The organism is Streptomyces sp. NPDC103540 (assembly GCF_055584445.1).
The window spans coordinates 167,854-223,871 of record NZ_JBVJMA010000001.1; the positions used below are offsets into that span (position 1 = coordinate 167,854).

The 56,018-nt window shown below is 73.1% G+C and carries 52 protein-coding genes (2 of these 52 only partly in view); 21 read left to right on the forward strand and 31 right to left on the reverse strand.

Annotation, left to right across the window (positions count from 1 at the left end; genetic code table 11):
• Window positions 1-162: the 5' end (the start) of a hypothetical protein gene (locus ACZ6ZI_RS00760; protein WP_469514042.1), read on the reverse strand. Its footprint begins 555 nt before the window's first position; the window shows 162 of its 717 coding nt (coding positions 1-162); it begins with the start codon at window positions 160-162; its stop codon lies off the left edge, out of view.
• Between the two features lie 138 nt (window positions 163-300).
• On the opposite strand from ACZ6ZI_RS00760, the gene ACZ6ZI_RS00765 reads away from it, so the two are divergent.
• Entirely contained in the window at window positions 301-3,255 is a 2,955-nt protein-coding gene (locus ACZ6ZI_RS00765; RefSeq protein ID WP_469514045.1) for an ATP-binding protein, read from the forward strand.
• A gap of 76 nt (window positions 3,256-3,331) precedes the next feature.
• On the opposite strand, the gene ACZ6ZI_RS00770 is transcribed toward ACZ6ZI_RS00765, so the two are convergent.
• Entirely contained in the window at window positions 3,332-3,733 is a 402-nt protein-coding gene (locus tag ACZ6ZI_RS00770) for an ATP-binding protein (RefSeq protein ID WP_469514048.1), read from the reverse strand.
• Between the two features lie 148 nt (window positions 3,734-3,881).
• Here ACZ6ZI_RS00770 and ACZ6ZI_RS00775 point away from each other — a divergent pair, with 148 nt between their 5' ends.
• The gene (locus ACZ6ZI_RS00775; RefSeq protein ID WP_469514050.1) at window positions 3,882-4,424 is read left to right on the forward strand and encodes a GntR family transcriptional regulator; all 543 of its coding nucleotides are present in this window, start codon (window positions 3,882-3,884) and stop codon (window positions 4,422-4,424) included.
• Complete coding sequence (locus ACZ6ZI_RS00780; protein ID WP_469514053.1) at window positions 4,421-5,203, forward strand: GntR family transcriptional regulator; 783 nt, start codon at window positions 4,421-4,423, stop codon at window positions 5,201-5,203. Before ACZ6ZI_RS00775 ends, ACZ6ZI_RS00780 begins: the two co-directional genes overlap by 4 nt.
• 177 nt (window positions 5,204-5,380) lie before the next feature.
• On the opposite strand, the gene ACZ6ZI_RS00785 is transcribed toward ACZ6ZI_RS00780, so the two are convergent.
• From ACZ6ZI_RS00785 to ACZ6ZI_RS00795, 3 genes are all read right to left on the reverse strand, one after another.
• The gene (locus ACZ6ZI_RS00785; protein ID WP_469514056.1) at window positions 5,381-6,841 is read right to left on the reverse strand and encodes a glutamate synthase subunit beta; all 1,461 of its coding nucleotides are present in this window, start codon (window positions 6,839-6,841) and stop codon (window positions 5,381-5,383) included.
• Entirely contained in the window at window positions 6,834-11,375 is a 4,542-nt protein-coding gene (gene gltB, locus ACZ6ZI_RS00790) for a glutamate synthase large subunit (protein WP_469515749.1), read from the reverse strand. The genes ACZ6ZI_RS00785 and gltB overlap by 8 nt, the downstream gene beginning before the upstream one ends.
• A 393-nt stretch (window positions 11,376-11,768) precedes the next feature.
• A complete protein-coding gene (locus ACZ6ZI_RS00795; RefSeq protein ID WP_363062038.1) occupies window positions 11,769-12,500 on the reverse strand; it encodes a VIT1/CCC1 transporter family protein in 732 nt (243 codons plus the stop codon).
• Window positions 12,501-12,771: 271 nt separating this feature from the next.
• On the opposite strand from ACZ6ZI_RS00795, the gene ACZ6ZI_RS00800 reads away from it, so the two are divergent.
• From ACZ6ZI_RS00800 to ACZ6ZI_RS00830, 7 genes are read left to right on the forward strand one after another with little or no spacing between them, the layout of a single operon-like run.
• Window positions 12,772-13,758 carry an ADP-ribosylglycohydrolase family protein gene (locus ACZ6ZI_RS00800; protein WP_363062040.1) on the forward strand — a complete coding sequence of 329 codons (987 nt, stop codon included), beginning with the start codon at window positions 12,772-12,774 and terminating at the stop codon, window positions 13,756-13,758.
• Window positions 13,755-15,077, forward strand: coding sequence for an ADP-ribosylglycohydrolase family protein (locus ACZ6ZI_RS00805; RefSeq protein ID WP_469514059.1), 1,323 nt, complete (start codon window positions 13,755-13,757; stop codon window positions 15,075-15,077). Before ACZ6ZI_RS00800 ends, ACZ6ZI_RS00805 begins: the two co-directional genes overlap by 4 nt.
• Before the next feature lie 7 nt (window positions 15,078-15,084).
• On the forward strand, window positions 15,085-16,254 hold the full coding sequence (locus ACZ6ZI_RS00810; RefSeq protein ID WP_469514062.1) for an ADP-ribosylglycohydrolase family protein: 1,170 nt from the start codon (window positions 15,085-15,087) through the stop codon (window positions 16,252-16,254).
• A complete protein-coding gene (locus ACZ6ZI_RS00815) occupies window positions 16,251-17,636 on the forward strand; it encodes an ADP-ribosylglycohydrolase family protein (protein WP_469514065.1) in 1,386 nt (461 codons plus the stop codon). The genes ACZ6ZI_RS00810 and ACZ6ZI_RS00815 overlap by 4 nt, the downstream gene beginning before the upstream one ends.
• The gene (rbsK, locus tag ACZ6ZI_RS00820) at window positions 17,633-18,559 is read left to right on the forward strand and encodes a ribokinase (protein ID WP_469514067.1); all 927 of its coding nucleotides are present in this window, start codon (window positions 17,633-17,635) and stop codon (window positions 18,557-18,559) included. Before ACZ6ZI_RS00815 ends, rbsK begins: the two co-directional genes overlap by 4 nt.
• The gene (locus ACZ6ZI_RS00825) at window positions 18,556-19,788 is read left to right on the forward strand and encodes a CaiB/BaiF CoA transferase family protein (RefSeq protein WP_469514070.1); all 1,233 of its coding nucleotides are present in this window, start codon (window positions 18,556-18,558) and stop codon (window positions 19,786-19,788) included. The genes rbsK and ACZ6ZI_RS00825 overlap by 4 nt, the downstream gene beginning before the upstream one ends.
• Window positions 19,785-20,600 carry an HpcH/HpaI aldolase/citrate lyase family protein gene (locus ACZ6ZI_RS00830; protein ID WP_469514073.1) on the forward strand — a complete coding sequence of 272 codons (816 nt, stop codon included), beginning with the start codon at window positions 19,785-19,787 and terminating at the stop codon, window positions 20,598-20,600. Before ACZ6ZI_RS00825 ends, ACZ6ZI_RS00830 begins: the two co-directional genes overlap by 4 nt.
• Window positions 20,601-20,727: 127 nt before the next feature.
• On the opposite strand, the gene lgt is transcribed toward ACZ6ZI_RS00830, so the two are convergent.
• The 11 genes from lgt to hisI all read right to left on the reverse strand — a co-directional run bounded on the left by lgt (window position 20,728) and on the right by hisI (window position 29,929).
• The gene (gene lgt / locus ACZ6ZI_RS00835; protein ID WP_469514076.1) at window positions 20,728-21,855 is read right to left on the reverse strand and encodes a prolipoprotein diacylglyceryl transferase; all 1,128 of its coding nucleotides are present in this window, start codon (window positions 21,853-21,855) and stop codon (window positions 20,728-20,730) included.
• Between the two features lie 88 nt (window positions 21,856-21,943).
• Window positions 21,944-22,900: a DsbA family protein gene (locus tag ACZ6ZI_RS00840; RefSeq protein ID WP_469514079.1), complete on the reverse strand. Its 957-nt coding sequence runs from the start codon at window positions 22,898-22,900 to the stop codon at window positions 21,944-21,946.
• Between the two features lie 95 nt (window positions 22,901-22,995).
• The gene (gene trpA / locus ACZ6ZI_RS00845; RefSeq protein WP_469514082.1) at window positions 22,996-23,811 is read right to left on the reverse strand and encodes a tryptophan synthase subunit alpha; all 816 of its coding nucleotides are present in this window, start codon (window positions 23,809-23,811) and stop codon (window positions 22,996-22,998) included.
• A complete protein-coding gene (gene trpB / locus ACZ6ZI_RS00850; protein ID WP_469514085.1) occupies window positions 23,808-25,055 on the reverse strand; it encodes a tryptophan synthase subunit beta in 1,248 nt (415 codons plus the stop codon). The genes trpA and trpB overlap by 4 nt, the downstream gene beginning before the upstream one ends.
• 218 nt (window positions 25,056-25,273) lie before the next feature.
• On the reverse strand, window positions 25,274-25,483 hold the full coding sequence (gene trpM / locus ACZ6ZI_RS00855; protein ID WP_469514088.1) for a tryptophan biosynthesis modulator TrpM: 210 nt from the start codon (window positions 25,481-25,483) through the stop codon (window positions 25,274-25,276).
• 8 nt (window positions 25,484-25,491) lie between these two features.
• Window positions 25,492-26,301: an indole-3-glycerol phosphate synthase TrpC gene (gene trpC, locus ACZ6ZI_RS00860; RefSeq protein ID WP_363062064.1), complete on the reverse strand. Its 810-nt coding sequence runs from the start codon at window positions 26,299-26,301 to the stop codon at window positions 25,492-25,494.
• Window positions 26,302-26,484: 183 nt separating this feature from the next.
• Window positions 26,485-26,988 (reverse strand): DUF2752 domain-containing protein, encoded by a 504-nt coding sequence (locus ACZ6ZI_RS00865; RefSeq protein ID WP_469514091.1) that lies wholly within the window; start codon window positions 26,986-26,988, stop codon window positions 26,485-26,487.
• 53 nt (window positions 26,989-27,041) lie between these two features.
• Window positions 27,042-27,293: an HGxxPAAW family protein gene (locus tag ACZ6ZI_RS00870; protein ID WP_363062068.1), complete on the reverse strand. Its 252-nt coding sequence runs from the start codon at window positions 27,291-27,293 to the stop codon at window positions 27,042-27,044.
• Between the two features lie 110 nt (window positions 27,294-27,403).
• Complete coding sequence (locus tag ACZ6ZI_RS00875; protein WP_363062070.1) at window positions 27,404-28,042, reverse strand: TIGR02234 family membrane protein; 639 nt, start codon at window positions 28,040-28,042, stop codon at window positions 27,404-27,406.
• Between the two features lie 14 nt (window positions 28,043-28,056).
• Entirely contained in the window at window positions 28,057-29,547 is a 1,491-nt protein-coding gene (locus ACZ6ZI_RS00880) for an anthranilate synthase component I (RefSeq protein ID WP_363062072.1), read from the reverse strand.
• Window positions 29,548-29,563: 16 nt separating this feature from the next.
• A complete protein-coding gene (gene hisI / locus ACZ6ZI_RS00885) occupies window positions 29,564-29,929 on the reverse strand; it encodes a phosphoribosyl-AMP cyclohydrolase (protein WP_469514095.1) in 366 nt (121 codons plus the stop codon).
• Between the two features lie 83 nt (window positions 29,930-30,012).
• On the opposite strand from hisI, the gene ACZ6ZI_RS00890 reads away from it, so the two are divergent.
• Complete coding sequence (locus tag ACZ6ZI_RS00890; protein WP_469514098.1) at window positions 30,013-30,645, forward strand: TIGR03085 family metal-binding protein; 633 nt, start codon at window positions 30,013-30,015, stop codon at window positions 30,643-30,645.
• A 90-nt stretch (window positions 30,646-30,735) separates the two neighbouring features.
• Here the strand turns inward: ACZ6ZI_RS00890 and hisF are convergent, their stop codons facing one another.
• The 8 genes from hisF to hisD are packed head-to-tail and all read right to left on the reverse strand — an operon-like array spanning window position 30,736 to window position 36,455.
• Window positions 30,736-31,491, reverse strand: coding sequence for an imidazole glycerol phosphate synthase subunit HisF (gene hisF / locus ACZ6ZI_RS00895; protein ID WP_469514100.1), 756 nt, complete (start codon window positions 31,489-31,491; stop codon window positions 30,736-30,738).
• The gene (locus ACZ6ZI_RS00900) at window positions 31,488-31,868 is read right to left on the reverse strand and encodes a RidA family protein (RefSeq protein WP_469514103.1); all 381 of its coding nucleotides are present in this window, start codon (window positions 31,866-31,868) and stop codon (window positions 31,488-31,490) included. Before ACZ6ZI_RS00900 ends, hisF begins: the two co-directional genes overlap by 4 nt.
• Window positions 31,865-32,605, reverse strand: a complete 741-nt coding sequence (gene priA, locus ACZ6ZI_RS00905; protein ID WP_363062081.1) for a bifunctional 1-(5-phosphoribosyl)-5-((5-phosphoribosylamino)methylideneamino)imidazole-4-carboxamide isomerase/phosphoribosylanthranilate isomerase PriA — start codon at window positions 32,603-32,605, stop codon at window positions 31,865-31,867. The genes ACZ6ZI_RS00900 and priA overlap by 4 nt, the downstream gene beginning before the upstream one ends.
• Window positions 32,605-33,255 (reverse strand): imidazole glycerol phosphate synthase subunit HisH, encoded by a 651-nt coding sequence (gene hisH, locus ACZ6ZI_RS00910; RefSeq protein ID WP_363062083.1) that lies wholly within the window; start codon window positions 33,253-33,255, stop codon window positions 32,605-32,607. The genes priA and hisH overlap by 1 nt, the downstream gene beginning before the upstream one ends.
• Window positions 33,252-33,419 carry a hypothetical protein gene (locus ACZ6ZI_RS00915; protein WP_363062085.1) on the reverse strand — a complete coding sequence of 56 codons (168 nt, stop codon included), beginning with the start codon at window positions 33,417-33,419 and terminating at the stop codon, window positions 33,252-33,254. Before ACZ6ZI_RS00915 ends, hisH begins: the two co-directional genes overlap by 4 nt.
• A 2-nt stretch (window positions 33,420-33,421) precedes the next feature.
• Window positions 33,422-34,015 carry an imidazoleglycerol-phosphate dehydratase HisB gene (gene hisB, locus ACZ6ZI_RS00920; protein ID WP_266577736.1) on the reverse strand — a complete coding sequence of 198 codons (594 nt, stop codon included), beginning with the start codon at window positions 34,013-34,015 and terminating at the stop codon, window positions 33,422-33,424.
• A complete protein-coding gene (locus ACZ6ZI_RS00925; RefSeq protein WP_363062087.1) occupies window positions 34,012-35,127 on the reverse strand; it encodes a histidinol-phosphate transaminase in 1,116 nt (371 codons plus the stop codon). The genes hisB and ACZ6ZI_RS00925 overlap by 4 nt, the downstream gene beginning before the upstream one ends.
• On the reverse strand, window positions 35,124-36,455 hold the full coding sequence (hisD, locus tag ACZ6ZI_RS00930) for a histidinol dehydrogenase (RefSeq protein ID WP_469514110.1): 1,332 nt from the start codon (window positions 36,453-36,455) through the stop codon (window positions 35,124-35,126). Before hisD ends, ACZ6ZI_RS00925 begins: the two co-directional genes overlap by 4 nt.
• A 125-nt stretch (window positions 36,456-36,580) precedes the next feature.
• Between hisD and ACZ6ZI_RS00935 the strand changes: the two genes are divergently transcribed.
• The 3 genes from ACZ6ZI_RS00935 to ybaK all read left to right on the forward strand — a co-directional run bounded on the left by ACZ6ZI_RS00935 (window position 36,581) and on the right by ybaK (window position 39,514).
• Window positions 36,581-38,170, forward strand: a complete 1,590-nt coding sequence (locus tag ACZ6ZI_RS00935; RefSeq protein ID WP_469514113.1) for an oxidoreductase — start codon at window positions 36,581-36,583, stop codon at window positions 38,168-38,170.
• 34 nt (window positions 38,171-38,204) lie between these two features.
• Window positions 38,205-38,945, forward strand: coding sequence for an LON peptidase substrate-binding domain-containing protein (locus ACZ6ZI_RS00940; RefSeq protein ID WP_363062093.1), 741 nt, complete (start codon window positions 38,205-38,207; stop codon window positions 38,943-38,945).
• A 74-nt stretch (window positions 38,946-39,019) separates the two neighbouring features.
• Entirely contained in the window at window positions 39,020-39,514 is a 495-nt protein-coding gene (gene ybaK, locus ACZ6ZI_RS00945) for a Cys-tRNA(Pro) deacylase (protein ID WP_363062095.1), read from the forward strand.
• Between the two features lie 98 nt (window positions 39,515-39,612).
• Here the strand turns inward: ybaK and ACZ6ZI_RS00950 are convergent, their stop codons facing one another.
• From ACZ6ZI_RS00950 to ACZ6ZI_RS00965, 4 genes are all read right to left on the reverse strand, one after another.
• Window positions 39,613-40,251, reverse strand: a complete 639-nt coding sequence (locus ACZ6ZI_RS00950; RefSeq protein WP_363062097.1) for a hypothetical protein — start codon at window positions 40,249-40,251, stop codon at window positions 39,613-39,615.
• A gap of 34 nt (window positions 40,252-40,285) precedes the next feature.
• Window positions 40,286-41,056 carry an ABC transporter permease gene (locus tag ACZ6ZI_RS00955; RefSeq protein WP_363062099.1) on the reverse strand — a complete coding sequence of 257 codons (771 nt, stop codon included), beginning with the start codon at window positions 41,054-41,056 and terminating at the stop codon, window positions 40,286-40,288.
• The gene (locus ACZ6ZI_RS00960; RefSeq protein WP_469515752.1) at window positions 41,053-42,024 is read right to left on the reverse strand and encodes an ABC transporter ATP-binding protein; all 972 of its coding nucleotides are present in this window, start codon (window positions 42,022-42,024) and stop codon (window positions 41,053-41,055) included. The genes ACZ6ZI_RS00955 and ACZ6ZI_RS00960 overlap by 4 nt, the downstream gene beginning before the upstream one ends.
• A 94-nt stretch (window positions 42,025-42,118) precedes the next feature.
• Complete coding sequence (locus ACZ6ZI_RS00965) at window positions 42,119-43,435, reverse strand: NYN domain-containing protein (protein WP_469514119.1); 1,317 nt, start codon at window positions 43,433-43,435, stop codon at window positions 42,119-42,121.
• A 224-nt stretch (window positions 43,436-43,659) separates the two neighbouring features.
• Here ACZ6ZI_RS00965 and ACZ6ZI_RS00970 point away from each other — a divergent pair, with 224 nt between their 5' ends.
• Window positions 43,660-43,824 (forward strand): hypothetical protein, encoded by a 165-nt coding sequence (locus tag ACZ6ZI_RS00970; protein WP_469514123.1) that lies wholly within the window; start codon window positions 43,660-43,662, stop codon window positions 43,822-43,824.
• 83 nt (window positions 43,825-43,907) lie between these two features.
• Here ACZ6ZI_RS00970 and dnaE read toward each other — a convergent pair whose 3' ends face one another.
• Window positions 43,908-47,450: a DNA polymerase III subunit alpha gene (gene dnaE, locus ACZ6ZI_RS00975; RefSeq protein WP_469514125.1), complete on the reverse strand. Its 3,543-nt coding sequence runs from the start codon at window positions 47,448-47,450 to the stop codon at window positions 43,908-43,910.
• Between the two features lie 168 nt (window positions 47,451-47,618).
• On the opposite strand from dnaE, the gene ACZ6ZI_RS00980 reads away from it, so the two are divergent.
• The 5 genes from ACZ6ZI_RS00980 to ACZ6ZI_RS01000 all read left to right on the forward strand — a co-directional run bounded on the left by ACZ6ZI_RS00980 (window position 47,619) and on the right by ACZ6ZI_RS01000 (window position 53,554).
• Window positions 47,619-48,944 carry a DUF2252 domain-containing protein gene (locus ACZ6ZI_RS00980; RefSeq protein ID WP_363062107.1) on the forward strand — a complete coding sequence of 442 codons (1,326 nt, stop codon included), beginning with the start codon at window positions 47,619-47,621 and terminating at the stop codon, window positions 48,942-48,944.
• An 83-nt stretch (window positions 48,945-49,027) separates the two neighbouring features.
• Window positions 49,028-49,717, forward strand: coding sequence for a hypothetical protein (locus tag ACZ6ZI_RS00985; protein ID WP_469514128.1), 690 nt, complete (start codon window positions 49,028-49,030; stop codon window positions 49,715-49,717).
• 52 nt (window positions 49,718-49,769) lie between these two features.
• Window positions 49,770-50,564, forward strand: a complete 795-nt coding sequence (locus tag ACZ6ZI_RS00990; protein WP_363062111.1) for a DsbA family protein — start codon at window positions 49,770-49,772, stop codon at window positions 50,562-50,564.
• Between the two features lie 159 nt (window positions 50,565-50,723).
• Window positions 50,724-52,370, forward strand: coding sequence for an alkaline phosphatase D family protein (locus ACZ6ZI_RS00995; protein ID WP_363062113.1), 1,647 nt, complete (start codon window positions 50,724-50,726; stop codon window positions 52,368-52,370).
• A 179-nt stretch (window positions 52,371-52,549) separates the two neighbouring features.
• Entirely contained in the window at window positions 52,550-53,554 is a 1,005-nt protein-coding gene (locus ACZ6ZI_RS01000; RefSeq protein WP_363062115.1) for a zinc metalloprotease, read from the forward strand.
• Between the two features lie 86 nt (window positions 53,555-53,640).
• Here the strand turns inward: ACZ6ZI_RS01000 and ACZ6ZI_RS01005 are convergent, their stop codons facing one another.
• Window positions 53,641-54,210 (reverse strand): dienelactone hydrolase family protein, encoded by a 570-nt coding sequence (locus ACZ6ZI_RS01005; protein WP_363062117.1) that lies wholly within the window; start codon window positions 54,208-54,210, stop codon window positions 53,641-53,643.
• Between the two features lie 70 nt (window positions 54,211-54,280).
• Between ACZ6ZI_RS01005 and ACZ6ZI_RS01010 the strand changes: the two genes are divergently transcribed.
• Entirely contained in the window at window positions 54,281-55,333 is a 1,053-nt protein-coding gene (locus tag ACZ6ZI_RS01010; protein WP_469515754.1) for a mechanosensitive ion channel family protein, read from the forward strand.
• A gap of 26 nt (window positions 55,334-55,359) precedes the next feature.
• Here ACZ6ZI_RS01010 and ACZ6ZI_RS01015 read toward each other — a convergent pair whose 3' ends face one another.
• On the reverse strand, window positions 55,360-56,018 hold the final stretch of the coding sequence (locus ACZ6ZI_RS01015) for a Na+/H+ antiporter (RefSeq protein ID WP_469514133.1). The gene runs 934 nt beyond the window's last position; the window shows 659 of its 1,593 coding nt (coding positions 935-1,593); its start codon lies off the right edge, out of view — the gene reads right to left on this strand; it ends in the stop codon at window positions 55,360-55,362.

A 56,018-nucleotide genomic window follows, 5' to 3' on the forward strand; every position in this document is an offset into this window, starting at 1 on the left:
CGTGGCGGAAGGCGACGGCGAAGGCGACGGCGTCGGTGAGGGCGTGGCGGAGGGGAACGGACCCGCCCCGATGTCCGCGCCGGTCACTCCGTCCGAGCAGCCCGTGAGGAGGAGCACCGGCAGCGCCACCAGCGGGGCTGCGAGCAGGGGTAATCGACGCATCGGGCCTCCAGGGCGGGCGATGGCGGGCGGGGCGGGCTCTGCTTCGATGCTGGCAGCGCCTCGGCGCCGGCGGCATCCGTAGAACCGCCTACGTATCCGCCGCGCCGAATCCGGGTACCGCTCCTGCGGGGAGGCGCCATGGTGGACAGGACTCCGCTGGTCGGCCGGGCGGCCGAACTCGACCGGCTGGACGCGGTGATCGAAGCGGTGATCGAGGAGGCGGCCGGCGGGGGCGGGGGCTCGCCGGCGGTCGTGGACCTCACGGGGCCCGCGGGCATGGGCAAGAGCCGGCTGCTGACCGAAGCGTGCCGGCGGGCGCGTGCCCGGGGGGTGACTGTGCTGCGCGGGCGGGCCACCGAGTACGAACGGCACATCCCCTTCCGGTTGTTCACCGACGCGTTCGCCGACCTGGACCCGGACCTGCTGCGCGGTCCGCTCCCCGACCCGGCGGTGGCGCCGGTGCTGTACGGGACGGCGGCGGGTGCGGAGCCGGCCCCGTACCCCGGCGCGGCCCCGTACGCCGGTGCGGCCCCGTACGCCGGGCAGGACGCGGCGGCGGACCGGTTCGCCGTCCACCGCGCGACCGCGCGCCTGCTCACGGCCCTCGCGGCGCCTCCCCGCGACTCCGACCCCGGCCCCACCCCCGGCGGGGCCCGCCGTCGCCCCCGGGGCCTGCTCATCGCCCTCGACGACCTGCACTGGGCCGACCCGGCCTCCCTGGAGCTCCTCGACCACCTGGTCCGCCACCCCCCGCGCGGGGCCGTGGCGCTCGTGGTGGCCCGCCGGGACCGGCAGACCGCGCCGCGTCCGGCCGCCGCGCTCGCCCGGGGCGTGGACACCGGCGCCGTGTTGCGCCTGGACCTCGGCCCCCTGGACCGGCGCTCGTGCGTGGAGCACCTGGCCCCGGGGGAACCCCCCGAGCGGGCCGCGCGACTGTACGCGTCCAGCGGGGGCAATCCGCTCTACTTCCTGGCCCTGCTCCAGGGCGCGGACACGGCAGCGGGCGCGGGTCCCGCCGCGCCCCCGACGGGCGGCCTGAGCGCGCTGCTGCTGGACGAGCTGACGCCGCTGACCGGCGGGCAGCGGCGTACGGCCGAGGCCGTCGCCGTCCTCGGGGACCAGGCCACCGCACCGCTGCTGGCCCTCACCGCGCAGGCGCCGGACCCGCTCCTCCTGGACGCGGACCTCGGCGTCCTCGCGGACCGCGACCTGCTGCGGCCGGGGCCGGGCGGCAGCTGGCAGTTGCGCCACCCGGTGCTGCGGACGGTGATCTACGAGAACACCGAGCACCGGCGGCGTACGGACATGCACCGGCGGGCCGCCGCCGCGCCGGCCGGCGCCGGGGTGTCCGCCGCCGTCCGCGCCCACCACGTGGAGCGCGCCCTGACCGGCTGGGACCCGACGGCCGCCGCGGCGCTGCTGGAGGCGGCCGGCGAGGCGCGCACCACCGCCCCGGCGAGCTGCGCCCACTGGCTGGGCGTGGTCCTGGCCATCCTCCCCGGGACGGGCGAGTACACGGCCCGGCGGCGCGAGTTGACGCTGTGGCGGGCGAGGGCGTTGAGCGTCTGCGGCGAGCTGCGCGCGAGCCGCGACCTGCTCCTGGAGCTCCTCGCGCAGGTGGACGGGGCCGACGAGGAGGGCGGGCTGCGCGCGAGCGCCGTCACCCTGTGCGCCTCGCTGGAGCGCCACCTCGGCCGGTACGGGGCGGCCGTCGCGCTGCTGCGCCGCGAGCTGGCCCGGCGGCCCGCGCCGCGCCCGGCCGACGCCCTGTCCCTGGGGTTGGAGCTCGGCTCGTCCGCGCCGCACGCGCTGTCGTACGGGGAGGTGCGCGAGGACGTTCTGCGGACCTACGGGCTGGCGCTGCGGCTGCGCAACGGCCCGGCGGCGGCGGGCGCGGTGACCACGGCCGCCCTCGGGGAGACGTACGACGGCGATCCGGGGAAGGCGCGCGGGCTGGCCGACCGGGCAGCGGCCCGGCTCGACGCCCTGACGGACGCGGAACTGGCCGACCTGTGCGAGCCGTTGGCGCGGCTGGCGTGGACGGAGTTCTACCTGGACCGCTACCCGGAGGCGGAGCGGCACGCCGACCGCGGGCTGGCGCTGGTCCGCCGGGTCGGCCCGCTGCACCTGCTGCCGCACCTGCTGCTGTGCAAGGCCGTCGTCCACATGAACTCCTGCCGGCTGGGGTCGGCGCTGGAGCTGTGCGAGGAGGCGGAGGGCATCGCCCGGGGCATCGGCAGCGACGAACTGCTCGGGCTCGTCACGGGGAACAAGGCGCAGATCCTGATCGCGGCCATGCCGCCGGGCGACCCGTTGCCGCTGTCGGTCGCCGAGGAGGCGGTGGCGCTGGGCGGCTCGCGCAGCAGCTGGTGGACTTCGCTGGCGTGGTGCGTGCTGAGCTTCGCCGCCCTGTACTCCGGCGACCACCGGCGGGCCAGGGCGGCGATGCTGCGGGCGGGGCGCGGGCCGGAGCTGTCGGGGCTCCAGCCGACGCTGCGCCCGTTGTTCCTGGAGGCGTTGGTGGGCGCGGCGGTCGCGGCGGGCGATCACGTGGAGGCCGCGGCCTGGGTGGCGAGGGCCGAGGCGGACGCCGTCCGGCTGGGGCTGCCGTCCCAGCGGGCGTCGGCGCTGCGCAGCGCGGGCGCGTTGCTGGCGGCGCGGGGTGAGGCGGGGCCGGCGGCGGAGCGGTACGCGCGGGCCGCGCGGGAGGCGGCCCACGCGGGCGCCACGCTGTGGGAGGCGCAGGCGCTGGTGATCGGTTCGACTCTGGCGGGGCGGGCGGGCGACCCGCGCGGGGCGGCGGACAGCTGGCGGCGCGGGCGCGCGCTGGCGCAGGCGGGCGGTTCCCTTCTCCTGACGGGGTTGGCGGACCTGTTCCCGCCGGGCCCGGCCCCCGTGCCGGCGCCCCGGCTGACGCCGCGCGAGGCGCAGATCGCGGCCCTGGTCACGGAGGGCCTGACGACCCCGGCCATCGCGGCCCGCCTGTACCTGAGCCCGCGTACGGTCGACACCCACCTGTCGCACATCTTCCGCAAGACGGGCGTCACCACGCGGGCGGCGCTGGCGGCCCTGACGGCGCGGGGAGGGCTGTAACCCCACCGTCCGCAGCGGTCCCGGAACACCACCGCGCCCGCCATCCCTGGTCGGGGACATGGCGGGCGCGGTGTACTCACGACTGGGCTCGCGCACTCACCCACGTGAAGCCCGCGCGGGCAGTCTTCCCCACCCTCTCGTCCCGGATCTCCAGTACGTCCGCGAGCTCCGCCACCAGCCACAACCCCCTTCCCCGCAGCTCCCCGGGGCCGGGGTGAAGGACTACGGGATGCCCCGGACCGCTGTCCCGCACCGCAATCCACAACAGGCCGGCCTCGTCGAAAAGACTCACGCTGAACTCACGGCCCTGCGGCGCGCCGTGCACCACGGCATTCGCGGCCAGCTCGGAGGCGCAGAGCCGTATGTCGTCCCTACGCGCGGAGACCTCCCATTCGCCGAGTGTGTCTCCCACGAACTGCCGGACCGCGCGCACCGATGCGCGCGCCCGGGGGAAACGCTGCTGCCGGAACAAGGACATGGCACCCCACCGCCTTGACGCTGAGCTTCGAAGGTCTCACAGAACGTATCGCTATTCGCGAAAACCAGCAAGGTTTGCGAGGCTAGGTCCGCCTGCCGGTGTCGCATACCGTGGGGCCGACGGACCGAAGGTGGACGCGGGAGGCATCGTGAGCGGTGACAGGTGGACCAGTACGTCGATGCCGTACCTGGCGCCGCGCGGCCCCGGGGCCTCGGACGCCTGGACCGAGGAGGCCCAGAGGGCCGGGCTCCGCGGGAGCCAGCGCGTCGTCCACGCGGGCGAGGTGATGGCACCCGCCGCCGTGGCACTGATGCTCGGGCTGGCGGGCGGGAGCACGGTAGTGGTGCGCCGCAGGATCATCGAACTCGAAGGCCGACCGATCGAGTTGACGGATACCTACTACCCCACCGACATCGCGGACGGCACCCCGCTGGCCGCGACGGCGAAGATCCGCGGTGGCGCCGTCACGCTGCTGGCCACTCTGGGGCACACCGCCTCAAGGGTCGTCGAGGACGTGACGGCACGGCTGGTCGACGACGCGGAGCAGGAGCACCTGCGCCTCGCAACGGGCGAACCGGTGCTGCAACTCGCCCGCACCACTTACGACTCGGCGGACCGCGCCATCCAGGCGGACGTCATGGTCATGCCTGCCGGACATCAGCAGCTCCGGTACGAAATCAGGATCGGATGACGACCTTGCCCTCTGACGCGGCCGAAAGGTTCGACTCCCGGCCCCTCCACGCCCGCATCGCCGCCGATCTGCGCGACGAGATCATGAGCGGCGACCTCGCACCGGGGTCCGATCTGCCCTCGACCTCGCTGCTGAAGGCCCGCTTCGACGCGTCCAACGCCACGATCCAGAAAGCCGTACGACTCCTGAAGGACGAAGGTCTGGCCGTCGGCCGTGCAGGCGCGGCCGTGACCGTACGGGAGAACCGGCAGCGGACGGTCCGACCGGCGGGCTCCCTCCTGCCGGCAGCCGACGGCGGGCCCTATCCGTGGCTCGCCCAGGTGTCTGGGCGGCAGCCGTCCGCATGCAGCACGCTCCTCGCCGTCAACGAGGTGCCGGTCGCCGGTGACGTAGCCGTCGCGCTCGACGTCCCGGAAGGCAGCCCGGCCGTGTGCCGTCGTCAGCTGATCCGCATCGAGGACGAACCGGCTGAGCTGGTCACCTCGTACTACCCGCCGGACATCGCACGCGGCACCGCGCTGGCGGAGCCGCGCAGGATCCGCGGCGGTACCCCCACCCTGCTCGCGGGCCTCGGGTTTCCGCCCTGCCGGAGTGTGGACCGGATCGCCGCCCGGGTCGCGACGCAGGAGCAGCACACCGCCCTGCGCCTGCCGGGAGACCTTCCGGTCCTGCGCACCCTGCGCACGGTGTACAGCGACGACGGGCGCCCCGTAGAGGTGACGGTCATGGTGAAGGCCGGGCATCTCTACGAACTCCAGTACGAGTTCGGCCCCGAGTAGCCCGCACGCCGGAACACCACCGCGCCCGCCATCCCTGGTCGGGGACATGGCGGGCGCGGTGTCGGGTGTTCCGCACCTCGTTGTGCGGGCCGTATGAGGGGTCCCGCCCTTCGCGTGGCGGGGGTGTCGCGCGGCGTGCCCCCGCCCGGGTGGGCGGGGGCCGCGAGCCGGTGGTGGTTACACCATCAGGGAGCGGTCCGTCGGCTTGACGGGGTACGGCAGGGCGCTGGTGCCGGTCAGGTAGCGGTCCACGCCGCGGGCGGCCGAGCGGCCCTCCGCGATGGCCCACACGATGAGCGACTGGCCGCGACCCGCGTCGCCGGCGACGAAGACCCCGTCGACATCGGTGGCGTACGAGGCGTCGCGGGCGATGTTGCCCCGCTCGTCCAGGCCGACGCCGAACTGCTCGACGAGGCCGTTGGCCTGGTCGGTGCCGGTGAAGCCCATGGCCAGGGTGACCAGCTGCGCGGGGAGGACGCGCTCGGTGCCGGGCTTCTGGGTGAGCTTGCCGTCGACGAACTCGACCTCGATCAGGTGCAGGGCCTGGACGTTGCCGTCCTCGTCGCCCTCGAAGTGGGTGGTGGAGACGGAGTAGATCCGCTCGCCGCCCTCCTCGTGGGCCGAGGTGACCTTGTACAGCATGGGGAACGTCGGCCACGGCTGGCCGGCGGGCCGGTCCTCCGAGGGCTTCGGCATGATCTCCAGCTGGGTGACGGAGAGGGCGCCCTGGCGGTGGGCGGTGCCCACGCAGTCCGCGCCGGTGTCGCCGCCGCCGATGACGACGACGTGCTTGCCCTCGGCGGTGATGGGGGGAGCGACGAAGTCGCCCTCCTGCACCTTGTTGGCGAGCGGCAGGTACTCCATCGCGAAGTGGATGCCGTTCAGGTCGCGGCCCGGGACGGGCAGGTCGCGGGAGACGGTGGCGCCCGCCGCGACGACGACCGCGTCGAACCGCTTGCGCAGGTCGCCGGCGGTGATGTCGCGGCCGACCTCGATGCCCGTGCGGAACTTGGTGCCCTCCGCACGCATCTGCTCGATGCGGCGGTTGATGTGCACCTTCTCCATCTTGAACTCGGGGATGCCGTAGCGCAGGAGCCCGCCGATGCGGTCGGCGCGCTCGTAGACGACCACGGTGTGGCCGGCCCGGGTCAGCTGCTGGGCGGCGGCGAGGCCGGCGGGGCCGGAGCCGATGACGGCCACGGTCTTGCCGGACAGCCGGTCGGGGGCCTGCGGGGTGACGTCGCCGTTGTCCCAGGCCTTGTCGATGATCGAGACTTCGACGTTCTTGATGGTGACGGCCGGCTGGTTGATGCCGAGGACGCACGCCGACTCGCACGGAGCGGGGCACAGGCGGCCCGTGAACTCCGGGAAGTTGTTGGTGGCGTGCAGGCGCTCGCTGGCCGCCGTCCAGTCCTCGCGGTACGCGAAGTCGTTCCACTCGGGGATCAGGTTCCCGAGCGGGCAGCCGTTGTGGCAGAACGGGATGCCGCAGTCCATGCAGCGACCGGCCTGCTTGCTGATGATCGGGAGCAGGGAGCCCGGAACGTAGACCTCGTTCCAGTCCTTGAGGCGGTCGGCCACCGGACGGGAGCAGGCGGTCTCGCGGGGGGTGGTGAGGAAGCCCTTCGGGTCAGCCATGGGTCGCCGCCTCCATCATCTTCTCCGTGGTCTCGGATTCCGAGAGTCCGGCCAGCTCAGCGGCGTCCTTGGCGGCGAGCACTGCCTTGTACGTGGTCGGGATGATCTTGCTGAAGCGGGCCGCCGCGGCGTCCCAGTCAGCCAGGAGCTTCGCGGCCACGGTCGAGCCGGTCTTTTCCTCGTGGCGGCGCACCACATCGTGCAGCCACTGCTTGTCGGCGTCGGAGAGGGCGGTCTCGACCGCCTCGGCGTTGCCGGTGTTGACGTTGCGCGGGTCGAGGTCGATGACGTACGCGACGCCGCCCGACATGCCGGCCGCGAAGTTGCGGCCCGTCTCGCCGAGGACGACGGCCGTGCCGCCGGTCATGTACTCGCAGCCGTGGTCGCCCACGCCCTCCGAGACGACCAGGGCGCCGGAGTTGCGGACGCAGAAGCGTTCGCCGGTGCGGCCGCGCAGGAACATCTCGCCGCCGGTGGCTCCGTAGCCGATGGTGTTGCCGGCGATGGTGGAGTACTCGGCGAGGTGGTCGGCGGCGCGGTCCGGGCGGACCACGACGCGACCGCCGGACAGGCCCTTGCCGACGTAGTCGTTGGCGTCGCCCTCCAGGCGCAGGGTGATGCCCTTGGGGAGGAAGGCGCCGAAGGACTGGCCCGCGCTGCCGTTGAAGGTCAGGTCGATGGTGTCGTCGGGCAGGCCCGCGCCGCCGAACCTCTTCGTGACCTCGTGGCCGAGCATGGTGCCGACGGTGCGGTTGATGTTGCGGATCGCGACGCTCGCGCGGACCGGCAGGGCGGTCTCGGCGGAGTCGGCCTTCAGGGCCTCGGAGGCGAGCTCGATCAGCTCGTTGTCGAGGGCCTTCTCCAGGCCGTGGTCCTGGGCGACGAGGGCGTGGCGGACCGCGCCCTCGGGCAGGTCCGGCACGTGGAAGAGGGGCTCCAGGTCGAGGCCCTGCGCCTTCCAGTGCGTGACGGCCTTGCTGGTGTCGAGGAGTTCGGCGTGACCGACGGCCTCCTCGATGGTGCGGAAGCCCAGCTCGGCGAGGATCTCGCGCACCTCCTCCGCGATGAACTCGAAGAAGTTGACGACGAACTCGGGCTTGCCGGAGAAGCGGTCGCGCAGGACCGGGTTCTGGGTGGCGATGCCGACCGGGCAGGTGTCCAGGTGGCAGACGCGCATCATGACGCAGCCGGAGACGACGAGCGGCGCGGTCGCGAAACCGAACTCCTCGGCGCCGAGCAGCGCGGCGATGACGACGTCGCGGCCGGTCTTGAGCTGGCCGTCGGTCTGGACGACGATGCGGTCGCGCAGCCCGTTGAGCAGCAGGGTCTGCTGGGTCTCGGCGAGGCCGAGTTCCCAGGGGCCGCCCGCGTGCTTGAGCGAGGTGAGCGGGGAGGCGCCCGTTCCGCCGTCGTGGCCGGAGATGAGGACGACGTCCGCGTGGGCCTTGGAGACACCGGCGGCGACCGTGCCCACGCCGACCTCGGAGACCAGCTTCACGTGGATGCGGGCGACCGGGTTGGCGTTCTTGAGGTCGTGGATCAGCTGGGCGAGGTCTTCGATGGAGTAGATGTCGTGGTGCGGCGGCGGGGAGATCAGGCCGACGCCGGGCGTCGAGTGACGCGTCTTGGCGACCCACGGGTAGACCTTGTGGCCGGGCAGCTGGCCGCCCTCGCCGGGCTTGGCGCCCTGCGCCATCTTGATCTGGATGTCGTCGGCGTTGACCAGGTACTCGGAGGTGACGCCGAAGCGGCCGGAGGCGACCTGCTTGATCGACGAACGCCGCGCCGGGTCGTAGAGGCGCTCCGGGTCCTCGCCGCCCTCACCGGTGTTGGACTTGGCGCCCAACTGGTTCATGGCGATGGCGAGGGTCTCGTGCGCCTCCTTGGAGATGGAGCCGTACGACATGGCGCCGGTGGAGAAGCGCTTGACGATCTCGGAGATCGGCTCGACCTCGTCGACGGGGATCGACGGGCGGTCGCTGTTGAAGCCGAACAGGCCGCGGAGCGTCATGAGGCGCTCGGACTGCTCGTTGACCCGGTCCGTGTACTTCTTGAAGATGTCGTACCGGCGGTTGCGGGTGGCGTGCTGGAGGCGGAAGACCGTCTCGGGGTCGAACAGGTGCGGTTCGCCCTCGCGGCGCCACTGGTACTCGCCGCCGATCTCCAGCGCGCGGTGCGTGGCCGCGATGCCGGAGACGGGGTACGCCTTGGCGTGGCGGGCGGCCACCTCCTTGGCGATGACGTCGAGGCCGGCACCGCCGATCTTGGTGGCGGTGCCGCTGAAGTAGGTGCCGACGAACTCCTCGTTCAGGCCGACGGCTTCGAAGACCTGGGCGCCGCGGTAGGAGGCGACGGTGGAGATGCCCATCTTCGACATGACCTTCAGGACGCCCTTGCCGAGCGCGTAGATCAGGTTCTTGATGGCCTGCTCCGGCTCCAGGCCGGACAGGAAGGTGCCGGCACGCAGCAGGTCCTCGACGGACTCCATGGCCAGGTACGGGTTGACGGCGGCCGCGCCGTAGCCGATGAGCAGGGCGACGTGGTGGACCTCGCGGACGTCACCGGCCTCGACGAGCAGGCCCACCTGGGTGCGCTGCTTGGTGGCGATGAGGTGGTGGTGGACGGCGGAGGTGAGCAGCAGCGAGGGGATCGGCGCGTGCTCGGCGTCCGAGTGGCGGTCCGACAGGACGATCAGGCGGGCGCCGGCCTCGATGGCCGCGTCGGCCTCGGCGCGGATCTCCTCGATGCGGGCGGCGAGGGCGTCGCCGCCGCCGGAGACCCGGTACAGGCCCGAGAGGGTGGCGGCCTTCATGCCGGCCATGTCGCCGTCGGCGTTGATGTGGATGAGCTTGGCGAGCTCGTCGTTGTCGATCACCGGGAAGGGCAGGGTGACGCTGCGACAGGACGCGGCGGTCGGCTCCAGCAGGTTGGACTGGGGGCCGATCGAGGACAGCAGCGAGGTGACGAGCTCCTCGCGGATGGCGTCCAGCGGCGGGTTGGTGACCTGCGCGAAGAGCTGCGTGAAGTAGTCGAAGAGCAGCCGGGGGCGCTCGGAGAGGGCCGCGATCGGGGAGTCGGTGCCCATGGAGCCGAGGGGCTCGCCGGCCGTGCGGGCCATGGGCGCGAGGATGACGCGCAGCTCTTCCTCGGTGTAGCCGAAGGTCTGCTGGCGGCGGGTGACCGAGGCGTGGGTGTGCACGATGTGCTCGCGCTCGGGCAGGTCCGTCAGCTCGATCTCGCCGGTCTCCAGCCAGTCCGCGTACGGGGCGGCGGCGGCCAGCTCGTTCTTGATCTCGTCGTCCTCGATGATCCGCTTCTGGGCGGTGTCGACGAGGAACATGCGGCCCGGCTGGAGGCGGCCCTTGCGGACGACCTTGGCGGGGTCGATGTCGAGGACGCCGACCTCGGAGCCGAGGACGACGAGGCCGTCGTCGGTGACCCAGTAGCGGCCGGGGCGCAGGCCGTTGCGGTCGAGGACCGCGCCGACCTGGGTGCCGTCGGTGAAGGTGACGCAGGCGGGGCCGTCCCAGGGCTCCATCATCGTGGAGTGGTACTGGTAGAACGCGCGGCGGGCCGGCTCCATCGAGGCGTGGTTCTCCCAGGCCTCGGGGATCATCATCAGCACGCTGTGCGGCAGCGACCGGCCGCCGAGGTGGAGCAGCTCCAGGACCTCGTCGAAGGAGGCCGAGTCGGAGGCGTCCGGGGTGCAGATCGGGAAGATCCGGTCCAGCGCGCCGTCGCCGAAGGCGTCGGAGGCGAGCTGGGACTCACGGGCCTTCATCCAGTTCCGGTTGCCCTTGACCGTGTTGATCTCGCCGTTGTGCGCGACGAAGCGGTACGGGTGGGCGAGCGGCCAGGACGGGAAGGTGTTCGTCGAGAACCGGGAGTGGACCAGGGCGAGCGCCGAGGCGAAGCGGCGGTCGGAGAGGTCGGGGAAGAAGGGCTCCAGCTGGCCGGTGGTCAGCATGCCCTTGTAGACGATGGTGCGGGCGGAGAGCGACGGGAAGTAGACGCCGGCCTCGCGCTCGGCGCGCTTGCGCAGCACGAAGGCCTTGCGGTCCAGCTCGATGCCCGTGCTTCCGTTGGAGACGAACAGCTGCGAGAAGGCGGGCATCGTGGTGCGGGCGCCGTTGCCGAGCAGGTCCGGGGTGACCGGGACCTCGCGCCAGCCGAGGACCGTGAGGTTCTCCTCGGCGGCGATGGCCTCGATGCGCTCCACGGCGACGGCCTGTGCGGTGCCGTCGGCGGGGAGGAAGGCGATGCCGACGGCGTACGCGCCGGCCTCGGGGAGCTCGAATCCCGCGACGTCGCGCAGGAAGGCGTCCGGAACCTGGGACAGGATGCCCGCGCCGTCGCCGGAGTCCGGTTCGGATCCGGTGGCGCCACGGTGCTCGAGGTTCCGCAGTACGGTCAGGGCCTGCTCGACGAGGGTGTGGGTGGCCTCGCCGGTGAGGTTCGCCACGAATCCGACGCCACAGGCGTCCTTCTCGTTGCGCGGGTCGTACATGCCCTGCTGGGCGGGGCGACCGTCCATGGGCGACCAGGCGGTGTTCAGGCCGGTCGCGGAGTGCGTGGATGCGGAACGCATCGGCTCTCCCGTCGTCGTCGTGGCATATGTGCATAGCCGAGGGACGACGTTGGCCCTCTGCGAAATTTCGTGCAGGTTACATGATGACGGCAATCCCGAGAAGCGGATATCGCGTTCCACCATGCGGACACCGCACGAAGCAGAAAGAAAAGGACCTTCAGCGGGCCGCAGGGGGATCCATGAGGTCTTCTGCGGGCACGACGCGGGGCGAAGGTCCCGGCGCGGAGCGGGCATCATTGCCCGGCGCCCTGGTCTGATGCCCCGCGGACACGGAATCGAAACCGCCGGGTAACGGACTACTTATGTTGCGTACTGCATAGTGTCTCACTCCCGCGCCGGTTAGCCTACGGCGCCACCGATCCAGGTTCCCAGGATGTACGTCACACCGGCGGCCGCGCCACCCAGGACGAGCTGGCGCAGCCCGCTGAACCACCACGAGCGCGCCGTGACCCGCGAGACGACCGCGCCGCACGCGAAGAGTCCGACCAGCGCCAGCAGTACCGCCGGCCACAGCGCGGTCGCGCCGAGCAGGTACGGCAGCACCGGCAGCAGGGCGCCCAGCGCGAAGGAGCCGAACGAGGACACGGCCGCGACCAGCGGCGACGGCAGGTCGTCGGGGTCTATGCCCAGCTCCTCGCGGGCGTGGATCTCCAGCGCCCGCTCCGGGTCCCGGGACATCTGCATCGCGACCTCGCGGGCCAGCGCCGGCTCCACCCCGCGCGAGACGTAGAGGGCGGCGAGCTCCTCCATCTCGTCGACGGGGTGTTTGCTCAGCTGCCGGCGCTCCACGTCCAACTCGGCGAGGACCAGCTCGCGCTGGGAGGCGACGGAGGTGTACTCGCCGGCGGCCATCGAGAAGGCGCCGGCGGCCAGACCGGCCAGGCCGGTGATCGCGACGGTCTGCGGGGACACCGCGCCGCCCGCCACACCGGTCATCAGGGCGAGGTTCGAGACGAGGCCGTCCATGGCGCCGAAGACGGCCGGTCGCAGCCATCCGCCGTTGACGTCCCGGTGCGTGTGGTTGTCACGGTGGGCGGTGTGCAGCGGCGCTTCGATGTCGATGATGGACATGCCGTGGAATCTCCCCTTTTGTGCGAGTGGGTACGCGAAGGCGACGCGCAGCCTTGCCCGACGCGAGGCGCTCCCCCTGAACACCTCGAAACTACGCACGATTTCTGCCGCCCGCCAGCAAGGAAGGCCGTACTTACCTGGGCTTTCGTCGCTCGGCGACCGGGTGACGAGCTGCTCCGCGCCGCGTTTCGCAGCGGGCGACAAACCACATGCCGTGGCACAAATCCCCCAAGGGCTCATGATGGGTCCCATTGACGTGGAGAGGCGCCCGATGGAGCTGATTGCATGCGATCCGCAGGTCCTCCTCGAACGGGCCAGGGGCGCGCTTCTCGGCCTCGCGGTGGGTGACGCGCTGGGCGCCCCCGCGGAGAACATGAAGCCCTCGGAGATCCGCGCCAAGTGGGGCCGGATCGAGGGGTTCGTCACCGAGGACCCGGCCGGCACCGACGACACCGAATACGCCATCTTCTCGGGCCTGTTGCTCGCCCGGCACGGCTCGGCGCTCACCGTCGCGCACGTCGAACGGGCCTGGCACCACTGGATCGCCGACCTGGACGAGGGCCCGTTCCGGGGCGCCGGGTTCTCCGAACGCGGCACCCTGGAGAACCTCCGCCGGGGCCTGGCCGCGCCCATCTCCGCGCAGCACCGTCACGCCTGGTCCGACGGCCTGGCCATGCGGGCGGCCCCCTTCGGGGTGTTCGCGGCGGGCCGCCCGGCGGAGGCCGCCCGGCTCGTGGCCATCGACGGCACGGTCAGCCACGACGGGGAGGGCATCTACGGGGGCCAGGCGGTGGCCGCCGGGGTCGCCGCCGCGATGGCCGGGGGCTCCCCCGCCTCCGTGGTCTCGGCCGCCCTGTCCGTCATCCCCTGCGACTCCTGGACGGCGCGCTCGCTGCGGCGCGCGGTGACCGCGGCCCCGCGCGGGGAGCGGGCCGTACGGTCGGCCGTGGTGATCGGCGGCTACCCGTGGACGGACCTGGCGCCGGAGGCCGTGGGCCTGGCGTTCGGGGCGTTCGCGGCCTGCCGGGGGGAGTTCGTCGACTCCGTCCTGACCGCCGTGAACATGGGCCGCGACGCCGACACCACCGCCGCCGTCGCGGGCGCCCTGTCCGGCGCGCTGTCCGGGGTCGACGCGATCCCGCGGCCCTGGGCCGAGGCCGTCGGGCCGGTCCGGGGCAGCTGCCTCCCCTCGATGCGGGGCTACCACGTCCTGGACATCGCGGACCTCCTCACCCCGGAAACCGAGCCCCGCCCATGACCCCGATCCCGTACCGGCCGGAACCCGCGACGCTCACCCTCGGCGCCCCCGCCCCCTCCACCACCGCGCCCACGGCCACCACCGCCGGCCCGGTCGCCCCCGCCCCGGTGCCGGCCGCCCCGCCCGACCGGGAGGCGCGCACGGGCGCCCGTACGCCCGAACCGGAACCCGCACCCGCACCCCCACCCGCGGGACCCCGGCGCATCGAGGGACTGCTGCTCGGGCTCGCCGCGGGCGACGCGGCCGGGTGGCCCGCCGCGCGGCACCGGGCCAGCCGGATGCCCGAATGGACGCGCCGCCTGACGCGCGAGCTCGACACCTTCGCGGAGCAGAACGCCACCACCACCCTGCCGGTGCCCATCGCCCTCAACCAGCCCCCCGAGCCGCTGCGCCTGGGCCCCTCCGACGACGCCGAGTGGGCCGCCTTCGCCGCCGAGTCGGTCCTCACCGCCGCCGGCGTCCTGCTCAGCGACCTCTCCCGGTCCCGCCGCATGCGCGCCGCCATCGACCTCGCCTGGAACGCCCTGGCCAGCGAGGTCGCGGCCGCCGCCGAGCGGGCCCCGGAGGTGGAGTCGGCCGTCCTGCCCCTGCGCGCCCGCATCTCCGTGCGCGCCGGCCTCGGCAACCTCGCCGCCGGTCTGCGCCCGCCCGCCACCGGCCACGACAACCCGCACTACTTCGACGACGCCGCCTGCGTACGCGCCTGCGTCCTGGCCGTCGTCCACCCCGGCGACCCGCACGCGGCGGCCGAACTCGCCGAGTTCGACGCCCGCTACACCCAGGACGGCGACGGGGTCCACGGCGCCCGCGCCATGGCCGCCGCCGTCGCCACCGCCCTCGGCGGCGGCGACACCGACGGCGCCGTCGACGCCGCCCTGGCCCAACTGCCCGCCGGCACCGAGATCGGCCGCAACGCCCGGCACGCCGTCGCCCTGGCCCGATCCGCCGCCGGCACCCCCGACGGCGGCGCCTTCGCCCTCGTCCCGCTCCTGGAACACCAGATCGTGGACCACGTCTACAGCTACGGGATCGCCGCCGCCGAGACCGTCCCCGTCGCCCTCGCCCTCGCCACCGCCGCCCGGGGCGCCGCGGCCGAGGCCGTACCGGCAGCCGCCTGCCTGTCGCGCGTCGCGGACTCCGCCCCCGCCCTCGCCGGCGCCCTGACCGGCGCGCTCGGCGGCGGCGACTGCCTGCCCACCGCCTGGCGGGAGGCCTGCCGCACCCTGTCCGGCTGCGCGCTCCCCCGCCTCGCCGGCACCGACCTCGTCGAACTCGCCGCACTGCTCAGCCGTACGGAACTCACTTCACCCAAGGGATGATTCGGACATGACGACGACGCTCACGCTGGAGGACCGGATCACCGGGTCGCTCGTCGGGGCCGCCGTGGGCGACGCCCTCGGCGGTCCCGTCGAGGGCTGGTCCCCGGACCGGATCGTCGAACGCCACGGCGGCCGGATCCGCGGGGTCGTCGGCCCCTGGTACCCCGACTGGCGCACCGCCCGGCCCATCGCGCCGTACCACAAGGGCGACGGGCACATCACGGACGACACCCTCATGACGCACGCCCTGATCCGCGTGTACGACACCGTGCGCGACCACCTCGACGCCTACGCCGTCGCCGACCACCTCGTACCGGACCTCATGAACACCCCGCGCTGGATCCCCGAGTTGGAGTCCGAGGCGCTGCCCCTCCAGCGGGTGTTCCTCGCCGAGAAGTGGATCGTGACCCGGCTGCACTACGCGCACGTCGACCCCCGTGAGGCGGGCGCCGGCAACATCGTCAACTGCGGTGCCGCGATGTACATGGCGCCGGTCGGGCTGGTCAACGCCGGTCACCCCCGGGCCGCGTACGCCGAGGCGCTGGACGTCACCGGAGCGCACCAGTCCTCGTACGGACGGGAGGCGGCGGGGGTGTTCGCGGCGGCGGTCGCGGCCGCGTGCCTGCCGGGCGCGACGGCCGCCTCGGTCGTGGAGGCCGCCCTCGACCTGGCCAAGGACGGCACCCGCGCGGCCATCGCCGCCGTCGCCGAAGAGGCCCGCCGCCACCGGGACTTCGAATCGGCGCTGGGCCCGCTGCGCGCGGCGGTCGCCCCGTACGACTCGGTCGGGCCGGACTACCGCGCCCCCTCGCTGGGCGCCCGCAGGCCCTCGCGCCTGCACTCCATCGAGGAACTGCCCGTCGCGCTCGGCATGCTGCTGGTCGCCGACGGGGCCTACGAGCCCGCCGTGCTCGGCTCCGTCAACTACGGCCGCGACTGCGACTCCATCGCGGGCATGGCGGGCGCGCTCGCCGGCGCCCTCGGCGGCGCGGACGTCGTCCCGGACGTCTGGGCGAAGCAGGTCGCCGAGGCCAGCCGGACGGACCTGCACGCCCCGGCCGCGACCCTGGCCGCCGTGGCCCGGGAGGTCTTCGCCCTCGACGCGCAACGCCGCCGGGCCCACGAGCGGGCCTTCGCCGCCCTCGCCCCCGCCCTCGCCCCGGCCCCCGCCCGGTGAACGTGACCGCCGCCGGGGACCTCGTACGGCTGACCTGGGCCCAGCCGGAGGACCTGATCGGCCACGAGCTGCGTCAGGCGGCGGAGGACGGCCGCGACGCCGGGCCCCTGGCCCGGATCTGGCACGCGGCGGGCGGCCGACCGGCGCCCGAACGGGCCGGCACCTCCCCCGAGCCGGCCCCGCCGGCCCTGCGCGACCTGGCCACCCGGCTGCTCGGCGAGCTCGCCGCCCTGCCGACCCCGACCCGGGCGACGGAACCCGCCGGCTGGCCGGCGATCCGCGCCTGCCTGACCGCCCCGCCGGCGCCGCCCCGGCCCCCCGCGGACGGCCTGCGGGCCCGGCTGGAGGCGGCGTGGCTGGGGCGGGCGGTCGGCTGCGTCCTCGGCAAACCGGTCGAAAAGCTCCCCCTCGACGGCATCCGGGCACTGGCCCGCGCCACCGGCAACTGGCCGCTGGACGACTGGTTCACCGCGCGCGGCGTACCGCCGCGGCTGCTGGCCGCGTACCCGTGGAACCGCCGCTCCGCCCCGACCTGCCTCGCCGAGAACATCGACGGCGCCCCCGAGGACGACGACCTGAACTACCCCCTCCTCGGCCTGCTGCTGCTCCAGCGGCACGGCAAGGGCTTCACCACCGCCGACGTGGCCCGCCTGTGGCTGGACGAACTCCCCGCCGGCCGGACCTTCACCGCCGAACGGATCGCCTACCGCAACCTGCTGCACGGCCTGGAGCCCCCCGACACGGCCACCCACCACAACCCGTTCCGCGAATGGATCGGAGCCCTCATCCGCGCCGACGTGCACGGCTGGACCCACCCCGGCGACCCCGAGGCGGCCGCCGCCCAGGCCCACCGGGACGCCGTCCTCACCCACACCGCCAACGGGGTCTACGCCGCCCTGTTCACCGCCGCCGCCCTCGCCTCGGCCGCCGGCGGCCGGGCCGACGTCCACGAGGCGCTCCGCGCCGGCCTGGCCGTCGTACCGCCCGGCTCCCGCCTCGCGGACGCCGTCCGCTTCGGGATCCGCGGCGCCCGGCAGGAGGCCGACTTCGACCGGGTCGTGGACCGGCTGCACGCCCGCTACGGGCACTACCACTGGGTGCACGCCCTGCCCAACACGGCGCTGATCGCGGCGGCCCTCACCCACGCGGACGGCGACTTCGGCCGCTCCGTGTGCCGTGTGGTCTCCGGCGGCTGGGACACCGATTCCAACGGGGCCACCGTCGGCTCCCTCGCCGGGCTCCTCGCCGGCTCCCCCGACCGGATCCCGCGCCGCTGGAGCGCCCCGCTGCGCAACCGCCTCTCCACCACCGTCGCCGGCTTCGACGGCATCGGCTTCGACACCCTCGCCCACCTCACCGCCCAGGAGGCAGCCCGCTCATGACGGCCATCGCCGTGCTCGGCAGTACCAACATGGACCTCGTCGCCTACGTGCCCAAGGCGCCCCGCCTCGGGGAGACCGTCACCGGACGGGAGTTCCGTACCGTCCCGGGCGGCAAGGGCGCCAACCAGGCCGTGGCCGCCGCCCGGCTCGGCGGGGAGGTGGTGATGATCGGCGCGGTCGGCGCCGACGCCTTCGGGTCCCGGCTGCGCGCGGCGCTCGGCGAGGCCGGGGTCGAGACGGCCGCCCTGCGCACCGTCGAGGGCGCCAGCGGCACCGCCCACATCACCGTCGACGACGAGGGCGCCAACAGCATCGTCGTCATCCCCGGCGCGAACGCCCGCGTCACCGGACTGGAGCCGGGCGACGACTCCCGGATCGGGGCCGCCGACAGCCTCCTCCTCCAGCTCGAACTGCCGCTGGAGGCCGTCATCGCCGGAGCCCGCGCGGCCCGCGCGCACGGGGTCCGTACGATCCTGACCCCCGCCCCCGTCCGGCCGTTGCCCGCCGAACTGCTCGCCCTCGTCGACCTCCTGGTGCCGAACGAGCACGAGGCCGCCGCCCTCACCGGACTCACCGAACCGGACCGGGCCGCCGAGGCGCTGCTGGACCGGGTCCCGGAGGTGGTGGTCACCCTGGGCGCGGCCGGTGTGCTGTACGCCGCCCGGGGCGCGGAGCCCGTCCGCGTGCCGGCGCACCGGGTGCGGGCGGTGGACACCACCGCCGCCGGGGACACCTTCGTCGGGGCGCTCGCGGTGGCGCTCGGCGAGGGCCGGGCGATGGAGGGGGCCCTCGCGTGGGCCTCGCGCGCCGCCGCGCTGTCGGTGCAGCGCCCGGGCGCCCAGGACTCGATGCCGACCCGCGCCGAGGTGGAGCGGGCCCTCGCGGCGGACGTACGGGCCGACGGGCCCGGGGCCGCCTCGTGACGCCGACGGCCGCGCGGTCGGACGCCCCCGCCGCCGGAAGCGCGCCGGGCCCGCTGGCGGGGCTGCGGGTGCTGGACCTGGCCACGCTGTTCGCGGGCCCCCTCGCCGCCACCCTGCTCGGGGACTTCGGCGCCGAGGTGGTCAAGGTCGAGCACCCCGAACGGCCCGACCCCTCGCGCGGTCACGGGCCCGCCAAGGACGGCGTCGGGCTGTGGTGGAAGCTGCTCGGCCGCAACAAGCGGACGATGACCCTCGACCTGTCCACCCCCGGGGGGCGGGAGGTGCTGCTGCGTCTGGCGGCCGGCGCCGACGTGATCGTGGAGAACTTCCGCCCCGGCACCCTGGAGCGGTGGGGGCTGGGCTGGCCCGAGCTGTCCGCCGCCAACCCCCGGCTGGTCCTGGCCCGGGTCACCGCCTTCGGCCAGCACGGCCCGTACGCCCGCCGGCCGGGCTTCGGCACCCTGGCCGAGGCGATGAGCGGCTTCGCCGCGATCACCGGGGAGCCGGACGGACCGCCGACCCTGCCGCCGTTCGGGCTGGCGGACTCGATCGCCGCGCTGACGACCGCGTACGCGGTGATGACGGCGCTCGCCGGCCGGGAGCGGACCGGGCGCGGGCAGGTCGTGGACCTGGCCATCGTCGAGCCGATCCTCACGGTGCTCGGCCCGCACCCCCTCTGGTACGACCAGCTGGGTTACGTACAGCCCCGCACCGGAAACCGCTCCACCAACAACGCGCCCCGCAACACCTACCGCAGCGCGGACGGCCGCTGGCTGGCGGTCTCCGCCTCGGCGCAGTCGGTCGCCGAACGCGTGCTGCGGCTGGTCGGCCGCCCGGAGCTGATCGAGGAGCCGTGGTTCGCGACGGGGGCGGGGCGCGCCGCCCACGCCCCTCTTCTGGACGAGGCGGTCGCCGGCTGGATCGCCCGGCACAAGGCGGAGGAGGTCACGGCCGCCTTCGAGGAGGCCGAGGCGGCCGTCGCCCCCGTCTACGACGTCCGGGACGTGATGGCGGACCCGCAGTTCGCGGCCCTGGACACCGTCACGGAGGTCGAGGACCCGCAGCTGGGCCCGCTGCGGATGCAGAACGTCCTCTTCCGGCTGTCCGAGACCCCCGGCGGGATCCGCTGGGCGGGCCGCCCGCACGGCGCCGACACCGACGCCGTCCTGACCGAACTCGGCATGGGCGGGGCCGAGATCGCCGCGCTCCGCACGGAGGGAGCCCTGTGATCCTGACCTGGCTGTACGCGCCCGGGGACCGCCCGGAGGTGGTGGCGAAGGCCCTGCGACTGGGGGCCGACGCCGTCATCGTCGACCTGGAGGACTCGGTGTCGGCCTCGCGCAAGGAGTACGCCCGCGCGGCCACCGCCGAACTCCTCACCGAACGCCCGCCGGTCCCCGTCCACGTCCGCGTCAACGCCCTCGGCACGCCCTGGGCGGGCGCCGACCTGCGGGCCCTGTCCGGGCTGCACGGGCTCGGCGGGCTGCGGCTGCCCAAGGTGGACGCCCCGGAGCAGATCGCGCGGGTGGCCGACCGCACCGGCGGTGTGGCGCTGTACGCGCTGCTGGAGTCGGCGCTGGGCGTGGAGCGGGCCTTCGACATCGCCCGCGCCCATCCCGCCCTGCGGGGGTTGACCCTCGGGGAGGCCGACCTGCGGGCCGACCTGGGCGTCAGCGCGGAGGCCGGGCTGGACTGGCCGCGCTCGCGGGTGGTGGTGGCCGCGCGGGCCGCCGGTCTGGCGCCCCCGGCGCAGTCGGTGTTCCCGGACATCCGGGACCTGGAGGCGTTGGCGGCCTCCTGTGCCCGAGGGCGGGCGCTGGGCTTCCTGGGCCGGGCCGCGATCCATCCGCGGCAGCTCCCGGTGATCGAGCGCGCCTACCTGCCGGGGCCGCAGGAGGTCACCGCCGCCCAGGAGGTGGTCTCGGCGGCCCGGGCCACCCCGGGGGCACTGGCCCTGCCCGACGGGCGTTTCGTCGACCCGGCCGTGGTGGCGGCGGCCCACCGCACCCTGGCCCTGTCCCGGCGCGGGGTCGCGACCTGACCGGCCGCCGCCCGGACCGGCCGCCGGCGGGCCCGGACGCGCCGGAGGCGTGCCGCGCGGTGCGCGGCACGCCTCCGGTGAAGCGGTTTCGACCTGTCCTTCGGGCTCCGGTCGCGGGGCGTCGTCCCTATGCCTGGGCCGGGCCCTTGTCGGCCGGGGCCGCCTTGCGGAGGTCCGCCTTGGCGGGGGCCCGCCCGGCGTCGGGCGCGGCGTCGGGCTTGGCGTCCTCGACCTTCGCGGTCGCGGGCTCGGCGTCGGCCGCAGCGACGGCCTTCACGTCCGCGCCGCCCTTGCCGTCCTTCGCGTCCTTGCCGTCCTTCGTGCCCTTCGCGTCCTTGCCGTCCTTCGCGTCCGCGCCGCCCTTGGCGTCCTTCGCGGGAGCGTCGGCGGTCACGGCGGCCGCGTCCTTCGGCTTCGCGCCGTCCTTGTCGGCGCCGTCACCGCGCTCCGGCTCCACGACCGCCTCGCGGCCCGGGCGCAGCTTCGCCGACAGGACGAAGTAGACCACCGCGAGCACGAAGACCACGATGGCGGTCCACACGTTCAGGCGCAGGCCCAGGATGTGGTGGGCCTCGTCGACGCGCATGTACTCGATCCAGCCGCGGCCGGCGCAGTACGCGGCCACGTAGAGGGCGAAGGCCCGCCCGTGACCGAGCTTGAAGCGGCGGTCGGCCCAGATGACGAGCGCGGCGACGCCGAGGCACCACAGCGATTCGTAGAGGAAGGTCGGGTGGTAGGTCCCGGCGACCCGGTTGGGGCCCTCGCTGATCTCCAGCGCCCACGGCAGGTCCGTGGCGCGGCCGTACAGCTCCTGGTTGAACCAGTTGCCCCAGCGTCCGCAGGCCTGGGCGATGGCGATGCCGGGTGCGAGGGCGTCGGCCCAGGCGGGCAGCGGGATGCCGCGCAGGCGGCAGCCGATCCAGGCGCCGACCGCTCCGAGCGCGATCGCGCCCCAGATGCCGAGGCCGCCTTCCCAGATCTTGAAGGCGTCGACCCAGTTGCGGCCTTCGCCGAAGTACAGCTGGTAGTCGGTGATCACGTGGTAGAGGCGACCGCCGACAAGGCCGAACGGCACCGCCCACACGGCGATGTCCGCGACCGTGCCCGGCTTTCCGCCGCGCGCGATCCACCGCTTGTTGCCGAGCCAGACGGCGACGAAGACGCCGATGATGATGCAGAACGCGTAGCCGCGGAGCGGGATCGGTCCGAGATGGATCACGCCGGTCGACGGACTGGGGATATAGGCAAGGGTCATGGCAGACCTGACGCTACCCTGCCGGGCGGTACCGACCGCAACCCGCCCGGCAAGCTGAAACCAAAACCACACACGGCGCCGCCGCCGTTCAGCCTCCGGAGACCGCCCGGGACCCGGCCGCGGAAGCGGAGGCCGAGGAGGAAGCGGAACGGCCGGAGGAGGAGCTCTTCGACGTGGCGCCGGAGCCGTTCCTCGACCCGGAGGCGGAGGGCGAGGGCGAGGCCTTGCCCGTCCCGGTGTCCGCGCCGCCGCCGGCGGCCTTGGCCTCGACCTTGGCCTTGAGCTTCTGCGGGGTCAGCGGGTCGGACTGGTCGGCGAAGATGTCCTTGCCGTCGAGGAGGACCGTGGGCGTGCCGCGGAAGTTCCCGGCCTTGAAGGCGTCGTAGGACTTGGCGACCCAGCTGTTGTGGGTGCCGTCCTCCACGCAGGAGCGGAAGGCGGGGGTGTCGAGCCCGTCGACCTTGCCGGCCAGTTCCAGCAGCTTGGCGTTCTTGCCGTAGGCGTCGTCCGTCTCGGTCGGCTGGTTCTCGAAGAGGACGTCGTGGTAGGCGGCGAACTTGCCGGCGTCCTGCGCGCAGGCGGCGGCGTTCGCCGACTTCAGCGAGCCGGTGCCGCCCATGTTCCCGTCGATCAGGGTGACGATGTGGTACTCGGTCGTGAGCAGGCCCTTGGCCTCCAGCTCGTGGATGGTGTCCTTGTAGTTGGTCTCGAAGGACTTGCAGGCCGGGCAGCGGAAGTCCTCCCAGATCGTCAGTCGGGAGGGGGCGCCGGCCTTGCCGGTCTCGATGGCGAGCGCGTCCTTGCCGGTGGCGCCCGAGGGCGCGACCACCGGGCCCGCCTTGGCGTCCTTGGACCCGGAGCCCGCGTTGGCCGCGATCAGGCCGACGACGGCGGCCAGGCCCAGTACGCCGACCACCGCCGCCGAGACGACGAGGGTCCGCCGACGCTTGTCGCGGGTCTTCTGCCGCTCGCGCTCCTCCTGGAGTCGCTCCCGGGCCGATCGTTTCGTCGCATCGCGGTTCGCACCGTCGTTCTTCTCGCTCACGTTCGGCCAAACGAAGCGGGGAGGCACTCGCGTGCCTCCCCGCCGTCATTTCCACCCGATCGGGCTACAGAACCCCGTCCGGGGCCCGTCCGGAGTCAGGACCTGCGTACGCCTTCCGCAAGCTCGCCCGCCAGGGCGCGCACGGCGGCCAGGCCGGCGGCCGGGTCGGGCGCGTCCAGCAGCAGCTTCACGAAGGCCGAGCCGACGATCACCCCGTCGGCGAATCCGGCGACCTGCTTGGCCTGGACGGCGTTGGAGACGCCGAGGCCGACGCAGACGGGCAGGTCGGTGGTGGCCCGGGTGCGGCGCACCAGGTCCTGGGCCTCGTTGCCGACGGACTCGCGGGTGCCGGTGACGCCCATGAGGGAGGCCGCGTAGACGAAACCGGAACCGGCGGCGGTGATGGTGGCGAGGCGGGCGTCCTGGCTGCTGGGGGCCACGACGAAGACGGTCGCCAGACCGTGCTTCGCCGCGTGCTCGCGCCACAGCGCGGACTCCTGGACGGGCAGGTCGGGCAGGATGCAGCCGGCGCCGCCGGCCGCGGCGAGTTCGGCGGTGAACCGCTCGACGCCGTAGCGGTCGATGGGGTTCCAGTAGGTCATGACCAGGATCGGGACCCCGGTGGCCTCGTAGGCCTCGCGCACGGTGCGCAGGACGTCGGCGATCTTGACGCCGCCGCGCAGGGCGATGTCGTCGGCGGTCTGGATGACGGCGCCGTCCAGGACCGGGTCGCTGTGGGGCAGGCCGATCTCGACGACGTCCGCGCCGCCGGCGATGACGGCCTTGGCGGCCTCGATGGCGCCGTCCACGGTCGGGAAGCCGGCCGGGAGGTAGGCGACCAGGGCGGCGCGGTCCTCGGACTTGGCCTTGGCGAGGGTCGCGCTCAGCAGTTCGACGTTTCCGGTGCTCACTTGGTCTCCCCCTCGGTGCCGTCGTACAGCCCGAAGTAGCGGGCCGCCGTGTCCATGTCCTTGTCGCCGCGGCCGGACAGGTTGACGACGATGAGGCCGTCCTTGCCCAGTTCCCTGCCCAGGTCGAGGGCGCCGGCGAGGGCGTGCGCCGACTCGATGGCCGGGATGATGCCCTCGGTGCGCGACAGCAGGCGCAGGGCCTGCATGGCGGCGTCGTCGGTGACGGCGCGGTACTCGCCGCGGCCGGTGTCCTTGAGGTAGGAGTGCTCGGGGCCGATGCCCGGGTAGTCCAGACCGGCGGAGATCGAGTAGGGCTCGGTGATCTGGCCCTCCTCGTCCTGGAGGACGTAGGAGCGGGAGCCGTGGAGGATCCCGGGCTCTCCCGCGGTCAGCGTGGCGGCGTGCTCGCCGGTCTCCACGCCGTGTCCGGCGGGTTCGAAGCCGACGAGGCGGACCTCGGTGTCGGGGATGAAGGCGTGGAAGAGGCCGATGGCGTTGGAGCCGCCGCCGACGCAGGCCGTGACGGCGTCGGGCAGCCGGCCCGCGCGCTCCAGGATCTGGCGGCGGGCCTCGACGCCGATGACGCGGTGGAAGTCGCGGACCATGGCCGGGAAGGGGTGGGGGCCGGCGACGGTGCCGAAGAGGTAGTGGGTCTCGTCGACGTTGGCGACCCAGTCGCGGAAGGCCTCGTTGATGGCGTCCTTGAGGGTCCGGGAGCCGGACTTCACGGCGATGACCTCGGCGCCGAGCATGCGCATGCGGGCCACGTTGAGGGCCTGGCGCTGGGTGTCGATCTCGCCCATGTAGATGGTGCAGTCGAGGCCGAAGAGGGCGCAGGCGGTGGCGGTGGCGACGCCGTGCTGGCCGGCGCCGGTCTCGGCGATGACGCGGGTCTTGCCCATGCGCTTGGTGAGGAGGGCCTGACCCAGCACGTTGTTGATCTTGTGCGAGCCGGTGTGGTTGAGGTCCTCGCGCTTGAGGAAGACGCGGGCGCCGCCCGCGTGCTCGGCGAAGCGGGGCACCTCGGTGAGGGCGCTGGGGCGGCCGGTGTAGTTGACCATGAGCTCGTTGAGCTCGGCGGCGAAGGCCGGGTCCCCCTTGGCCTTCTCGTACTCGACGGCGACCTCGTCCACGGCGGCGACGAGCGCCTCGGGGATGAACTTGCCGCCGAAGTCACCGAAGTAGCCCTCGGTGTTGGGGACCTGACCCTCCGGGTCCGGGATGAAGAACGAGCTGGTGGACATGCCACGACTCCTACGGGTGCGGAAATGCGATGCCGACGGGTGGGTGCACCGTATTGCGCCGTCGGTCCGCGGCCCGCGCACCCCGCCGGCGGGCGGGTGGGGGCGTACGGAGGGACCGGCCCGCGGCGCGCGGGCACGGGGGCCCGGGGCGCGGGGCGGTACGAGGCCGCCGGCCGCCCGCGTCGCTGGGGACGCGGGCGGTCACGGACGGTCGTCGTCTACGGCGCGGCAGCGCCACGCCATCGCATGCCGTTGACCTGACCGGGCTCGGAGCCGATCACGTACCGCACCCGCCGTCCGTGGACGCGCCGGGCGGGGGCGCGGCAGCCGCGGGGGCGGCAACCGCGCGCCAGCGGCGCGTGCGCCGTCGGCACGCCGGCCGGGCCGCGGCCCGGTCGGGTGCGGACGGAGGGACGGGAGGTGGGCATCGGCTTCCTCAGCTCCGGCCGTGGCGCAGGGCGGGGTGGGCGCCGGCGGCGACGAGGTCGGCCACGGCCGCCTTCGGGTCGCGTCCGGTGACCAGGGACTCCCCGACGAGGACGGCGTCGGCGCCCTCGTTCGCGTAGGCGATCAGGTCGTGCGGTCCGCGGATGCCGGACTCGGCGACCTTCACGATGTGGGGCGGGATCTCTCCGACGATCCGCTCGAAGGTGGAGCGGTCGACCTTGAGGTCCTTCAGGTTGCGCGCGTTGACGCCGATGATCTTGGCGCCGGCCGCGACGGCCCGCTCGATCTCCTCCTCGTCGTGGACCTCGACGAGCGGGGTGAGACCGATGGACTCGGCCCGCTCGATGAGGGAGACGAGCGCCTCCTGCTCCAGCGCCGCGACGATGAGCAGCGCGAGGTCGGCGCCGTAGGCGCGGGCCTCCCACAGCTGGTACGCCGTGACGATGAAGTCCTTGCGCAGGATCGGGATGTCCACGCGGGCGCGGACGGCCTCCAGGTCGGCCAGCGAGCCACCGAAGCGACGCTGTTCGGTGAGGACGGAGATGACCGCGGCACCGCCTGCCTCGTAGTCGGCGGCGAGCCCGGCCGGATCGGCGATGGCGGCCAGCGCGCCCTTGGAGGGGCTGGAGCGCTTGACCTCGCAGATCACCTTGACGCCGTCGCCGCGCAGGGCCGCGACGCCGTCCTTGGCCTGGGGCGCCTTGGCGGCACGCTCCTTGAGCTCGTCGAGGCTGACGCGAGCCTGCCGTTCGGCAAGGTCTTCGCGGACCCCTTCGATGATCTCGTCGAGCACACTCACGCGAGCGGCCCCCTTCCGGGTCGATGACGGTCGGCCGCCTTGCGGACAAGTACCACTGCAAGGTCGACACTCAAATGGTATCCGCAGGTCGCTGCGGCCTCCGCACGGAGCTCTGCGCGTCCCAGGGACTGGACAGTCGGAATATGCCCCTCCCGTAGCTCGCGTATGGACCCCGACCTGGGCTCATGGCGCGAGCGCGGCACCGATCGGGAGGTTGCGGACGACCGTGAAGGCGAGCAGCAGGGCGCCGATCCCCCACCAGGCGACGGGGGGCAGGACGAGCCGGGGCGTCGGCCGCGCGCGCAGCGCCCGCAGCAGCCACAGGGACAGGAACGCGGCGAAGACGACGTAGCCGGCGACGGCCGCCGCGTTCGCGCCCAGCGCCGTGATCAGGTCCCCCCGGGCGACGGCGTGGGCGCTGCGCAGTCCGCCGCAGCCGGGGCACAGGATGCCGGTCAGGCGCAGCAGGGGGCAGACGGGGTAGTGGCCGGGTTCGTTGGGGTCGACGGCGCCGACGTAGGCGAACGCGGCGACGGCCCCGACCAGCGTCAGCGCCGGGGCGGCGAGCCTGCGGGCGAGGGAGGCCGGGGAGGCCGGTACGGGCCCCCGCGGGGCGGGCGGCGGGGCGGGAGCCGGGGGGCCGGGAGGGGTGCGAGGGGCGTCCACCCGCCGATTCTCGCCGGTCATGACAAAAGGCGCAGCCCGACGGGGCCGCGCCTTTCGAACCTCGGGGATCGCGCTCAGACCTTGGCGGTGGCCCGGTTGGCGGCGATGACCTCGGCCAGGTCGCGGTGGGTCGCCTTCGGGGCACCCATGCCCGCGGCACGCATCGCGAGGCCGACGACTCCGCCGATCGCGACGACGACGAGACCCGCCCAGAACCCGAGCGGGTTCGCCAGCACCATGAAGGCGCCGGAGACGCAGAAACCGATGAAGGCGATGATGACACCGGTCCAGGCGGCCGGGGTGTGTCCGTGGCTCGTGCCCGCCATGAGTTGCTCCTCGTTGCTCTGTCGCGCGTGCGGTAGCGCACGCTCGGTCTCATTGTCCCGCACCGGCCCGCGGGATTCGCCGGCGGGTGGTCGCGGCGCGGGTGGAATCCTCAGCGGGTGGGGTCCTCGCCGCGGTCGAGCGCCTTCCACAGGTCCTCGGGCCGGTCCGGGTCCACCGCGGCGGGCCTGCGGGAGCGGGGGCTGCCGTCCCGCTCGTAGCGGCCGCCCATGGCCGGCCAGTCCCGGCCGAAGCGCAGGGCCAGCAGGCCCGCGCACAGGATCAGCAGGGCGCCGGAGGCGGCCACGTACGGCCACACCGTGTGGATCGGCTCCGCCACCCGGGCGGCGGTGTCGGCCGTGGCGGTGGCGGCCCGTTCGTCCAGGGCCCGGTGGTCGTCGGCGCCGGCCAGGGCCGCCAGGGCGGCGCCCAGGCCGCTCAGCGCGAGCAGCGCGGAGACCACCAGCCGGCCGGGGCCCCGTACGGCGAACACCGCGACGAGCGCGGCGAGCCCGACGATGGCCAGGGCCGCCGGGAGGCCGGTGACGGCCTGCCCGTCGGCGGACACCGGGAGCGAGCCGCCTCCCACGGCGGCGCTGCCCCGGGCCCAGACCCGGCCGGAGGCCAGCAGGACGACGGTGGCGCCGAGCGCGCCGAGCAGCAGGGCGACGGCCACGCTGCGGCGGCTCCCGCGGGTCTCGGCGGCCTCGGCTTCGTTGGGGGGGTGGGGTGTGGCACTCACGTACCCCACTATCCCCTACGCCCTCAGCCGCGGTGGAGGCGGTTCGCCGCTGCCACGGCGCGGAGCACGGCGGAGGCCTTGTTGCGGCACTCGGCGTCCTCCAACTCGGGCACCGAGTCGGCGACGACCCCGGCCCCGGCCTGCACGTACGCCGTCCCGTCGCGCAGCAGCGCGGTGCGGATGGCGATGGCGGTGTCGGAGTCCCCGGCGAAGTCGAGGTAGCCGACGCAGCCGCCGTACAGGCCGCGCCGGGAGGGTTCCAGCTCCTCGATGATCTGCATGGCGCGCGGCTTGGGGGCCCCGGAGAGGGTGCCGGCGGGGAAGCAGGCGGTGAGCACGTCGAAGGCGGTGCGCCCCTCGGCGACCCGGCCGGTGACGGTGGAGACGATGTGCATGACGTGCGAGTAGCGCTCGATGCTCATGAAGTCGACGACCTCGACGGAGCCCGGCTCGCAGACCCGACCGAGGTCGTTGCGGCCCAGGTCGACGAGCATGAGGTGCTCGGCCCGCTCCTTGGGGTCGGCCATCAGCTCCTCGGCGAGGTCGTGGTCCTCCTGCGGGGTCGCGCCCCGGTGGCGGGTGCCCGCGATCGGGTGGACCATCGCCCGCCCGTCCTCGACCTTGACCAGGGCCTCGGGGCTGGAGCCGACGACGTCGAAGCCGTTCTCGAAGCGGAAGAGGTACATGTACGGGGACGGGTTGGTGGCCCGCAGGACCCGGTAGACGTCCAGGGCGGAGGCCTCGCAGGGGGTCTCGAACCGCTGCGAGGGCACCACCTGGAAGGCCTCGCCGGCCCGGATGCGTTCCTTGATGTCCTCGACGGCGACGTGGTAGTCCTCGCCGCCCCACCGGGCGGTGAAGGGGGGCAGTTCCGAGTCGGGCAGCGCGGCGGGGACGTAGGGCGCGGGGCGGCCGAGGTCGGCCTCCATCGCGTCGAGCCGGGCCACGGCGTCGGCGTGGGCCTCGTCGACACCGGTGTCGAGGTCGTTGTGGTTGATCGCGTTGGCGATGAGCTGGACGGTGCCGTCCCAGTGGTCGAGGACCGCCAGGTCGGAGGTGAGGAGCATGGTCAGCTCGGGCAGGCGCAGGTCGTCCTCGGCGTGGTCGCCGATGCGCTCCAGGCGGCGGACGATGTCGTAGCCGAGGTAGCCGACCATGCCACCGGTGAAGGGGGGCATGCCGCCCGCGAGGTCGCGGGGGGTGTGCAGGGCCTCGACGGTGGCGCGCAGGGCTTCGAGGGGGTCGCCGTCCGTGGGGACGCCGACGGGCGGGGTGCCGATCCAGTGGGCGGCGCCGTCCCGGACGGTGAGGGTGGCGGCGCTGCGGACTCCGACGAAGGAGTAGCGGGACCAGGACCGGCCGTTCTCCGCGGATTCCAGGAGGAAGGTGCCGGGGCGCTCGGCGGCCAGCTTCCGGTAGAGCCCGACGGGGGTGTCGCCGTCGGCCAGGAGCTTGCGGCTCACGGGGATGACACGGCGGTCGGCCGCGAGCTTGCGGAACGTATCGAGATCCATGGGGTGGGAATCCTGCCTAGTCGGCGGCGCTGATCAGGACATCGGCATCGAAGCAGGTGCGGGCGCCGGTGTGGCAGGCGGCGCCGACCTGGTCGACCTTGACGAGCACGGTGTCGGCGTCGCAGTCGAGGGCGACGGACTTCACGTGCTGGTAGTGGCCGGAGGTGTCCCCCTTGACCCAGTACTCCTGGCGGCTGCGCGACCAGTAGGTGCAGCGGCCGGTGGTCAGCGTGCGGTGCAGGGCTTCGTCGTCCATCCAGCCGAGCATGAGCACCTCACCGGTGTCGTACTGCTGGGCGATGGCCGGAACCAGGCCGTCCGCGGAGCGCTTGAGGCGGGCCGCGACGGCGGGGTCGAGGGAGGACGTACTCATGGGGATCATTGTGCCGCGTGATGGGTGTGTCCACGGAGGGTTGTCCGCCTGATGGGCGGCGGATCGTGGCGGCCGGTCGTACGCTTGCGGCCATGTCTACCCATGCGAAGCGAGAACGCCTGCTGCTGGCGGACCTGTTGGAGGCGGCGGGCCCGGAGGCGCCGACGCTGTGCGAGGGCTGGAGCACGCGGGACCTGGCGGCGCACGTGGTCGTCCGCGAACGCCGGCCGGACGCGGCGGGCGGCCTGCTCCTGAACGTGCTGAAGGCCCGCCTGGACAAGGCCATGCGGGAGTACACGGCCAAGCCGTACGAGGAACTGGTCCGGCTGATCCGCACCGGCCCGCCGTCGATGTCGCTCTACGCGCTGAAGCAGATCGACGAGGCGGCCAACGCGGTGGAGTTCTTCGTGCACGCCGAGGACGTGCGGCGGGCGCAGCCCGACTGGTCCCCGCGCGAGCTGGACCCGGTGTTCTCGGACGCCCTGTGGTCCCGGCTGGAGAAGCTGGCCCGTCTGACGGGCCGACGTTCCCCCGTGGGGCTGGTGCTGCGCCGCCCCGACGGCCGGACGGCGGTGGCGCACAAGGGCGCCCCGGTGGTCACGGTGACCGGGGAGCCCGGCGAGCTGACCCTCTTCTGCTTCGGCCGGCAGGCCGCCGCCGCGGTGGAACTGGACGGCGACAAGGACTCCATCGCCGCGCTGACGGCGGCCGCGCTCGGCATCTGAGCGGTCCGCGCGCCGGGCCCACCCCGCGCGGGGTGGGCCCACGAGCCCGCGGCCGGCGTCGGCGGCCGGCGTCGGCGTCGGCGGGCGGCGTCAGCGGACGGGGTGGCCGGCCTCGCGCAGGACCGACTTGACCTCGGAGATCCGCAGGTCGCCGAAGTGGAACACCGAGGCGGCCAGCACCGCGTCGGCGCCCGCGTCGATCGCCGGGGCGAAGTGCTCCAGCTTCCCGGCGCCGCCGGAGGCGATCACCGGGACCGTGACGTGCCGGCGCACCGCGGTGATCATCTCGGTGTCGTAGCCGTCCTTGGTGCCGTCGGCGTCCATCGAGTTGAGCAGGATCTCCCCCGCCCCCAGTTCGGCGGCGCGGTGAGCCCACTCGACGGCGTCGATGCCGGTGCCCCGGCGACCGCCGTGGGTGGTCACCTCGAAGGAGCCGGCGGCGGTGCGGCGGGCGTCGACCGACAGGACGAGCACCTGCCGGCCGAAGCGCTCGGCGATCTCCCGGATCAGCTCCGGGCGGGCGATGGCCGCGGTGTTGACGCCCACCTTGTCCGCGCCGGCCCGCAGCAGCTTGTCCACGTCCTCGGCGGTACGGACGCCGCCGCCCACCGTCAGCGGGATGAAGACCTGTTCGGCGGTGCGGCGCACCACGTCGTAGGTGGTCTCGCGATTGCCGGAGGAGGCGGTGATGTCGAGGAAGGTCAGCTCGTCGGCGCCCTCGGCGTCGTAGAGCTTGGCCATCTCCACCGGGTCACCGGCGTCGCGCAGGTTCTGGAAGTTGACGCCCTTGACGACGCGGCCGTTGTCCACGTCCAGGCAGGGGATCACGCGTACGGCGAGGCTCATGCGGACGGCTCCCGGTAGGCCTCGACCTCCACCTCGACGACCATGCTCGGGTCGACGAAGCCGGAGACGATCAGCATGGTCGCGGCGGGGCGGACGGCGTCGAAGAGCAGCTTGTGGGCGCGGCCCACTTCCTCGACGTCACGGGCGTGCGTCAGGTACATACGGGTGCGGACCACGTCCTCGGGGCCGAGACCGACCTGGGCGAGGGCCTTGAAGGCCACGCCGAAGGCGGCCACCGTCTGGTCGTACGGGCCGCCCGCGTCGCCGGCGGTGCAGCCGGAGACGAGGACGAGGCCGTTGTCGAGCCGCACGGCGCGCGAGTAGCCGATGACGTCCTCGTAGGGGCCGCCCGAGGAGATGCGACGTACGGAGCTCATGCGGAGCCTGCCTTCGTGACGTTCAGGGCTTCTTCCAGGGTGAAGGCCTTGGCGTACAGGGCCTTGCCGACGATGGCGCCCTCGACGCCCTGCGGGACCAGCTCGGACAGCGCGCGCAGGTCGTCCAGCGAGGAGATGCCGCCGGAGGCGACGACGGGTCGGTCGGTGGCGGCGCAGACGTTGCGCAGCAGCTCCAGGTTGGGGCCGGTCAGCGTGCCGTCCTTGCCGATGTCGGTGACGACGTAGCGGGCGCAGCCCTCGGAGTCCAGGCGGGCCAGGGTCTCGTAGAGGTCGCCGCCCTCGCTGGTCCAGCCGCGGCCCTTGAGGGTCGTGCCGCGCACGTCGAGGCCGATGGCGATCTTGTCGCCGTGTTCGGCGATGGCCTTGGCGGCCCACTCGGGGGTCTCCAGGGCGGCGGTGCCGAGGTTGACGCGGGTGCAGCCGGTGGCGAGGGCGGCGGCCAGCGAGGCGTCGTCGCGGATGCCGCCGGACAGCTCGACCTTGATGTCCATGGCGCGGGTGATCTCGGCGACCAGGGCGCGGTTGTCACCGGTGCCGAAGGCGGCGTCGAGGTCGACGAGGTGCAGCCACTCGGCGCCGGCGCGCTGCCAGGCGAGGGCGGCCTCCAGCGGGGAGCCGTAGGAGGTCTCGCTGCCGGAGACGCCGTGGACGAGGCGTACGGCCTGCCCGTCGCGGACGTCGACCGCGGGGAGGAGCTCAAGGGTGCGTGCGGTCATCACAGGGTCTCGATCCAGTTGGTGAGGAGCTGGGCGCCGGTGTCGCCGGACTTCTCCGGGTGGAACTGGGTGGCCCACAGGGCCCCGTTCTCCACGGCGGCGACGAAGCGCTCGCCGTGCGTGGCCCAGGTGACCTTCGGGCCCTTGATCCTGGGGTTGGTGACCTCGAGGCTCCAGTCGTGCGCCGCGTAGGAGTGCACGAAGTAGAACCGGGCGTCGGCGTCGAGGCCGGCGAAGGCCTGGCTGTCGGCGGGCGCCTCGACGGTGTTCCATCCCATGTGGGGGACGACGGGGGCCTTGAGCGGGCCGACGGTGCCGGGCCACTCGTCGAGGCCCTCGGTCTCCACGCCGTGCTCGATGCCGCGCTCGAAGAGGATCTGCATGCCGACGCAGATGCCCATGACGGGCCGGCCGCCGGACAGCCGACGGCCGATGATCCATTCCCCGCGGGCGGCCTTGAGGCCCTCCATGCAGGCGGAGAAGGCGCCGACGCCGGGCACCAGCAGCCCGTCGGCGTCCATGGCCTTGTCGTAGTCGCGGGTGATCTCGACGTTCGCGCCGACGCGGGCGAGGGCGCGCTCGGCGGAGCGGACGTTGCCGAAGCCGTAGTCGAAGACGACGACGTTCTTGGTGGGGCGGGCTGCGCTCATTCCCAGATTCCTTGGATTCGCAGGACTCCGGCGGCGAGACACATCGCGGAGCCGAGGGCGAGCAGGATGATGACCGACTTGGGCATCTTCTGCTTCTGGAAGGAGTAGACGCCCCCGGCCAGGAACAGGCCGAGGACGATCAGGATGGTGTTGAGGCCGTTCACGGCTAGAGGGCGCCCTTCGTGGAGGGCAGGATCCCGGCGGCGCGCGGGTCGAACTCGGCGGCGTAGCGCAGGGCCCGGGCGAGGGCCTTGAACTGGCACTCCACGATGTGGTGGGCGTTGCGGCCGTACGGGACGTGGATGTGCAGGGCGATCTGGGCCTGCGCCACGAAGGACTCGAAGATGTGCCGGGTCATCGTGGTGTCGTACGAGCCGATCATCGGCGCCATGTTCTCGGGCTCGGTGTGCACGAGGTAGGGGCGGCCCGACAGGTCGACGGTGACCTGGGCGAGGGACTCGTCCAGGGGCACGGTGCAGTTGCCGAAGCGGTAGATGCCGACCTTGTCGCCGAGGGCCTGCTTGAAGGCGGCGCCGAGCGCGAGCGCGGTGTCCTCGATGGTGTGGTGGCTGTCGATGTGCAGGTCGCCGTCGGTCTTGACCGTGAGGTCGAAGAGGCCGTGGCGGCCGAGCTGGTCGAGCATGTGGTCGTAGAAGCCCACGCCCGTCGAGACGTCGACCTTGCCGGTGCCGTCGAGGTTTATCTCGACGAGGACCGAGGTCTCCTTCGTGGTCCGTTCGACCCGTCCGATGCGGCTCATGCGTGCTGCTCCTTCTTCAGTGCGCGAACCGCTTCCAGGAACGCGTCGTTCTCTGCGGGGGTTCCGGCGGTGACGCGCAGCCACCCCGGTACGCCGTTGTCCCGGACCAGGACGCCCCGGTCCAGGATCTTCTGCCATGCGGTGTGGGAGTCGTCGAACTTCCCGAACTGGATGAAGTTCGCGTCGGAGGCGGTGACCTCGAAGCCGAGGGCGAGCAGCTCGGTGACGAGGCGGTCGCGTTCGGCCTTGAGCTGCTCGACGTAGCCCAGGAGGGTGTCGGTGTGCTCCAGGGCGGCCAGCGCGGTCGCCTGGGTGACGGCGGACAGGTGGTACGGCAGGCGCACCAGTTGGACGGCGTCGACCACGGCGGGGTGCGCGGCGAGGTAGCCCAGGCGCAGGCCGGCCGCGCCGAAGGCCTTGGACATGGTCCGGGAGACCACCAGGTGGGGGCGGCCCTCGATGAGGGGCAGGAGCGAGTCGCGGTGGCTGAACTCCACGTACGCCTCGTCGACGATCACCAGGGAGGGCTTGGCGCGCTGCGCGGCCTCGTAGAGGGCGAGGACCGTCTCGGCCTCGACCGCCGTGCCGGTGGGGTTGTTGGGCGAGGTGATGAAGACGACCTCGGGCGCGTGCTCGGCGATGGCCCGCTCGGCGGCGGCCACGTCGATGGTGAAGTCGTCGCGGCGCGGGCCGGAGATCCAGCCGGTGCCGGTGCCCCGGGCGATCAGCGCGTGCATCGAGTACGAGGGCTCGAAGCCGATCGCGGTGCGGCCGGGGCCGCCGAAGGTCTGGAGCAGCTGCTGGAGGACCTCGTTGGAGCCGTTGGCGGCCCAGACGTTCTCCCGGCCGACGGGGTGCCCGCCGGTGCGGGTGAGGTACTTCGCCAGCTCGGTGCGCAGCTCGACGGCGTCCCGGTCGGGGTAGCGGTTGAGGGTGCGGGCGGCCTCGGCGACGCGTTCGGCGATGCGCCGGACGAGGGGCTCGGGCAGCTCGTAGGGGTTCTCGTTGGTGTTGAGCTGTACGGGTACGTCGAGCTGCGGGGCGCCGTAGGGGCTCTTGCCGCGCAGTTCGTCGCGGATGGGGAGGTCGTCGATGCCGAAGCCGGCGGTCATGCGGTGGGCACCTTCCATCCGAAGCGGGCCTTCAGGGCGGCGCCGTGCGCGGGCAGGTCCTCGGCCTCGGCGAGGGTGACCACGTGGTGGGTGACCTCGGCGAGGGCGTCGCGCGTGTAGTCGACGATGTGGATGCCGCGCAGGAAGGACTGCACGGACAGGCCCGAGGAGTGGCAGGCGCAGCCGCCGGTGGGCAGGACGTGGTTGGAGCCGGCGCAGTAGTCGCCGAGGGAGACGGGGGCCCAGGGGCCCACGAAGATCGCGCCTGCGTTGCGGACGCGGGCGGCCCACGCGGCGGCGTCGGCGGTCTGGATCTCCAGGTGCTCGGCGCCGTACGCGTCGACGACCTTGAGGCCGTCCTCCAGGTTCTCGACGAGCACGATCGCGGACTGCCTGCCGGCGAGGGCGGGCTTGATCCGGTCCTCGACGTGTTTGGTCGCGGCGACCTGCGGCTCCAGCTCCTTCTCGACGGCCGCGGCCAGCTCCTCGGAGTCGGTGACGAGGACGGCTGCGGCCAGCGGGTCGTGCTCGGCCTGGCTGATCAGGTCGGCGGCGACGTGCACCGGGTCGGCGGTGGAGTCGGCGAGGACGGCGATCTCGGTCGGGCCGGCCTCGGTGTCGATGCCGATCCGGCCGGTGAAGTAGCGCTTGGCGGCGGCGACCCAGATGTTGCCGGGGCCGGTCACCATGTTCACCGGCGGGCAGCCGTCGGGGCCCGTGGTGCCGTACGCGAACATCGCGACGGCCACCGCGCCGCCGACCGCGTACACCTCGTCCACGCCCAGCAGCGCGCACGCCGCCAGGATGGTGGGGTGCGGCAGGCCGCCGAACTCCTTCTGCGGCGGGGACGCGAGCGCGATCGACTCGACGCCCGCCTCCTGCGCCGGGACGACGTTCATCACGACGGACGACGGGTACACGGAGCGGCCGCCGGGGGCGTACAGGCCCACGCGCTCGACGGGGACCCACTTCTCCGTGACGGTGCCGCCGGGGACCACCTGGGTGGTGTGCTCGGCGCGGCGCTGGCCCCGGTGCACGATCCGGGCCCGCCGGATCGACTCCTCCAGGGCGGCGCGGACGGCCGGGTCCAGCTGCTCCAGGGCGGCCGCGATGGCCTCCGCGGGCACCCGGACCCGCGTGAGCTCGACCCCGTCGAACTTCCGCGCGTACTCGATCAGCGCCGCCGTGCCACGATGATGGACGTCCTCGCAGATGGGCCGCACCTTGTCCAGGGCGGCTTCCACGTCGAACTCGGCACGGGGCAGCAGATCGCGCAGGGCGCCACCCTCGGGGAGGGTGTCACCGCGCAGGTCGATACGAGAGATCACCTCCCAATTCTCTCAGACCGCCCACCGCCACCGTCCGCCCGTATCACTGGCTGATACACGCCCCGGATGTCACCGCCGCCCCTTAGCGTTCCCCTACGCGTGAATCGCAGCGGAGGGGGGCCGCCATGACCGATCCGTACGGGGACGGGAGACCGGGGGATCTGACCGATCCGGAGCACCGCCTGTGGCAGGCGTTCCGCACCGGCGGCGTCTGTGACCTCGGCGCGCACGTCGCGGGCCTGGACGACCCGCACGCGGGCCCGCAGTGGGGCCCCGAGCGCGCCGTCCGGGCGGAGGTGGTGGCGCTCCTGTTGCTGGCCGGGCCGACGCCCGTACCCGGCCGGGTCGCGTCTCTGAAGCTGCGCGGGGCGCGGATCACGGGGCAGCTGAACCTGTCCGGGGGCACGGTGGAGCCGTACGTGGAGATACGGGCCTGTCGCTTCGACCGCGAGGTGCAGCTGTCCGAGACCCGCTTCAACACGCTGCGGCTGGACGACTGCGCGCTCCCCCGGTTGGACGCGGCCCGGCTGCACACCGAGGGGGACCTCCACCTGGCGCACTGCCGGGTGGCGCGCGGCATCCGGCTGACCGACGCGCAGATCGGCACCGACCTGCTGGTCAGCCATGCCGTGGTGCGGCGCGACAACCGGGGGCGGGCCATCGCGGCGGACGGGTTGTCGGTGGCGCAGGACTTCCAGGCGGACATGCTGGAGACCCACGGGGAGGTCAGTCTGCGCGGGGCGAAGGTCGGCGTGTCGATGAGCCTGCGCGGGGCCCGGCTGCGCAACCCGGACGGCCGGCGCGCCCTGAACGCCCCGACGCTGACCGTCGAGCGGACCCTGTACCTGACCTCGATCGCGCTGGCGCCCTCGACGGGCGAGCCGGCCCGCCCGTACGACTGGGGGCGCACCCCGACGCGCGGCGGGCCGGCGCAGGCCTTCGAGTGCCGGGGCGGGCTGCGTCTGGACGACGGCCGTTTCGGTGACTCGGTGGACTTCTACGGGGCCCGCTTCGAGCTGCGGCCGGACCAGGAGGTCTCGCTGCGCCGGATGCAGACGCCCGAGTTCCGTTTCGTCGGGGAGGCGCCGGCGCAGGGCCGGGTGGTGGTCTCGGGGGCGAAGGTCGACAAGCTCGTCGACCGCTCCACGAGCTGGCCGGGCCCGGGCCGGGTGGCGATGGAGGGGTTCGTCTACGAGAACCTCGCGCCCCGGGGCCACTTCCCGCTCGCCCGCCGCCTGGAGTGGGTGGAGGCGGCCACGGCCGAGTACTCGCCCGAGCCGTACGAGCGGTTGGCGGCGGTGTTGCGGGCCGGCGGCGAGGACTCCGACGCCCGCGAGGTGCTGCTCGCCAAGCAGCGGCGCCGCCGGGCCGGCCTGGCCCCGGCGGCGAGGGCCTGGGGGTACCTCCAGGACTGGACGGTGGCCTACGGGTACCGGCCGGGGCGGGCGGCGTTGTGGATGGCGGTGTTGTGGGCGGCGGGGGCGATCCTCTTCCTGGGTCACCGGCCGGCCCCGATCAAGGCGGACGAGCACCCGCACTGGAACGCCGCTCTGTACGCGCTCGATCTGCTGCTGCCGGTGATCGATCTCGGGCAGGAGGGCCAGTGGAAGCCGGAGGGCGGTTGGCAGTGGGGCGCGGCGGCTCTGGTGATCCTGGGGTGGATCCTGGCCACGACGGTGGCGGCCGGGGCGTCGCGGCTGCTGAGGCGGGGGTGACGGCTCGGGCCGTCCGGCCACTACCCTGTGCCTCGTGACCACCGTTCGCCTGCCACTCTTCCCGCTGAACTCGGTGCTGTTCCCGGGCCTCGTGCTTCCGTTGAACGTCTTCGAGGAGCGCTATCGCGCCATGATGCGCGAGTTGCTGAAGTCGGCCGACGACGCACCGCGCCGCTTCGCCGTCGTCGCCATCCGCGACGGGCGGGAGGTCGCCCCGACCGCGCCGGGTCTGCCCGACCAGACGGCCCTGCCCGAGCGGGGCCCGACGGCGGGCTTCGGCGCGGACCCGATCCAGGCGTTCCACCGGGTGGGCTGCGTCGCGGACGCGGCGACGATCCGGGAGCGGGAGGACGGCAGCTTCGAGGTCCTGGCCACCGGGACGACCCGGGTGCGGCTGTTGTCGGTCGACGCCTCCGGGCCCTTCCTCGTGGCGGAGCTGGAGGAGCTGGCGGAGGACCCGGGCGACGGGGCGGGAGCCCTGTCGGAGGGGGTGCTGCGGGCCTTCCGCAGCTACCAGAAGCGGCTGGCCGGGGCCCGGGAGCGGACCCTGAGCGCGCCGCCGGAGCTGCCGGACGAGCCGTCGGTGGTGTCGTACCTGGTGGCGGCGGCGGCCGTGCTGGACATCCCGTCGAAGCAGCGCCTGCTCCAGGCGCCGGACACGGCGACGCGGCTGGCGGAGGAGCTGAAGCTGCTGCGCGCGGAGACCGCGGTGATCCGTCACCTGCCGTCCCTGCCGGCGGTGGACCTGACCCGCAGCCCGACGAGCCCGAACTGACGCGGCCGGACCCGAGCCGCACTCCACCCCACCCCACCCACCGAACCGACCGGACCGAGCGACGAACGGGCGAGATGGCGAAGAAGAAGCAGCAGACGGCGGGCACGCCGGCGATCGTGGCCCTGACCGCCGCCGGCGTCCCCTTCACCACGCACGCCTACGAGCACGACCCCGCCCACCCCTCGTACGGGGAGGAGGCCGCCGAGGCGCTCGGGGTCTCCCCCGCCCAGGTCTTCAAGACCCTGGTCGCCGAGGTCGACGGGGCGCTGACGGTGGCGGTGGTCCCGGTGTCGGGCTCGCTCGACCTGAAGGCCCTCGCGGTGGCCCTGGGCGGCAAGCGGGCCGTGATGGCCGACCCGGCGGCGGCGGAGCGCACCACGGGCTACGTCCGGGGCGGGATCTCCCCGCTGGGGCAGCGCAAGCGGCTGCGTACGGTCCTGGACGCGTCGGCGGACGCGCACGCGACCATCTGCGTGTCGGCGGGCCGCCGGGGCCTGGAGGTCGAGCTGTCCCCCGCGGACCTGGCCGGCCTCACCTCGGCCACGCTGGCCCCCATCGCCCGCGCCTGACGGGCCGCGCCGCCGGGGCGGTGCCATCGGGACTCCCGGACTGCCGGACTCCCGGACTGCCGGACTCCCGAACTCCCGGACTCCCGGGCTCCCGGAACTCAGGACGAGGAGGACGGGCGGTCCGCGTGGACGTGCGGCGGCGGGTACACGCCGTAGTGATCGGCGCCCTTGACGGGTTCGCGCGGGGACCACAGGGCCGTCAGGGCGAGGTGGACGACGACGGCCGCCATCGGCCACACGAGCAGCACCCCGTGGGCGAGGAGCTGGAGCGGGGCGTCGAAGGGGACGCCCTTGCCGGCCTTGGCCGCCGCCGCGAGGAGGTCGCGGTCCGGGCCGAGCCACAGACCGAGGCGCCAGCCCACCAGCGAGGCGAAGCACGCGCCGAGGGCCAGTCCGATCACCAGCGGCACTCCCCCGCGCCGCCGCCACAGGAAGACGCCGACCCCGCTCAGGACGCCGAAGCCGAGCGCCAGCAGGAAGAACGTGCCGTCGGCGCCGATCCGCGCCTCGCTCTCGGTGTTGCGCAGGAAGACGGCCTCGCCGTTGGAGACGTAGCCGACGCGGGGCGCGAGCCAGGCCCACAACAGTCCGAGGAACACCCCGGTCACGCCCACCACGAGGGCCACGGCCGCCCCGTCACGGACGTCCGTCGCGGTGATGCCCGCGTCGGAGTCCGGCTCCGGCGGGAGCGGCGGCGCGTCGAAGGGGGACGGGGAGGGGGTCACGGCTTCGGTCACCCCCACATCGTGCCAGGTAACCCGCGGGGAGGCGTCAGCGGACCGCCGCCCGGCGGTACGCCCAGGTGGCGACCGCCAGCGACAGGACGCCGACCCCGGCGCACACCCCGAGGTCGACCAGGACGGCCGCCCAGTCGGGGTGCGGGGCGAAGGTCTCCGCGAAGGCCTCCACCCCGTACGTGGACGGCAGCAGGTCCCGGGCCCAGACGACGACCTCGGGCATCCGCTCGGCGGGCAGCACCCCGAGCAGCAGCGCGGCGGACATGCCGAGCTGTCCGGCCAGGGTGGCCAGCTCCTGGCGCGGGGCGAGCAGCCCGAGCGCGGCGCCCAGCCCGGCGAGCGCGGCGCCGGCCAGCGGTACGACGGCGGCCAGGATCCACAGGCCGCCCATGGGCAGCCCGAACAGCACGCAGCCGAAGACGGCCGTGACCAGGGTCCCGGGGAGCGTGAAGGAGGCGTACGCGCCCGCCGCGCCCAGCACCACCGAGGCGGGCGGCACGGGCAGGGTGGCGTAGTGGTCGAGGCCGCCGCCGGCCCGGAGCTGGCCGAAGTACTGCGCGAGCAGGTTCAGGGCGACGAAGGCGACGACGAGGACCGAGGAGCCCGCGACGACGGCGCGGGCCTCGGAGCCGCCGTCCACGACGCCCCGCATCAGGATCATGATGCCGACGGACTGGAAGGTCGCCACGAACAGCAGCGGGATCCGCGCCACCCGGGCGCGGGACAGCTGGGCCCGGTAGACGGCCGCCAGGGCGGGCAGGAGCCGTGCCCTCGGGGCGAGGACACCGACAGCGGTGGTGGTCACGACTTGACCAGACCCTTCATCCGTCCACCCAGCGCGAGGTAGACGTCCTCCAGGCTCGGCGTGGCCAACGTGAAATCGTCGAGGGCGGCGAAGGCCGGTCCTCCGGTGACGGCGGCGACCGCGGCGCGGGCCTCGTCCGGTGTCAACCGCAGCACCCACTTGCGTCCGGACTCGGCGGCCCGGGGGGCCAGGTCCGCGACCTCGGGCACGTCGAGCGGGGGCCCGGTGCGCCACACCAGCTCCAGGCGGACCTCTCCGGAGACCTTCGCCTTGAGTCCGGAGGGGGTGTCGCAGGCGATGACCTTGCCCTGGTCGACGACGGCGACCCGGTCGAGGACGGTCTCGGCCTCGATGACGTTGTGGGTGACGAGGAGGACGGTGGCCCCGTGCCGCGCGCGGCGCCGGTCCACGGCGTCCCACACGGCCCGGCGGGCCACCGGGTCCATGCCGGTGGTGGGTTCGTCGAGGACCAGGACGGGCCGTTCCCCCACGAGCGCGGCGGCGAAGCAGGCGAGGCGCCGCTGGCCGCCGGACAGCTTCTTCAGGGGACGTCCGGCGATCTCGGTCAGCCCGAGCTCCTCCAGGACCTCGTCCCGCGCGGTCCGCGCCTCGCGGGCGCCGAGTCCGCGCAGCCGGCCGGTGGTCTCGGCGGCGAGGGAGACGGTCAGCTCGTCGAGGGCGGTGGACTCCTGTCCGAGGTAGGCGAGGAGTCGGGCCGCCCGCTCGGGGTGGCGTACGAGGTCGTGCCCGAGCAGGGTCACGGTGCCGGAGTCGGGCCGCAGCAGTCCGGTCAGCTGGCGGACCAGGGTGGACTTGCCGGCGCCGTTGGGGCCGAGCAGGCCGAAGACCTCCCCGCGCCGGACCTCCAGGCAGATCCCGTCGGTGGCGCGGACCTCGGGCAGGGCGGGGGCCCCGCGCCGGCCCCGTACGGCGGGGTACGTCTTGACCAGGTCACGCACCGCGCACACCACGTCGGGGGCCGATCCGGCGCCCTCTGCCGTGGTGTTTCCCGCCTGTGCTGTGCCCGTACTCACGAGGGAGCAGCCTACGCGGCTTCCGCCCCTACTCGGCCGCCGGGGTGGCCGGGCCGGCCGGAAGCGTCGTCCCCGGGGCGGCGGGGGCGGCCGGTGGGGCGGGGACGTGGTCGGCGGCGGCGCGGACGTCGATCTCCCGCCAGAACCCGGCGCGGATGGCGTAGCGGTCGTGTTCGTCGATCTGGTCGTCCTTGTGCGCGAGCAGCCCGAAGCGGGCGGCGTAGCGCAGCAGCTCCCCGTCGATGCGGTGCGGGACGCGCGGGTACATGGTGGCCAGCTTCTGGAGGTGGACGGTCTCGGGGAGGCGTTCCATCCAGCGCCGGGCGAACACCTGGCCGACCTCGAACGGGTCACCGCCGACGGTGGTGATGTCCTCCTCGCGGTCGGCCCAGCGCTGTTCGGCGCTGGTGAGCTGGGCGAGGGTGGGCAGGGAGGCCGTCTCGGCGGGTTCGCCGAGGGGGCCGGCGCGGTCGATCCAGCCCTTGTCGGAGGACCAGCGCAGGGCGCTGCCGGCCGGGCTGTTCCCGTTGGTTCCCTGGTGGCCGCCGGACGCGGACGGCGCGGCCTGGCCGGGGGCGCGCAGGACGGCGAGGTCCTTGGGGGTGGGGACGGGTTTGGCGGCCTCGGTGGCGGGCGCCGGTACGGGCGCTCCGTTCGGCGGGGTGCGGGGGGTGGTGGGGGCGCCGTTGCGGGCGGCCTCGGCGAGGGCCGCCTCGGGCAGCGGCGCGGAGAGGATCGCGGCGATCTCGGGGCGCGGGGCGGGCGGCGGGGAGCAGAGTCCGGCGAGGTCGCGGGCGCGGACGGCGCGGGTGATCCAGGCGCGGTCCAGGACGCTGCGCTCGTCGGCCTCGGCGACGAGGTCCTCGGACTGGTTGTAGTCCCCGTCGGCGGCCTGGACGGCCCACAGGTGGACGGCGACCCCGTGTTCCTTCGCGGACATCAGGCCGGGGAGCAGGTCGCCGTCGCCGGTGACGAGGACCACGTCGGAGCAGGCCCGGTTGCGGGCCAGTTCGGTCAGCTCGGCGTGCATGGCGGCGTCGACGCCCTTCTGCGCCCAGCGGCCGTCGCTTCGGGTCAGGGCGCCGAGGCGGACGGTGACGCGGGACATGACCCGCAGCCGCCGGTGCTCGGGCTGCGGCACCCGGTCGGGTGCCCCGTCGAACCAGTAGATGCGCAGGAGCGGCTGGGCGGTGTCGGCCTCGGCGCGTTCGCGCAGGCCCTGGATGAGGGCGGCGTGGTCGACGGTGATGCGGGAGCGGGAGGGCTCTCCGGCGAGGAGGCTGGCGGCGGCGCCGAGCAGGTATCCGGCGTCCACCAGGACGACGCAACGGTCCACGCGTTCCACCCTCTTCCCCGGGGGTCCTCATGCTGTTCTTGCGGCGGATGCCCCGAGTCTGCCCGACCGCAAGGGTGTTGACGGCCGGAACTCGATCATCGGCGTGGCGGATCTCGCGCGGGCGGGGTGAAGAGGCCTTCACCCCGGCCGACAATGATCCAAAATGCGGGCTTTGTGGGGGTGTGTGAGTGTGAAGGCGGCCCTGGTCCCTACACACCCCACGGAGGCATTCCATGGCCAAGAACAAGAACCAGAAGCAGCCCGCGAAGCAGCAGCAGCGCTCCGGGCAGGATACGGGCAAGGGCTCCGCGGAGACCGAGTCGATGCCCGCGTCGTCGGCGCCGAGTCCGATGGACATGGCCCACAAGCGCAAGGAAAAGAAGTTCGGCCACAACTGAGGTCCGTCGACGCGGAAGGGCTCGCCCGGCAGTGCCGGGCGAGCCCTCGCGCGTGGGTGGGGGGGGTTCGTGGGGCCGTGGGCCTAGCCGGCCAGGCAGGACGGGCCGAGCAGCACCTTGAGGTCGCCGAAGAGGGCGGGGTCGGGCTGGACCCGGTGGCGGTCGAGGCGCAGCACGGTGGTGGTGCGGGGGCCCTGGAGCTTGATGCGGACCTCGGTGTTGCCCTTGTGGTGGCGCAGGATCTCGCCCAGTCGGGTCACCATCGGCGGGGTGACCTTGACCGTGGGGATGGTGAGGACGACGGGGGCGTTGGTGCCGGCCGAGGAGAGGTCGGGGACCATCATCTCCATCGCGACCAGGCGGGGTACGTCCTCGCGCTTGTCCAGGCGGCCCTTGACGAAGACGACCGTGTCCTCGACCAGCTGGGTGGAGACGAGCTGGTAGGTCGCGGGGAAGAACATGCACTCGATGGAGCCGGCCAGGTCCTCGACGGTGGCGATGGCCCAGGCGTTGCCCTGCTTGGTCATCTTGCGCTGGAGGCCGGAGATGATGCCGCCGATGGTGACGACGGCGCCGTCGGAGTGCTCGCCGCCCGTCAGCTGGGAGATGCCGGCGTCGGTCTTGTCGGACAGCACGTGTTCGAGGCCGAACAGCGGGTGGTCGGAGACGTAGAGGCCGAGCATCTCGCGCTCCTGGGCGAGCAGGTAGGACTTCTCCCACTCGACGTCGGAGAACTCCACGTCGAGTCCGAAGCCGGGCTCGTCGCCGGCCGTCTCGTCACCCATTCCGCCGAAGAGGTCGAACTGTCCCTCGGCCTCCTTGCGCTTGACGGCGACCACGTTGTCGATCATCGATTCGTGGTGGGCGACCAGGCCCTTGCGGGTGTGGCCCATCTCGTCGTAGGCGCCGGCCTTGATCAGCGACTCGACGGTGCGCTTGTTGCAGACGACGGCCTCGACCTTGTCGAGGAAGTCGGGGAAGGAGGAGTACTTCCCCTTGGCCTTCCTGGTCTTGATGATCGACTCGACGACGTTCTGGCCGACGTTGCGCACGGCGGTGAGGCCGAAGAGGATCACGTCGTCGCCCTGGGCGGCGAAGTTGGACTCCGACTCGTTCACGTTCGGCGGGAGCACCTTGATGCCCATGCGGCGGCACTCGTTCAGGTAGATCGCGGACTTGTCCTTGTCGTCCTTGACCGAGGTGAGGAGGCCGGCCATGTACTCGGCGGGGTAGTTCGCCTTGAGGTAGGCCGTCCAGTAGGAGACCAGGCCGTAGGCGGCCGAGTGGGCCTTGTTGAAGGCGTAGCCGGCGAAGGGGACCAGGACGTCCCACAGCGCCTGGATGGCCTGGTCGGTGTAGCCGTTCTTGCGGGCGCCCGCCTGGAAGATGGTGAAGTTCTTCGCCAGCTCCTCGGGCTTCTTCTTGCCCATCACGCGGCGCAGGATGTCGGCCTCGCCCAGCGAGTACCCGGCGATGATCTGGGCGGCCTTCTGCACCTGCTCCTGGTAGACGATCAGGCCGTAGGTGACCGCGAGCACCTCTTCGAGGGGCTTCTCCAGGTCCGGGTGGATCGGGGTGATGTCCTGCTGCTTGTTCTTGCGCAGGGCGTAGTTCGTGTGCGAGTTCATGCCCATCGGGCCCGGCCGGTAGAGGGCCGAGACGGCGGAGATGTCCTCGAAGTTGTCGGGCTTCATCAGGCGCAGCAGGGAGCGCATGGGGCCGCCGTCGAACTGGAAGACGCCGAGGGTGTCGCCGCGGCCGAGCAGTTCGAAGGTCTTGGGGTCGTCGAGCGGCAGGGCCAGGAGGTCGATGTCGATCCCCTTGTTGGCCTTCACCATCTTGACGGCGTCGTCCATGATCGTGAGGTTGCGCAGGCCGAGGAAGTCCATCTTCAGCAGGCCGAGCGACTCGCAGCTCGGGTAGTCCCACTGGGTGATGGTCACCTGGTCGGAGTGGCGCACCCAGACGGGCACGTGGTCGGTGATCGTCTCGCTGGACATGATCACGCCGGCGGCGTGCACGCCCATCTGGCGGACCAGGCCCTCGACGCCGCGGGCGGTGTCGATGACCTTCTTCACGTCGGGCTCGTTCTCGTACATCCCGCGGATCTCGCCGGCCTCGCCGTAGCGGGGGTGCGCGGGGTCGAGGATGCCGGAGAGCGGGATGCCCTTGCCGAGGACGTCGGCGGGCATGGCCTTGGTGAGGCGGTCGCCCATGGCGTACGGGTAGCCGAGGACGCGCGCGGAGTCCTTGATCGCGTTCTTGGCCTTGATGGTGCCGTAGGTGCCGATCATGGCGACCTTGTCGGCGCCGTACTTCTCGGTCACGTACCGGATCACCTCGACGCGCCGACGCTCGTCGAAGTCGATGTCGACGTCGGGCATGGAGACGCGCTCGGGGTTCAGGAAGCGCTCGAAGATCAGGCCGTGGGTGAGGGGGTCGAGGTCGGTGATGCCCATGGCGTACGCGACGATCGAACCGGCCGCGGAGCCTCGGCCGGGGCCCACCGCGATGCCCTGGTTCTTGGCCCACATGATGAAGTCGGCGACCACGAGGAAGTAGCCGGGGAAGCCCATCGCGATGATGGTGTCCATCTCGTACTCGGCCTGCTTCATCCGGTCGTCCGGAATGCCTCCGGGGTAGCGGCGGTGCATGCCGCGCATGGTCTCCTCGCGGAACCACGTCACCTCGGTGTAGCCGTCCGGGATGTCGAACTTCGGCATCAGGTTCCGGAACTTGAACATGCCCTCGGTGTCGATCTGGTCCGCGACCAGCTTGGTGTTGGCGCAGCCCTCCTGCCAGGCGTCCGAGGAGTCGATCGCGTACATCTCGTCGGTCGACTTCAGGTAGTAGCCGGAGCCGTCGAAGCGGAAGCGGTCGGGGTCCGAGAGGTTCTTGCCGGTCTGGATGCACAGCAGGGCGTCGTGGGCGCCGGCCTCGCTGGCGTACGTGTAGTGGGAGTCGTTCGTGACCAGCGGCGGGATGCCGAGCTTCTTGCCGATCTCCAGCAGGCCGTCGCGGACCCGGCGCTCGATCTCGATGCCGTGGTCCATCAGCTCCAGGAAGTAGCGGTCCTTGCCGAAGATGTCCTGGTATTCGGAGGCGGACTTCAGGGCCTCGTCGAACTGTCCCAGGCGCAGTCGGGTCTGGAGCTCGCCGGAGGGGCAGCCGGTGGAGGCGATCAGCCCCTCGGACCACTGGCTGATCGTCTCCTTGTCCATGCGGGGCCACTTCGTGAGCCAGCCCTCCGCGTAGGCGTCGGAGGACAGCCGGAAGAGGTTGTGCAGGCCGGTGGCGTTCGCCGCCCAGATCGTCTTGTGGGTGTAGCCGCCGGAGCCGGACACGTCGTCGCGCTTCTGGTGGGGCTGGCCCCACTGGATGCGGCGCTTGTTGCGGCGGGACTCGGGGGCGACGTACGCCTCGATGCCGATGATCGGGGTGATCCCGGCCTTCTGGGCGGAATGGAAGAAGTCGTACGCCCCGTGCAGGTTGCCGTGGTCGGACATCGCGATGTGCGTCATGCCCATCTCGTTGCACGCGTTGAACATGTCCTTCAGCCGCGCGGCACCGTCCAGCAGCGAGTACTGGGTGTGGACGTGCAGGTGCGTGAACGGCGTCTTGGTCACGACGGCAGACCTCCGGGGGGAGAGAGGGGGGCAGCCTCGAAGTCTACGTCGGCGCGGTGACAGATCGCGGGCACGCGGGGGTACCGTCAGCCGTTGCAGAACCGGGGGCGCCCCTGCGGCGTCCCCCGGACAGAACCTGTACAGCCCGTGCACCAGGAGGCCTCCGCCATGGCGGTACCCGAGACGACCGACGAGCAGCGCGCCGAGCAGATACTCGACGTGTTCGACACCGCGTTCGGTGAGCTGCTGGCGGCTGACCCCGCCGCCTTCCAGGTGAAGTTCCGCAAGATGGCGGCCTCGGCCTTCGCCTTCTACCGGGGCACCGCCTGCCTCTTCTACGCCGACCTCGAACACGACCGGCACGGCGGCCCCTACCTGGACGAGCGGACCGGCCGGGTGTGGATCCACGGCGACCTGCACGCCGAGAACTTCGGCACGTACATGGATGCGAACGGGCGCCTCGTCTTCAACGTCAACGACTTCGACGAGGCCTACGTCGGCCCCTTCACCTGGGACCTGAAGCGCTTCGCCGCCTCCGTCGCCCTGATCGGCTACACCAAGGCGCTCAGTGACGAACAGATCACCGAGCTCGTACGGATCTACGCGGCGGCCTACCGGGAGCGCATCCACCACCTGGCCGCCGGCGCCAAGCACGAGGAGGTCCCCTCCTTCACCCTGGACACCGCGGACGGGGCGCTCCTGGCCGCCCTGCGCGACGCCCGCTCCCGCACCCGCTTCTCCCTGCTGGACTCGATGACGGAGATCCGCGACCACGAGCGCCGCTTCGCGCCCGGCGGCGGGGCGATCGAGCTGGACGCGGCGACCCGCTACAAGGTGCTGGCCGCCTTCGACGGGTACCTGGAGACCCTGCCCGAGGAGTCCCTGGTGCGCCCGGACTCCTACCGGGTCAAGGACGTGGTGGGCCGGCGGGGCGTGGGCATCGGCTCGGCCGGCCTGCCCTCGTACAACATCCTGCTGGAGGGGCACAGCGACGCCCTGGAGAACGACGTCGTGATCTACCTCAAGCAGGCGCAGACGCCGGCGGTGTCGCGGCACATCACCGACCGCGCGGTGCGCGAGTACTTCCGGCACGAGGGCCACCGCACGGTGATCTCCCAGCGGGCCCTCCAGGCGCACGCCGACCCGTGGCTGGGCTGGACGGAGCTGGACGGCGCCGGGCAGCTGGTGGCCGAGGTCTCGCCGTACGCGGTGGACCTGGACTGGTCCGATCTGGACGACCCGGAGGAGATCGCGGCGGTCGTCGCGGACCTCGGCCGGGCGACGGCGACCATGCACGCGTCGGCCGACGAGGCGGAGAGCGGCCAGTCCCTGGTCCCCTTCTCCACCGAGCGGGCCATCGACGCGGCCATCGCCGCCGACGAGGAGGGCTTCGCCGAGCTGCTCGTGGACTTCGCGCACGCCTACGGGGCGCGGGCGCGCACCGACCACCAGATCTTCGTGGACCTCTTCCGCAACGGTCGGATCACGCCGTAGGCCCCGGCGGATCCGGCCGAGGGTCCCGCCCGGTGCGGGGCCCGGGCCCCGGATCCACAGGTTCACATGGCAGACTCGCGGCGATGGACATATCAGGGATCGGACCGAGGGGGCTACGGGCCGCGCTGTTCAGCGCGCTCGTCGTGCTGCTCTCGGCCGGCTCCCACGTGCTCATGTCGCGGGTCCCGTTGCCGCCCGCCCTGATCGGCGGGGCCTTCGCCTCCGTCTTCGTGATCGCCTTCGCCCTGGGCGGCCGGCGGCGCGGCTTCGGCCGGACCGCCGGTCTGCTGGTGCCTCTGGAGCTGGCGGCCGACACGGTCTTCACCGCCGGACAGCACGTCTGCTACGGGCCCGCCGGCGGGCCCGTGTCCGGCCCGCTGCGCGCCATGGGCCTGGAGGAGCTGTGCGGGGGCGTTCCGCTGGGGCGGTCCCTGGCCGAGGTCGCCGGGCCCGCCGGCGATCCGGCCGCGCTGCTGGTCGCTCCCGGACCGTGGACCCCCTGGCTGCTGCTGGGGGCGCACGTCACGGTCGGGCTGCTGGGCGCCGCGTGGCTGTGGCACGGCGAGCGGGCGCTGACGCGACTGCTGCGCGCGGTGGCCGCGAGCGCGTTCCGGCCGCTGCGGCTGGCGGTGGCCTCGGTGGCGGTGCCCGTCGGTCGGGCCGGGCGCGCGTTGCGGCCGTTCCTGCCGGGCGCGGTGGCCCGTACCCGCTTCCCGGCCCATTCCGTGGGACGGCGGGGACCTCCCGTACGCGCGGCGCTCGTAGGCGTCTGAACCCCGTACGGCAGTACCCCTCCCCTTTGTCCCACCTCCCACGGAGACCACCATGAGTGCACGCAACAGCCAGGCCAACAAGCAGGCGGCCCGCGAGAAGCTGCGCGTCGAGCGCGAGAAGCAGGCCAAGAAGGACCGCGCCCGGCGGCAGCTGGTCGTGGCCGGCGCGGTCGTCGGCGTCCTGGCCCTGGCGGGCGGCGTCGGCTACGCCGTCGTGCAGGCCAACCAGCCGTCGTACTGGGAGAAGGCCGCCGAGGCCACCCTGGTCAAGCCGAAGAACACCGAGGGCGACCAGGGCACGACGGTCGTCATAGGCAAGGCCGAGGCGAAGAAGACCCTGGAGCTCTACGAGGACTCGCGCTGCCCTGCGTGCGCGCAGTTCGAGCAGGCGGTGGGCGAGCAGGTCGAGAAGGACGTGGAGGCGGGCAAGTACAAGCTCCGCTACTACGGCGCGACCTTCATCGACAACATGGCCAAGGGCGAGGGTTCGAAGAACGCCCTGAGCGCGCTGGGCGCGGCGCTGAACGTGAGCCCGCAGGCGTTCCTGGAGTACAAGGGGGCCCTGTACTCCAAGGAGCTGCACCCCGAGGAGACCGTCGACAGCTTCGGCAAGGACGAGTACCTGCTGAAGGTGGCGGACACGGTTCCGGCGCTCAAGGGCAACGCCGAGTTCAAGAAGGCCGTCGAGGACGGCACGTACGACCGGTGGGCGATGGAGATGTCGAAGGCCTTCAACGCCTCCGACGTGAAGGGCACCCCGACGCTGAAGATGGACGGCAAGAAGATCGAGACGCCGCAGACGGCGGAGGCCTTCACGGCGGCGATCGACAAGGCCCTCGCCGGCTGACGGCTCCTCGGTCCGACCGGCACCTCCCCGCCGGCGGGCGACTTCCGGCGGGGCCCGCGGGGACCGGCCGTGAACGGGCGGGTGAACTCTTCGAGTTCGCCCGCCCGTTCGCTTTACGACCCTGTCCGAAAACAGTACCGATCAGTAATATGATCGGCCGTGACCAGTCATCTCTCCTCTTCTCCGCGCCGTCGTACGGTCGTTCTGGCCGCGGCGGCCACGGCCGCGCTCGCGCCGCTCACCACCCTGGGCGCCCCGGCCGCCCACGCGGCGGGGGCCGCGCCCGCGTTCCTGCACGGCGTCGCCTCCGGCGACCCGCTGCCCGACGGGGTCCTGCTGTGGACCCGCGTCACCCCGACGCCCGAGGCCGTACCGGGCTCCGGGCTCGGAGCCGCCACCACCGTGGGCTGGGAGGTGGCCGAGGACAAGGCCTTCTCCCGCCCCGTCGCGAGTGGTTCCGTCACCACGAGCGCCGCCGCGGACCACACCGTCAAGGTGGACGTCCGCGGGCTGCGCCCGCAGACCCCGTACTGGTACCGGTTCACCGCCGGCTCCGGTGTCTCCCCGGTCGGGCGCACCCTGACGGCCCCGGCCGCCGAGACGACGACGCCCGGGCTCCGCTTCGGCGTGGTCTCCTGCGCCAACTGGGAGTCCGGCTGGTTCTCGGCGTACCGCCACCTGGCGGCCCGCGCCGACCTCCAGGCCGTCCTGCACCTGGGCGACTACATCTACGAGTACCAGAGCGGGGGTTACCCCGAGGCGAAGTACGTCGTCCGCCCGCACGAGCCCCGGCACGAGATCGTCTCGCTCGCCGACTACCGCACCCGGCACGGCAAGTACAAGACGGACGGCGACCTCCAGGCGCTGCACGCGGCCCACCCGGTCATCGCCATCTGGGACGACCACGAGTTCGCCAACGACGCCTGGGCCGGCGGCGCCGAGAACCACACCCCGGGGGCCGAGGGCGAGTGGGCGGCCCGCGCCGCCGCCGCCAAGCAGGCGTACTTCGAGTGGATGCCGGTCCGCACCTCCACGGCGGGCACCGTCTACCGCAGGCTGCGCTTCGGCACCCTCGCCGACCTCCACCTGCTGGACCTGCGCTCCTTCCGCTCCGAGCAGTCCAAGATCGGCAACGGCGGGGTGGACGACCCCGAGCGCACCCTGACCGGGCGGGCGCAGCTGGACTGGCTGAAGGCCGGTCTGGCGAGCTCGACGGCGACGTGGAAGCTGGTGGGCACCTCGGTGATGATCTCGCCGGTCGCCTTCGCCTCGCTGCCCGCGCACCTCCTGAAGCCGCTGACGAAGCTCCTGGGCCTGCCCGAGGGCGGAATCGCGGTCAACGTGGACCAGTGGGACGGGTACACCGACGATCGCAAGGAACTCCTCGGCCACTTGAAGGACCGGAACGTCAAGAACACGGTGTTCCTGACCGGCGACATCCACATGGCGTGGGCGAACGAGGTCCCGGTGAACATGGCCACGTACCCGGGCTCGGGGACGGCGGCGACGGAGTTCGTGGTCACTTCGGTGACTTCCGACAACATCGACGACATGCTGCACGTCCTGCCGAACACCGTCTCGCTGGCCGCCGAGACGGCCGTCAAGGCGGCGAACTGGCACGTCAAGTGGCTGGACATGGACGCCCACGGCTACGGGGTGCTGGACGTGACGGCCGAGCGTTCGCAGATGGACTACTACGTGGTTTCGGACAAGCGGCGCCCTGACGCGACCTCCTCCTGGGACCGCTCGTACCGGACCCTGAACGGCACGCAGAAGGTGGAGCGGGCCGACCGACCGGTTTACTGATTGTCCGTCAATTTTACGGTGTGATGGGGCGCTTGGTGCAGACCAGGTGCCCCATCCGCATCACGGGCAACAAATATTTAACTTCCGAGTACTTGTCACATGGCTGACATGCACACGTAAGCTTCCGGCCAGCGTGAGGTCCCCACCTCACCCCCCACCACGCTTTCCGAGGAGTCAACGTGCGCGCTTCCGCCCGCATATCCCCCCTTCTCCGTCGCCGCCTCCTGGGCGCGGCCGTGCTGGCCTCCACCCTGGCCCTCACCCCGCTGTCGGCCCCCGGCGGCGTCGCCGCGGCGGCCGACAGGACCCCGGCCGAGGCCTGTGCGCAGGAGTCGGCCGGCGCCGCGGCCAACGCCCGCGTCGTACGGCCCAAGGACGAGCACGCCGCCGAGGAGCCCAACGAGGTCACCGAGGCCCAGGTCAAGGCCATGGACGCCGACCTGCAGAAGAAGCTGGCCGGGCTCCGGCTCGCCCCGCAGCAGCTCCAGGGCGCGAACGCCGCGGCGGCCGCCACCGACATCCCGGTGTACGTCCACGTCATCCACTCCGGCACCACCGGCAAGCTGACGGCGTCCGACATCGACAAGCAGCTCGCGGTCCTCAACTCGGCCTACTCCGGCCAGGGCACGGGCAACGTCGACTCCGGCTTCCGCTTCACCCTGGCCGGCACCGACTACACCGACAACGCCGCCTGGTACAACGTCTCCGACGGCACCCAGGCCGAGAAGGACATGAAGAACACCCTGCGCAAGGGTGGCAAGAACGCGCTGAACGTCTACACCGCCAACCTCGGCGGCGGGCTGCTCGGCTGGGCCACCTTCCCCAGCTCCTACGCCTCCCAGCCCAAGATGGACGGCGTCGTCCTGCTCAACTCCTCGCTGCCGGGCGGCTCCTCCGCCCACTACAACGAGGGCGACACCGCCACCCACGAGGTCGGCCACTGGCTCGGGCTCTACCACACCTTCCAGGGCGGCTGCACAGGCAACGGCGACTCCGTCGCCGACACCCCCGCCGAGAAGAGCGCGGCCTTCGAGTGCCCGACCGGCCGTGACTCCTGCGCGAGCAAGGCCGGCGCCGACCCGATCCACAACTTCATGGACTACACCTACGACGCCTGCATGTACCAGTTCACCGCCGGCCAGGTGTCGCGCATGAAGAGCATGTGGACGGCGTACCGCGCCTGATCCCCCACGACGCGAAGGGGCACCGGAGCGCGGCGGCGGCCGCGCTCCGGTGCCCCTTCGTCATCCCGGTCGCGAGACCGGCGGACCTACAGCGTGTCGAGGAAACCGAGCGCGACCTTCCAGGTCTCCTCGGCGGCCTCGGCGTCGTAGTCCTCCAGCTCCGGGTCCGTGAACAGGTGCCCCGCACCCGGGTAGGTGTGCACCTCCACGTCCGCCCCGGCCCGCCGCATCCGCAGGTACCAGGCCGTCAGCCAGTCGTGCGGCTCGAAGGGGTCCGGGTCCGCGACGTGCAGCTGCACCGGCAGCTCGTCGGCGCTCGCGTCCTCCTCCAGGTCCGCGGTGCCGTGCAGGAGCAACAGCCCGCGCGCCTTGTCGTCGGCCAGCGCCAGGTGCTGGGCGATCGAGCCGCCGAAGGAGAAGCCGGCGTAGACCAGCCCCCGCTCGGAATACGGCGCGGCGGCGAGCACCGCCCGCTTCAGCAGCTCGTCGCGACCCACCTCGTCCCGGTGGGCCACCCCCTCCTCGACCGTCGCGAACGTACGGCCCTCGAAGAGGTCGGGCACGTGGACCTCGTGCCCGGCCGCGCGCAGCCGGTCGGCCGCCGCGTGGACCGCGGGCCGCAGCCCGTACGTCGAATGGAAGAGCATGATGTTCATCCCCCCATCGTGCCATTCGTCGAAGGCGGGGATACGACGGCTCCGCGCGGTTACGTTCTCCCGCATGGAAATGGAGAACCTCCTGCGCCCCGTAGTGTTCGTCGCAGCAGCGCTGGTCGTCACCCTGCTCGCCGGGTGGCTGCTCGACCTGCTGCTGCGCGCGGCCGACGCCCGCCACACCGACACCCCCCTGTGGGGCCTGCTGCGCCGCTGCGTGACGCCCTTCCGGCTGGTCCTCGCCACCGCCCTGCTCCAGAGCACGCACCGGCGGGCCGGGATCCTGCCGCAGCACTCCGCGGGCGTGGGCCACGCCCTGACCCTGGTCATGATCGCCTCGACCGCCTGGCTGCTCGTCCGCATCGCCACCGCCGTCGTGGACTCGGCCTACGCCCGCTACGCCGCCGCCTCGCCGAACGACGCCCGCGTACGCCGGGTGCGCACCCAGGTCACGCTGATCCAACGGGTGGTCGCCGCGGTGGCCGTGGTGGTCTCGATCGCCGCGATGCTGCTGACCTTCCCCGCCATGAAGGTGGCAGGCGCCTCGGTGCTGGCCTCGGCCGGTGTCCTCGGCATCGTCGCCGGCATCGCCGCGCAGTCCTCCCTCGGCAACCTCTTCGCCGGGCTCCAGATCGCCTTCGGCGACACCGTGCGCATCGGCGACACCGTGGTCGTGGACAAGGAGTGGGGCACGGTCGAGGAGATCACCCTGACGTTCCTGGTGGTCCGCACCTGGGACGAGCGGCGCATCACGATGCCCGTCTCCTACTTCACCGGCAAGCCCTACGAGAACTGGTCGCGCGGCGGCGCCGAGATGACCGGCACCGTCTTCTGGCACGTGGACCACTCGGCGCCCGTCGCCCTGATGCGCGACCGGCTGGCGCTGCTGCTCAAGGACATCCCCGAGTGGGACGGCCGCACCGGCTCCCTCGCCGTCACCGACACCACCCCGAACACCATCGTGGTCCGCGCGGTGGTCACCGCACGGAACGCCGACGAGGTGTGGACCGTACGCTGCGCCGTGCGCGAGCGGATGATCACCTGGCTCGCCGCCGAACACCCCTACGCCCTCCCCCGCGTCGCCACCACGGAGGCCGAACACCGCCCCGCCGACCCCCGCCCCTGACCCCGCGACGGCCGGCCCGACGGGCCCTACGGACTGCGCAGGCTGCGGACGTCCAGGTGGCGCAGGACGCGGTCCACGATCTCCGGGTCGGCCCCCGGCTCGCTGCGGGCCGCCAGCACCTCGTGCCGGGCCGCGGACATCATCTCCCGCTGGATCCGCTGGACGTCGCGGATCCGCTCCACCCGCTTCGCGTAGGCCTCCCGGCGCTCCTCGTCGACCATGTCGGGGCTGATCCTGGCCCCGACGTCGTACGCCCGCCGGTAGAGCACCTCCACCAGGTCCTCCGGGAGGTCCTCCACCTCCTCGATCTCCTTCAGCCGCCGCTTGGCCGCCTTCGCCGCCCGGATCGCGAGCCGCCGCTCGGTCTCGCGTTCGGCGTCGATGTCCGCCCGCACCCCCAGGCGCCGCACCAACCAGGGCAGCGTCATGCCCTCGCAGAGCAGGGTGGCCATGATGACGGCGAAGGCGATGAAGACGATCTCGTCCCGCGCGGGGAAGGGCGTGCCCGCGTCCGTCTCGAAGGGGATCGCCAGCGCCAGGGCCACCGAGGCCACCCCCCGCATCCCCGCCCACCACATGACGACGCTCTCCCGCCAGCTCAGCGGGATCTCCTCCTCCCAGTCCCGCCGCCGGTGGAGCTTCTTCGCCACCCAACCCGCCGGCAGCAGCCACACGAGGCGTACGC

Bases quoted from the DNA above. Each gene is read 5' to 3' on its own strand.
- ACZ6ZI_RS00990 (WP_363062111.1), top strand. From the start codon at position 49,770: ATGAGTGCACGCAACAGCCAGGCCAACAAGCAGGCGGCCCGCGAGAAG.
- ACZ6ZI_RS00925 (WP_363062087.1), bottom strand. From the start codon at position 35,127: ATGACCGCCGGCTTCGGCATCGACGACCTCCCCATCCGCGACGAACTG.
- ACZ6ZI_RS00970 (WP_469514123.1), top strand. From the start codon at position 43,660: ATGGCCAAGAACAAGAACCAGAAGCAGCCCGCGAAGCAGCAGCAGCGC.
- ACZ6ZI_RS00935 (WP_469514113.1), top strand. From the start codon at position 36,581: ATGACCGATCCGTACGGGGACGGGAGACCGGGGGATCTGACCGATCCG.
- lgt (WP_469514076.1), bottom strand. From the start codon at position 21,855: ATGACCCTTGCCTATATCCCCAGTCCGTCGACCGGCGTGATCCATCTC.
- ACZ6ZI_RS00780 (WP_469514053.1), top strand. From the start codon at position 4,421: ATGACGACCTTGCCCTCTGACGCGGCCGAAAGGTTCGACTCCCGGCCC.
- gltB (WP_469515749.1), bottom strand. From the start codon at position 11,375: ATGGACGGTCGCCCCGCCCAGCAGGGCATGTACGACCCGCGCAACGAG.
- ACZ6ZI_RS00785 (WP_469514056.1), bottom strand. From the start codon at position 6,841: ATGGCTGACCCGAAGGGCTTCCTCACCACCCCCCGCGAGACCGCCTGC.
- ACZ6ZI_RS00870 (WP_363062068.1), bottom strand. From the start codon at position 27,293: ATGGCGGGCACGAGCCACGGACACACCCCGGCCGCCTGGACCGGTGTC.
- rbsK (WP_469514067.1), top strand. From the start codon at position 17,633: ATGACGGCCATCGCCGTGCTCGGCAGTACCAACATGGACCTCGTCGCC.
- hisI (WP_469514095.1), bottom strand. From the start codon at position 29,929: ATGATCCCCATGAGTACGTCCTCCCTCGACCCCGCCGTCGCGGCCCGC.
- ACZ6ZI_RS00865 (WP_469514091.1), bottom strand. From the start codon at position 26,988: ATGACCGGCGAGAATCGGCGGGTGGACGCCCCTCGCACCCCTCCCGGC.
- hisH (WP_363062083.1), bottom strand. From the start codon at position 33,255: ATGAGCGCAGCCCGCCCCACCAAGAACGTCGTCGTCTTCGACTACGGC.
- ACZ6ZI_RS00800 (WP_363062040.1), top strand. From the start codon at position 12,772: ATGGAGCTGATTGCATGCGATCCGCAGGTCCTCCTCGAACGGGCCAGG.
- priA (WP_363062081.1), bottom strand. From the start codon at position 32,605: ATGACCGCACGCACCCTTGAGCTCCTCCCCGCGGTCGACGTCCGCGAC.
- trpM (WP_469514088.1), bottom strand. From the start codon at position 25,483: ATGCCCACCTCCCGTCCCTCCGTCCGCACCCGACCGGGCCGCGGCCCG.
- ACZ6ZI_RS00765 (WP_469514045.1), top strand. From the start codon at position 301: ATGGTGGACAGGACTCCGCTGGTCGGCCGGGCGGCCGAACTCGACCGG.
- ACZ6ZI_RS00980 (WP_363062107.1), top strand. From the start codon at position 47,619: ATGGCGGTACCCGAGACGACCGACGAGCAGCGCGCCGAGCAGATACTC.
- ACZ6ZI_RS00900 (WP_469514103.1), bottom strand. From the start codon at position 31,868: ATGAGCTCCGTACGTCGCATCTCCTCGGGCGGCCCCTACGAGGACGTC.
- hisF (WP_469514100.1), bottom strand. From the start codon at position 31,491: ATGAGCCTCGCCGTACGCGTGATCCCCTGCCTGGACGTGGACAACGGC.
- ACZ6ZI_RS00880 (WP_363062072.1), bottom strand. From the start codon at position 29,547: ATGGATCTCGATACGTTCCGCAAGCTCGCGGCCGACCGCCGTGTCATC.
- ACZ6ZI_RS00890 (WP_469514098.1), top strand. From the start codon at position 30,013: ATGTCTACCCATGCGAAGCGAGAACGCCTGCTGCTGGCGGACCTGTTG.
- ACZ6ZI_RS01005 (WP_363062117.1), bottom strand. From the start codon at position 54,210: ATGAACATCATGCTCTTCCATTCGACGTACGGGCTGCGGCCCGCGGTC.
- ACZ6ZI_RS00805 (WP_469514059.1), top strand. From the start codon at position 13,755: ATGACCCCGATCCCGTACCGGCCGGAACCCGCGACGCTCACCCTCGGC.
- ACZ6ZI_RS00770 (WP_469514048.1), bottom strand. From the start codon at position 3,733: ATGTCCTTGTTCCGGCAGCAGCGTTTCCCCCGGGCGCGCGCATCGGTG.
- ybaK (WP_363062095.1), top strand. From the start codon at position 39,020: ATGGCGAAGAAGAAGCAGCAGACGGCGGGCACGCCGGCGATCGTGGCC.
- ACZ6ZI_RS00810 (WP_469514062.1), top strand. From the start codon at position 15,085: ATGACGACGACGCTCACGCTGGAGGACCGGATCACCGGGTCGCTCGTC.
- ACZ6ZI_RS00795 (WP_363062038.1), bottom strand. From the start codon at position 12,500: ATGTCCATCATCGACATCGAAGCGCCGCTGCACACCGCCCACCGTGAC.
- ACZ6ZI_RS00985 (WP_469514128.1), top strand. From the start codon at position 49,028: ATGGACATATCAGGGATCGGACCGAGGGGGCTACGGGCCGCGCTGTTC.
- ACZ6ZI_RS01010 (WP_469515754.1), top strand. From the start codon at position 54,281: ATGGAGAACCTCCTGCGCCCCGTAGTGTTCGTCGCAGCAGCGCTGGTC.
- trpB (WP_469514085.1), bottom strand. From the start codon at position 25,055: ATGTCCACCAGCTCGTTCTTCATCCCGGACCCGGAGGGTCAGGTCCCC.
- hisB (WP_266577736.1), bottom strand. From the start codon at position 34,015: ATGAGCCGCATCGGACGGGTCGAACGGACCACGAAGGAGACCTCGGTC.